The sequence below is a fragment of the Cupriavidus sp. MPR-AND1C genome, from assembly GCF_058809705.1.
In genome coordinates this window covers 1-57162 of the sequence record NZ_JBXASU010000028.1, presented here as the reverse complement: position 1 = coordinate 57162, position 57162 = coordinate 1, and the positions used below count along the sequence as shown (strand labels likewise).

The window sequence follows — 57162 nt, the reverse complement described above, 5'->3', positions numbered from 1 at the left end:
CCGGCTGGCCGGGCGCGACAAGCCGTTCCAGCGCGGGCAATGGCGCGAATGGGCTGGCCAGCGCGAGGGATCCGCGGTGCTGGCCTGCCAGCCCCCCGCCGCACCGCGCTGAGCAGGAAGACCCGGCCCGCCGGCGCGCGTCCCGAACGCGTGTGTGCGCAAGCAAACAGACGGTACCGCTGCCGCGGCGCAACCATGATCTGCGTAACAAGTCCGGCTCGCCGGATGGAGGCAAATCATGTCAAGGGTCCGCGCATTCGTTGCCGAGAGGCAGGCCGCCCTGCAGATCCTGTATCGCTTTGCCGATGCGGCCATCGTCGCCGCCTGCGGCGCGGTGGTTGGCGAACTGCTGTTTCCCCACGGCCTGCGTAGCGCCGCCCCGGTCCATGGCTTCATCACCGTGTTGTGTTCGGTCAGCACCTTGCTGGTGTTCCCTGCCTGTGGCTTGTACAACTCCTGGCGCGGTCGCAGCCGCGCCGCGTTGGCGGTGCGCACGCTCGCGGCCTGGGGGGCGGTGTGCATGCTGGGCTTGGTCACCGCGTACCTGATGCACCAGTCGGCCGCGCTGTCCCGGCTTTGGTCGATGGGCTGGGTCCTGAGCGTGGCCGTCATGCTGCTGGCCTCCCGGGTGCTGCTCTACGGCATGCTGGGCAGCGTGCGCGTGCATGGCATCAACGCCAAGCGCGTGGTGATCCTGGGCTACGGATCGCTCGGCCACGAGATGTACCAGCGCGTACGGAACAATCGCGGCGCGGGCTACGACGTGGCCGGCATCTACGACGAAGGCACGGAGCAGCCGGTGCCCGCGGGCGTAACGCGGCTGGATTCGCTGCAGCAGGTCTGCACGTTCGTGCGCAACAACGGCGTGCGCGAAATCTGGCTGACGCTGCCGATGGCTGCGTGCCGTGATCTCTATGACGTGGTCTCCCACTTCCGCAACGACCTGATCGACATCCGCTGGGTGCCCGACGTCATGTCGGTCGAACTGCTCGGCCATCGCTTCAGCGACTTCCTCGGCCTGCCGGTCATCGACCTGAACAGCCCGCCGCAGTCGGGCATCACGGGTTTGCTCAAGGGCAGCTTCGACCGCGCTTTCGCGCTGGCGGCGTTGGTCGGGCTGTCGCCGCTGCTGCTGCTGATCGCTGTGCTGGTCAAGTGCTCGTCCCCCGGCACCGTCCTGTTCCGCCAGGCTCGCTTGGGCATGGATGGCCGGCCGTTCCACGTCTACAAGTTCCGCACCATGGTGCAGCACCAGGACGCGGGCAGCGTGACCCAGGCCGTGCGCGGCGATGCCCGCGTCACGCGCATCGGTGCCTTCCTGCGCCGCACCAGCCTGGATGAGCTGCCGCAGTTCGTCAACGTGCTGCGTGGCGAGATGTCGGTGGTGGGCCCGCGCCCGCACGCTATCGAGCACAACGAGATCTACAAGGAAGTGATCGATCGCTACATGCTGCGCCACCGGGTCAAGCCCGGCATCACTGGCTGGGCGCAGATCAACGGCTTTCGCGGCCAGACCGACACGGTAGAGAAGATGCGCAAGCGCATCGAGTTCGACATCTTCTACATCTGCAACTGGTCCTTCCGCCTGGACCTGCAAATCATCTTGCGCACCGCGTTGCATGGCTGGACGGGACGCGAGGCGTTCTGAGCAATTCGTCTCCCCAACACCCGTCCCGCCAACCCGGATGCGAAGTTGGTGGGCCAGCGCACCGAAGCCGGCCAGCAGCTGCGGCCCAATGATGAAACCCGACCATCCTCACCGAGGAGAACCAGAGATGAAGGCAACCATTCGACAAATCCTTGCCGATGTGGCGCGGCTCGACGTGTCGGTAGATGCGCTCGACGACCAGGCCGATCTTTACGAAGCCGGATTGTCATCGCTTGCGACCGTCCATGTGATGCTGGCCATCGAGAACGCATTCAATATCGAGATCCCGGACGCCATGCTGACCCGACAGCTCTTTCGCAGCGTCAACTCGCTGGCAGCGGCGGCCGAGCAGCTAAGACAGCAACAGGAGGCAGCATGAGCCCCCCCTTAGCCAGCGTGGACCTGGCACGCCCGATGGCTGCCCACGCCACCTTCGCCGAACTGATGGTGGCGGCGCAGCTTGCCGCGCTCGAAGCGGCCAAGCACGCCGATCAGGTCGACCGCGACGCGGCGTTTCCGCACGACGCGTTTGCCGCGATCCGGCAGCACCGGCTGCTCAGCGTCATGGTGCCTGCGGCGCACGGCGGTGCAGGCGCGTCGCTCGACACGGTCGCGGCCATCTGCCGCGTGCTGGGGGCAGCCTGCTCCTCGGCCGGCATGGTCTACGCCATGCACCAGATCCAGGTGGCCTGCATCGTCGAGCACGGCACGGGTAACCCCTGGCATGAGCAGTTGCTCCAACGCATTGCCTCGGAGCAGTTGCTGCTTGCCTCGGCCACCTCCGAGGAGGCGATCGGCGGTGCGCTGCGCAACAGTGGCTGCGCCGTCAATGTCGAGAACGACCGCTTCCATCTGCTCAAGATGGCGCCCACGATTTCCTACGGCGCGCATTCCGACGCCATCCTGGCTACCGCGCGGCGCCATGCCGATGCCTCGCCCTCGGACCAGGTCATGGTGTGCCTGCTCAAGGACGATTTCACGCTGCAGAGCCTCAGCACGTGGGACACCCTTGGCATGCGCGGTACCTGCAGCAACGGCTTTCGCCTGGAGGCGCGCGGCGCCTGCGAGCAGATCCTGCCGGTGGCGTTTGGCGAGATCGCGGACGGCACCATGACGCCGGTTTCGCACATCCTGTGGGCCGCCTTGTGGACCGGCATCGCCGGCGATGCCGTGCAGCGCGCCAAGGCCTTCTTCCAGGGCCAGGCGCGTGCGCGCCCGGGCTCGCTGCCGCCATCGGCCACGCGGGTGGCCGATGCGGTGGCGATGGTGCAGATGATGGAAGGGCGGATTGAGCTCGCATTGGCGCACCAGCGCCAGCGTCACGCGGGGCTGTCGGTGTCGGCGCTGTTCTCGCTCGCCGCGGAGATGAACGGCCTGAAGACCAGCGTGAGCACGATGGCGATTGAAGTGGTGCAGCAAGCGATGATGATCTGCGGCATGGCTGGCTACAAGCAAGGCACGCCCTACAGCCTCGGGCGTCACCTTCGCGATCTCTGGTCCGCGCCGCTGATGATCAACAACGACCGGATCCTGACCAATACCGCTAGCTTGCTGCTGGCCGAGCGTTCCAGCTAAGGAGCACGACATGGATGCCAACGTCAGCGTGGAAGATCGCGCCAATTCCGCGCCCGCGGACGCCGCCGGCGCGTCGACAGCTATGCCTTCGTACAGTGATCCGCAGGCAGGCCAGCGGCGCTACCAGCAAGCATTGATCGAGGCGGGCCTGCTGATCCCGAGCGGGGTCGATGGCGTCTATGGCCGCAGTGCGGTGTTCGAGGCCATTGCGGACGGCCTGAACGTGGCCGTCACCGCGCTTGGCGCCGACCAGCGTGCGGAAGTGATGCGCTTTCCGCCCGCCATGTCGCGCCAGGATTTCGAGGCTAGCGACTACCTGAAGAGCTTTCCGCAGCTAGCCGGCACCGTGCACAGCTTCTGCGGCAGCGATCGCGACCACCATCGCCTGCTTGCACGGATGGAGGCGGGCGAGGAATGGGCCGACGAGCAGCGGCCGACCCGCGTGGTGCTCACGCCGGCCGCGTGCTACCCGATCTATCCGGCGGTGGCGCGGCGCGGCCCGATGCCGCCGCAGGGGTTGGTGGTGGATGTGCTGTCGTATTGCTTCCGCCACGAACCTTCGATCGATCCGGCGCGCATGCAGATGTTCCGCCAGCGTGAGTATGTGCGCCTGGGCGATGCCGGGCAGATCATCGCCTTTCGCCAGTTGTGGATGGAGCGCGGCCAGCAGCTGGCCACCATGCTCGAGCTTCCGCACGAGGTGGATGTGGCCAATGACCCGTTCTTCGGGCGTGGCGGCAAGATCGTGGCGGACAGCCAGCGCGAACTGAAGCTCAAGTTCGAGTTGCTCATCCCGATCAACGAGGGCGCTCCGCCCACGGCGTGCATGAGCTTCAACTACCACATGGACCACTTCGGCCAGGTGTGGACGCTGCGCACCGCCGACGGCGAGCCGGCACATACCGGCTGCGTGGGATTTGGCATCGAGCGCCTGACGCTGGCGCTGCTGCGCCACCACGGCTTCGACCTGTCGCTGTGGCCCAAGGACGTACGCGCCACCCTGGGAGGGCTGTAATGCTCGTTGACCCGCGAACGCTAGAGCGCGGCATGCATGTGTCGCACGCCTTGCACAATGGCAATCCCGTCTGGCCGCAGACCAACTGCTATGTAGACTTGTGGATCGAACTGCTGCACGGCTGGGAGCTGGACCCGGTTGCGGCGCTCGGGTTCACCGTGTCGCAGGATTTCGAGGGTGATCAGTTCACCTTCTTCAAATACCCGCTGGACGATCTCGAACGTCTCTACGGCGTGGTGGTGCAGGAGCTGTCGCTGTATGAGTCGATGGAAGACCGCGTCGCCGGGCAGACCTGCCGCGGCCACGTGGTACTGCTCGAGGTGGATGGCTTTTACCTGCCGGATAACCGGGCTACGTCATACCGGCGCGAGCATACCAAGACCACCATCGGCATCGATGTGATGATGCCCGAGGCGCAGTCCGTGGGTTACTTCCATAACGAGGGCTATCACGTGGCCACCGGCGAGGACTACGCAGGGTTGTTCCGCCGCCTGCCCGCGCTGGCGGACGACGTGAACCTGCTGTTCCCGTACGCCGAGGTGGCGCGCCGCCGGTTTCCCGCGCTGGAAGGGACGATGCTGGTGCGCGCCTCGCTGGCGCTCTTGCGCAAGCACCTCGCGCGCCGTCCGCGCCAGAATCCCATCACGGCTTTCCGCACGGCGTTTCCCGCGCATCAGGAGGCACTGATGGCCGGAGGTGAGCAAACCTTCCATCCCTACGCCTTTAGCGTGCTGCGCCAGCTCGGCGCCAACTTCGAGCTGCTCGGGCAGTACCTGCGCTGGCTGGCGCAGCATGGCCAGCCGATGCCTGAGAGCATAGCGGGCGCGTGCCAGAAGCTCGCGTCCGAGGCCATGGTGATGCAGTTCCGGCTGGTGCGCTCCATTATCAGCCGCCGCGTGGATCGTTGCCAGGATTGCCTGGAACAGCTCGAGGCCTCCTACGAGGCGGCAGTGCCGGCGCTGGCGGGCTACGTGGGCGAAGCCGAGTACTGAGGGCCGAGCGCCATGCATGCGCCGCTTGGCTTGACACCCGTCCCCGGGCGACCAGTGCACCGGCAACCGCTCGCCGGCGACTGGGCTTTGCTGGAGACGCCCGCTGGCGCCGTGGCATCGCCCGCGGCGCTGGCCGGGCGCGGCCCATGGATGGCGGCCCAGGTGCCGGGGACCGTGGCGCAGGCGCTCCAGGCGGCGGGGCAATGGCAGGCGGCGGCACCGCGGCCGCTGCACGATCACGACTACTGGTACCGCGTGACGGTGTCCGGCGCCGGCGCGTACCGCCTGCGCTTGCACGGCCTGGCTACCGTGGCCGAGGTCTGGCTGGATGCGGTGCGCGTGCTCGATGCGCAGAACATGTTTACGGCGTTCGAGGCCGAGCTCCATCTCGATGGCGAGCATGTGCTCTGCCTGTGCTTTCGATCGCTGCACCGCTGGCTGCGCACGCAGCGCGGCCCGGTGCGCTGGAAGCCGCGCATGATCACGCCGCCCACGTTGCGCCTGGTCCGCACCACGCTGCTTGGCCACATGCCCGGCTGGTGCCCGAGCGTGCACACGATCGGGCCCTGGCGCGGCATCGACCTGCTGCCCCTTGCCACCGACGCGAGCCCGCTGATGACGGCGCGCCTGGACCTGCAGGCTAGCCTGGCCGCCGATGCGGCGCAGGGTGGCGTCATCCGGCTCCGCCTGCGTGACATGGCACTGCTGCCGCCAGCGATGACGATCATGCTGTGCGCCGATGGCCGCGAGGCACCCATGAAGGCAGTGGATGCTGGCACTGGCGGCATCGTCTACGAGGGCGAGCTGTCCGTGCCCGAGCCGCGCTTGTGGTGGCCGCACACGCATGGCGCGCCCGAGCGCTATGCGGTGCATCTGCGGCTGGGCGAAGAGCGCATCGTGTGCGGGCAGGTCGGCTTTCGCCGCATCGAGCTCGACCGAACCGTCCAGGGCGGCACCGACGGCGTGGCGGACCGCGAAGAGGACGCCCAGGGGTTTGCGCTGCGCGTCAACGGCGAGCGTATCTTTTGCCGCGGGGCCTGCTGGACCAGCCACGACCTTGCCAGCCACGCCGATGCGCCCGACGAAATACAGAAGTGGCTCGCGCTGGCGCACGGCGCGGGCATGAACATGGTGCGCGTGAGCGGCGTCACCTGCTACCAGGGGGAGGCCTTCTTCGACGCGTGCGATGCGCTCGGCCTGCTGGTCTGGCAGGATTTCATGTTTGCGAACTTCGATTATTCGGCCAGCGTCGAGGCCGCGCGCCCGCTGATGGCGCAGGCCACGCGCGAGGTCAGCGAGTGGCTGGCGGCGCATCGCCACCATCCCAGCGTGGCGGTGCTGTGTGGCGGCAGCGAAGTCGAGCAGCAGGCCGCAATGATGGGCACGCCCGCGGCCACCTGGCGCCAGCCTTTGTTCGACGAGATCATTCCGGCGTGTATTGCGGCCTGGCATCCCGACGCGGTGTATGTGCGCAACTCGCCGTGCGGCGGCGCGTGGCCCTTCCAGGCCGACAGCGGCGTGACGCACTACTACGGCGTGGGCGCCTACCAGCGCTCGCTTGGCGACGCACGCCGCGCCAATGTGCGGTTTACCTCGGAGTGCCTGGCGTTTTCCAACGTGCCATGCGCACGTACCATGGCGGACGCGCTTGCGGTGCCGCCCGTGCACGATCCGCGCTGGAAGGCCCGTGTGCCGCGAGATGCCGGCAGCGGCTGGGACTTCGAAGACGTGCGCGACTTCTATTTGCGTGAATTGTTCAAGGTGGACCCGCCGCGCCTGCGCTACGAGGACACGGCACGCTACCTGGCGTTGTCCCGCGCCGTGGTGGCGGAGCTGATGACCGACGTTTTCAGCGAATGGCGGCGAGCGGGCTCGACCTGCTCGGGCGCCCTGGTGTGGCAGTTGCAGGACCTGTTGCCCGGCGCGGGCTGGGGCATCGTCGATGCGCTGGCCCGGCCCAAGTCGGCCTGGCATGCCTTGCGCCAGGTGTGGCAGCCGCTGCAGGTGCTGATCACTGACGAAGGCCTCAATGGCATTCACCTGCATCTGATCAATGAGCGCGCCACGCCGCGCAATGTGCGCCTGCAGCTGCAATGCTGGCGCGACGGCGAGACCCCGGTGCTCGATGTCGCGCGCGATGTGTGCCTGGCTCCGCGCTCCACGCGGCGCATCAGCGGCGCTGCGCTGGCGGGGGCCTTTTTCGATTTCACATACGCCTATCGCTTCGGGCCGCGCCTGCATGACGTGGTGCGCGCCGCGCTGGTCGATCCTTGCGACGGCGCGCTGCTGAGCCAGGCCTGCTACCTGCCCGAGCGCAGCGCGGCCGCGCTCGAGCCGCCGGAGCTGACGGCCGGCGTGGCGCGCGAGGACGGCGATTGGTGGCTCACAGTGTCCACCCGGCGCTTTGCGCGGTGGGTGCACATCGACGATATCGCCTTTCGCGCGGAACACGACTGGTTCCATCTCGCGCCCGGCAGCCAGCGGCGCGTGAAACTCTTACCCGACAACGGCCCGAAAGTTGGAGGCCGCGAAGGCGCGCAGGGTGTAGGCCTTGCGCAGGCAGATCCCATCCCGATGGGGGAGGTCCATGCCCTCAACGCGCGCCGCGCCATTGCCTACAGCGCGCCAGGCGCCTGAAGAGGCGGAATGACGCCAGGCAATGGCGGTGCGAAGCGCCGCCCGGCCGTCATTGCCGCGCACCGGCCAAGCGGCCCGGCGGCGCTCTCACACCTACCGAAGGATGATCAGGTTTCAGCCGTGCGGCTACTGTTGGCAGGGCCACATATGGCCCTTAATACAAGCACAAATGCCGTGCGAACCAGTGACAAAGAAAAGGTGGTCGGCGCAGGTCCTCCGGATCACGGTGGGCCGGCTTCGGTCAAGGTGTTCGTACGGCTGGTCACGGGGAGAGAGAAATGATCAGTCAGCGTTCGGACCTGCACGTCAACCATGTGCTTGGCGCCTTGCCGCGCAAGGATTGGGACTCACTGTCGTCGCACCTTGAGCTGGTACGCATGCGCGCCGGGCAGTTGCTCACCGATTCAGGCCAACGCATCCATCATGTTTATTTTCCCACGACGGCCATCGTCTCGATGCTGTCGCTGCTGGAGGACGGCGCCACGGTCGAGATCGCTGCCATCGGCAATGAAGGCCTCGTCGGCATCCCGGTGCTGACCGGTGGCGACACCATGCCCTGCCGCGTCGAGGTACGCACGCCGGGCTTTGCCTACCGCCTCGCGGCCGCCACGCTCAAGCAGGAATTCACGCACTCCCCGGCCATCCAGCGCGTCACCTTGCTCTACGTGCAGGCCGTGCTCACCCAGATCGCGCAGACCGCCGTGTGCAATCGTCACCATTCGCTCAACAAGCAGCTTTGCCGCTGGCTGCTGCTGGCCCTCGATCGCATGGCGTCCAACGAGTTGGTGATCACCCAGCAGGTTATCGCCAACATGTTGGGGGTGCGCCGCGAAGGGGTGACGGAAGCCGCCGGCAAGCTGGAGGACCTGGGCCTGATCCAGCATAGCCGCGGGCACATCACGGTGCTCGACCGGCATGGGCTGGAGGCGCACTCCTGTGAATGCTACAAGCTCGTCAAGCGCGAGTTCGATCGTTTGCTGCCGGCGCTTGCCAGTGCTTGAGGCGGGAGCGGGGTTGGGTCAGGGAGATTGCCGTGAACAGGTTGTCCTTCGCCGGTGCGTCGCCGGCTGCAAATGAGCCGGAGCAGCCGCGCGCGCGCGGCTCGCGCGCACTTGTCGATCACCTTGGCTGGATCGTTGCGCTGACGCTCGCTGGCGGCGCCATCGGTGCGCTGGTCGCGTTGTCCATGCCGCAGCACTATCGCGTCGAGGCGCTGGTGCAGGTGGAGCCACGCGACGCAGGCCAGAATGCCGGTGCGCGCGGTGGGGCGCAGGGCGGCCCCGCTGCCCCGTTCGACGCTGGCATGCTGACCAGCCGCGCGGTGGTCGGGCCCGTGGTGGAGCGGCTGCGCCTGGACGTCTCGGCGGCGCCGTTGCGCGCGCCGCTGGTGGGTGCGCTGGTGGCGCGCTTTGCCGAGCCCGGGCAAGCCATGGCGGCTTGGCCGGAAAGCCTGGGCTATGCCTGGGGCGGCGAGCGCATCCAGATCGACAGCCTGGCGGTGCCCGAGCGCCTGCTTAACGTGCCGCTGATGCTGGAGGTCCAGCCGCAGGGCCACTATCGCCTGTATGCCGGCAATGCGCTGCTGTTCGAGGGCGTGGCGGGCGAGCCGGCCGCGGGCAACGAGGTGGAGCTGCAGGTGGCCAAGCTCGATGCCCTGCCGGGCACGCGCTTCGCACTGGTGCGCCATGATCCGCTTTCCACCGTGGATGCCATCTCGCGCGAACTGGTGGTGGACGAACACACGCGCGACGCCGGCACGGTGCGCATTTCCTGGCGCTATCCCGACCGCAAGCTGGCCGCCGCGCTGGTCAATGGCGTGGCGCAAGCGTATATCGACAGCCAGACCACCCAGCGCCGCGACGATGCGGCCGGCAGCCTTGCCTTTGTCACTGGCGAGCTGCCGCGCGTGCAGGGCGAGCTCGAGCGCGCCGAGGCCGCGCTCACGCGCTACCGCACCCGTAGCGGCACCATGGCGCCGACCCGGGACGCGCAGTTGTACCTGAACGGCAGCATGGACTACCAGCGCCAGATCGCCGCACTGCGGCTGGAGCGTACCCGCCTGCTGCAACGCTTTACCACCGACAGCAATGAAGTGCGCACGGTGGACACCCAGATCCAGGAGCTCAGCAAGGTGCGCCGCGACATGGATTCGCGCATGCAGAACCTGTCGGAGACGGAGCGCGAGTCTGTGGCGCTCACGCGCGACGTGAAGGTGGCCGAGGACATGTACATGACGTTGCGCAACCGGGTGCAGCAGCTCTCGCTGGTGCGGTCGGATCGCTCCAACAACATGCGCATCGTCGATGCGGCGCTTGCGCCCGCCCGGCCCGACGGAGTTGGCCCGTGGCCGCTCACCGGCGGCGGCGCGCTGCTCGGTCTGTGCCTCGGGCTGGCCGGCGTGGCCGCGCGGCAGCGCTACAGGCCCTCGGTGGGGGATGCCGCCGATGCCGAGGCGCGGCTGGGCATGCCCATGCTCGGCGAGATCGCGTTCAGCAGCGAGCAGACCGAGCTTGAGCACCAGTCCGAGGTGCATCGCCGCCTGGGCATGATGATGGGCTTCGCCGCCCAGCCCAGCCCGCGCCTGTACGCGCCTGCTCCTGGCAGCGCCCTGGCCGAACCCGGCGGGTTCTCCACCGGCGAGGCCGAGCGGCTGCTGCGGTGCGGGCTGCATGACCGCTTCCTGCTGGCGCGGCGCTCGCCGCACGCGCTCGCGGTGGAGGGCCTGCGCAGCGTGCGCGCGGCCCTGCATTTCGCCGTGCGCAATGCGCCCGACGCGGTGCTGGCCGTGACCAGCCCGGCGCCCGGCACCGGCAAGACCTTTGCCTGCGTCAACCTGGCCGTGCTGTTCGCCGAGGCTGGCCAGCGCGTGCTGCTGATCGACGCCGACCTGCGCCGTGGCAAGGTCGCCAACTGGTTCGACCAGGCCGCCGAGCCGGGGCTGGCCGAACTGCTCGCGGGCCAGGCAGAACTCGCGGCCGTGGTGCGGCCCACCGTGGTGTCGGGGCTCTCGGTGATCACCGCCGGATCCATGCCGCCCAATCCCTCCGAGCTGCTGATGATGCCGGCGCTGGCCGAGACGCTGCAAGCCTGCAAGGCCCGCTTCGACCTGATCATCATCGACACGCCGCCGGTGCTGGCCGTGGCCGATGCCACCCTGGTCGCCAACCTGGCCGGCTCGACGTTGCTGGTGGTGCGCGCCGATGTCACGCCCGCCGCGCAAGTGGACGAGACGCTAAAGCGCCTGGCGCGTGCCAGTGCGCGGCTTGCCGGCGGCATGCTCAATGGCGTCACGCGCCGGCGCAGCAACCGCGCGGACTTCGCCGCGATGAGCCCGTACCTGGGGCTGCCGCTGCCGGCCGCGCGTCCCGAAGCGCTGGCGCTGGAGTCGCGCCCGGCCCGGCACGGCACGGCAGAGCAGCAGGCGGGCCAGGGCTCCATGCCAGCCTCCTGATGTCCGGGGACGCCAGGGAAATCTCCATGAGCGTACCCGTTTCTGCGTGCGGCAGGACCTTGTGAAACGCCGCCTCGCAACCAGCGCGCAACGTGCCCCGCACGTTGCGCGTTGTCGCGAAAACCGCAGACTGTCGTGGCCAATTGGGGCCGTTGGGCGGGCCGCGACACGGCATTTTTTGGGTTGTGCCAGGCCGGGAGCCGCCGGCGGGCATGGCGCAAGGGCACATACAAGCAACAACAGAAGACAAAGCGTACCCGTTTCTGCGTGCGCCAATGCCTGGGGCCAACGCCTCGTTTTTCCTTGGGAGAGCGCATGAAACCGGTCTTGTTCGAGGGCTGTGCCGGCTGGCTGCACGAGGCTGCAGGCACCACGGGTGTGGTGCTGTGCAACCCCCACGGCCACGAGGCGATGTGGTCGCATCGTGCGTTTCGCCACCTGGCGGCAGACCTCGCCGCCGGGGGCTTGCCGGTGCTGCGCTTCGACTATCCCGGCACCGGGGACTCCGCCGGCTCCGACGCCGATGGCGAGCATATTGCCTGGTGCGTGCACGGCATCCTGGGCGCGGTAGCCGCGCTGCGCGAGCAGGCCGGAGTGAGCCGGGTCGTGCTGTGCGGCCTGCGCCTGGGGGCCACGTTGGCCGTGCTCGCCGCCGAGGCACTGGCCGCGCGAGAGCCCGATGTCGTGGCCGGCCTGGTGCTGCTGGCGCCGGTGGTGAGCGGGCGCGCCTATCTGCGCGAGCTGCGTGCGTTGCACACCAGTTGGGTCAACAACGTCATCCCCGACATCGAGCTCACGCCGCCCACCGACGGATCGCTCGAAGTGCTCGCCTACCGCTTTCAGCCCGACACCGTGACAACGCTCGAAGGCCTGCGTCTGACCCGCCGCAGGGGCTGCCCCGCGCCGCGCGTGCTGCTGCTCGACGCCTGGCCGGGGGCCGCTTCCCCCGTCGCAGAAATGGGTACGCTTTATCGCGGATCGGGGGCCGAGGTCACCCTGGGCACCTTTGGCGAGTATCCCGGCATGATGCAAGCCGCCGAGTACGCGCAGGTGCCTGAGAGCGCCTGGCAAGCGGTGCTGGCCTGGGTGCGCCCGGCCGTTGCCGCCGGGCGCCGCGGCGCCACGGCCGGCCCGCCTGCGCCAGACAACGAGAGCCCCGCGCTGGAATGCGAGGTGGACGGCGTGCGCGAGCAACGGGTATGGCTGGACCGCGGCCGCCAGTTCGGCATCCTTTGCCATCCCGCGCGGCGCGGCGCGAGTGATGTCGCGGTGCTCTTTCCCAATACCGGCGGCAACCACCATGTGGGCGACGGGCGGGTCTTTGTGAGCTTGTCGCGCGAATTGGCCCGGCACGGCGTGACCGCATTGCGCCTCGACCTCTCCACGCTGGGCGATAGCCCGGCCCCGGCACGCCAGATGAGCATTCCGGCGGTCTACGCGCAGAGCGCATGCGACGATGCCAGTGCCGCCGTCGACTGGCTGCGCGCGCAGGGGTACAAGCGCATCGTCATGTCCGGGGTCTGCTCGGGCGCGTTCATCAGCCTGCACGTGGCGTTGCGCAATCCGGGGGTCAATGGCCTGGTCCTGGCCAACCTGGCGAAATTCCGCTGGGACGATGCCGACACCGCCGCCGTGAACGAACGGGTGCAGTCCATGCGGGGCTACGTCGCTGCCGTGCGCCGCGTGCAGAACTGGCAGCGGCTGTGGCGCGGCCAGGTCAAGGTCTGGCCGATCCTGTCCGGCTTCGCACGCCGATGCACGCGGCGCGTGGCGCAACGCTGCGCCGCCGCCGTGGTGCGCTGGCGCGGCGGCGACGACACCACCACCGTGACCGGTTTCGCGCGGGCCGCCATGCGGGAGCTCGACCGGCGCGGCGTGCAGACGGACTTCCTCTACGGCATGAGCGATATCGGGCTGGAAGAAGCCAAGGACCGCTTCGGCAGCAACCTTGAAGCGCTGCAGGGCCTGGGCAACATCCGCGTGCGCACCCTGCCCACGTTCGATCATTCGCTGTTTCTTGCTGACAGCCGCGCCGCGCTGGGGGCGCATCTGGTGCGCTACATCGAGGTGCAGCTGGCGCGCGGCGAGCCGGTCGAGCCCGTCGAGGTGAGCGAGGTGAGCGAGGTGAGCGAGGTGAGCGAGGTGAGCGAGGTGAGCGAGGTGAGCGAGGGCAGCGCCGGCGCGTTGGCGGATGCGGTATCAGGCACGGCGAGCGCCTGAGCGCGGCCGGCTTGCCGGCCGCGCACCAAGAAAAAAAGGAGGCGCCGGAATCCCGGCGCCTTCCATTGCGCGCTGCGCGGGGCAGCCCTACCGGCTCTGCACCGTATCCACGTCCTGGTACCGATAGTTCAGATACCGGTACTTGCCGAAGTTGTAATGCGCCCGATACCACCGCCCTTGCACATTCAACCCGTTGAACAGCACGCCCTTCACTTCCCCACCCACCTGCCTGATCGCCCTGCCCGCGGCTTCCAGTTCATCCACGGTAGTCGAGTCCGCACGGGCCACCATGAAGACCGCATCGGCCTTGGTTGCGAGGATTCCGGTATCCGAGGCGGCGAGCACTGGCGGCGTGTCGATCAGCACGATGTCGTAGTTCGCCTTTAGCGCAGTGAGCAGTGCGTCCATCGCGGGACTCAGCAGCAGGTCCGCGGGATGCTCGGGCAGCGTGCCGGTGGGAATGAAATCCAGCCCGGGCACAACCTGCCTGCGCACGGCGGGTTCCACCGGCGCGCCCTGCAGCAGCTCGGTCAGGCCGGGGCCGCGGTCGGTGTCGAAGCGCCGGTTCAGGCTACCCCGCCGCAGGTCGGCGTCGATCAGCACCACGCGCTTGCCGCCGGCGGCGAGCACCGCGGCGAAGTTGGCGCAGACGAAGGACTTTCCGACACCCGGCGCCGGGCCCGTCACCAGCACCACCGGATGGCGGTTGCCAAGCAGCGAGAACTGCAAGGCGGTGCGGAAGCTGCGCAAGCTCTCCATGGCGGGATCGTCAGGCATCCGGCAGGCCAGCAGCGCGGCTTTCGGGTCGCCTTGCGCGGCCAGGCGCGACTGTTCCGGGCTGAACGGGATGGTGGAGTACACCGTGAACCCTGTCAGGTTTTCGATATCGTCGGCCTCGGCAACGCCGCCGTCCAGCATGTGGCGCAGGCACACCACGATCAGCGCGCCCACGGTGCCAAGCATGGCCGCGAATATCACCAGCATAGACCGGTTGGGCCGCACGGGCTGCAAGGGCACTTCGGCCGGGTCGACCATGCGCGCGGTCCCCACCTTGCTGGCCTTGGTCAGCTTGAGTTGCTGGGCGTCGTTGAGCAGCGACTGGTAAAGCTCGGTGCTGACCTTGACATCGCGCAGCAGCCGCAGCACGTTTTGCTCCACTTCGGGCAGTTTCTGGATACGCGTGGTCACGCCAGCGAGCGCGGCATTCAGGCTGCCGATCTGCTCATCGATGATGCCGATGCTGGGATGGTTGCCGGTAAAACGCGTCACCAGTTCCTGGCGTTTCGAGCGCAGCTCCTGCAGGCGCGTCTGGATCTGCACGGACTGCGAGAGGATCAGCTTCGACTCTTCGCCCAGGTCGATCGTGCCGCGCTGGTTGCGCAGCGCGTTGTAGCGCGTCTCTGCGGTTTCCACCTGCTGCTTGACCTGCGGCAGCTGCTGGTCGAGGAAGGCCAGGGATTTCTCGGCCTCCTCCGCCCTGCGGCGCACGTTCTGGCCGACATACTCGCTGCCGATCTCGTTGAGCGTTGCCGCGATCAGGTCCGGGTCCGGGCCTTCAAGGGTGATGCCGATCACCCCGCTCGACTTGCCGCGCTCGGCAATCTGCAGCGATTGCTGCAGCTGCGCGATGGCGATGGCCCGAGGCAGCCGCGTCACGTTGAAGTTGGCGCCAGGGTTGCCTTCCAGTTCCGTAATGAGGATCTCGACGTTGCCGCGTGAGGTTGGCACGAGCAGCGGCTGGCCGACGGTGCCTGTTGCCATGGTCTGCTCGCCCTTGACGTTCAGCCGGTACCGGTTGCCGTCAAGGGCCGTCACCGTCATCCTGGTGCCTTCCAGCCGCGTCGGCATGTCGAGGCGGCCTACCGTAATGCGCTCGTCGCCCCAGACGAAGCCGCCCCAGCCGAAGATGCCAGGTTCCGACAGGCCAGGGTTGTAGCGTGCCAGCGCCTGGCCGATCACCGGAAAGTAGCTCGGCCTGGCGTCGATGAACAGCTTCAGGCTTTCCACGGCCTTACCCACCACCATGCGCGAGTGCAGCAGCTCGATCTCCGCGGCGGCGGCCGGCTTGACGTCGAAGACCGGCGCCACGCTGCCCGCGAGCTTGGTGTTGGCGCTGCTCCCCGTGTCCTCCACCTGCACCACGATATCGGTACGGTAGACGGATTTGGTGAAGAACGCGTAGGCCGCGCCCAGCGCGAAGACCGTGCCTGCGATCAGGATGAAGGTCCAGCGGTAGCGCATCAGCACGTCGAGATAGCCGGTCAGGTCGATCGACTTCTCCCGCTGAACGTGCCCCCCCGGCAAGGCCTCGTGTGGATTGAACGTATTCATGCTACCTCCCCGTGACAATGATCCCGTGCAATGGCGCGAATGCGCACCGACCATGAATCGACCCCTTGCCTGATCAGCCCCAGCACGATCCGGAACATATTCTGCGAACAGCCATAGGGATCGGGCACGTCAGCGTGCATGAACTCGCAAAGGCGGTAGACTTTGCCGCGTGCCTGCGGATACTGGCGCTCAAGCGCTTCTCTTTGTTCTGTGTCCATCACCAGCACCAGGTCGGCGCCGTTGATCATGTCTTCGTCCACGGTGCGCGCGCGGTGCCCTGAGAGATCGAGGCCGTCCTCCTTGAGCAGGCGCACCGTATGCGGATCGGCGGCGGCGCCCTCCAGCGGGGCCAGCCCGGCGGAACTCACCGTGCAGCCGGGCAGCGCGTGGCGCAGCAGGCCCTGTGCCATGGGGCTGCGGCAGGTATTGCCGATGCACACAACCAGGATCGAGCGGATCATCGCGGTCTCGCTTACTTGACCACGCTGGCGGCGCTGAACGCACCGCTCGTCGATGGCAGCAGCAGGTTGACCACGCGGCTCCAGCGCACCAGCTCGCGCGCGTCGACATACACCACGTCTTTTGCCTCGAGCTCGAAGCCTTCGGCGATGGCCAGCGCCACCGGCGATGTGCCGTCCAGGTGATACACCTTGGGCTCGCCGTCCGCCGCCTTGCGGATCACGAAGATCTGCTCCGCATTGGCGGAGTTCGGGTTCACGCCGCCAGCGTCGCCAATGGCCTCGTTAAGCGTCATGCGGCCATTGCGCATCAGCAACGTGGTGGGACGTACCACCTCGCCAGTGACGAAAATCTTGCTGTCCTCGCGCTGTTCCACGCGCACGATGTCGCCGTTCTTGAGCATGATGCGCGAGGGATCGATGCCGCGCGCGAGCAGTGCCGGGATGTTGACATGCCAGCTGCGCTCGCCGCGCGTGATGCGGATGCGGCTATTGTCGCCTGTCAGGTTGAGCACGCCGCCCGCGCGGTTAAGCGCCTCGATGAGCGTCATCGGCGCGTCGTCGATCGGTTGCATGCCAGGCGTGCGCACTTCGCCATCCACATAGATGCGCTGGCTGCGAAAGGCGAGCACGCGCACCGTCATCTGGGGATCGCGCACCACGCGCGAAAGCACCTTGGCGATCTGGTCGCGCACGTCGTTCGCGGTCCTGCCCGCGACCTTCATCACGCCAGCGTAGGGAAACTGGATATCGCCCTGCGCGCTCACCACATAGCCGGGCACATTGGAGCCGCCGCCCACCGCGGGGATTTCATACGCGGCGCCGATGCTGTAGGTCTGGTTGGGGAAGACCAGTTCCGGGTGATCCCACACCACCACCGAGACGATATCGCCCGGGCCGATGAGATAGGGCTGCGGCTTGCCATAGAGTTCGTCCAGCTTCTCGACCTCGCGTTGCGCCATGGTGCGCTGGTTGCGCACCACCTCCAGCGTGATCGGCGTGATGTTGGGCATGGCATTGGGCCCGACCGCGCTGACGGGTGCCTTGGGGTCGAAGTGCATGCCCGGCGAGCTTGCACAGGCGCCGAGCAACAGGGTCGCGCAGAGCATGGCAAGGCATGCTAGCGGCCGGCATTGGCGTTGTGCGTTCCCGTGTTGCCTGTCATGGTCGGTGATCTCGTTCACGGCAGCCTCCGGCATTTGGCGACGGGGACATCGCAACGGCTGCGACAGTCCCCCGATGCTGCCATCCTAGGAGGCGGGGGAGGGGCAATCGGTGCGCTGTCACACATTGCACTGCGACGGCGGAACTGGCGCGCGCGACGCGCCAGGGCGAACGAAGGGGCCTGCCCTGGGCAGGAGCAAGGCACAAGACGGATGCCGGAAAGCGCGCCCCGGGGACTCGGACAAAAGACAACGGCGGCAGGCTTACACCTGCCGCCGCCGGTTGGCTGCGCCGCAAGCGCGCCTCAGCGCATCGCGGCGGAAACGCCCGTGCCGTACTCCGCGACCGCGCGTACCGGCCTGGTGCCGGCAGACGACGCGTTGCGCACCGCCGCGCGCGGCGAGGCCTCGTCGCCGCTGACCCATTCCAGCGACGCGCCGCGCTGGAGCGCCGCGTAGACCGCCTCGCCCTTGTTGCGTACCTTGAGCCGCTGGTACAGGGTGCAAGCATGGCTCTTGACCGTTGCCACCGAGATATTGAGCATACGGCTCACGGTCTTGATGGGATGTCCGCGCGCCAGCAGCACCAGCACCTCATATTGCCTCGGGGTAATCTGCAGCATCTCGGCTTCGCCGTACGCGGTCTCGCCGTGCCCGCCGGTGCCACCGGCATCGGCCGCCGCAGCGCTCTGGCGAGACACCGCGGCCAGGGACTCGCGCGAGGATGGCGTGGCCTGGATGCGCATGCCGGCGGGGTTGCACTGCCCGCTGTCAGTCAGTGGCGCCAGCACGGGAACGCGCCCAACTACGGGATAGTTGCCGGCCGAGAGGCTCGGCGATCCGCTGCTTGACGCACCGGCCTGGCGATTGTTCTGGCCGCACACGTATTGCCCGCCAACCATGGCCAGGCGGATGCCGGCTTCCAGCACCGCTAGCGAAGCGGATTTCGGCAGGCAGCCGCAGATCCCTTGCGCCATGGCGAGCGCCGGAATCTGCAGCGGGATCATATCGGCGAGCAGCAGCAAGCGCTCGGCCGAGAGCACGGAGCGCACCTTGTTGAGCAGTTGCCATCCGGCGTCGGTGTCGGCCGGCATGCCGAACACGAGCAGGTCGCAATGGTTGCCTTCCAGCAGGGCGACGTCGGCCGGGTCGACAGTGATGACGTGGTCGACGCCGTGAATGCGCTCGAGCATTTGCAGCAACCCGAGACGCAGCAGTGGGTGACCCTCGATGAGCAGTGCGTTCATGTTGTTATTCCCCCCGTAGGATTGCGGTAGGAAACAGGTTGAACGCAGCGGAATAATGACCTGCGCGACCCTCGTGGTGCTCCACGCGCGCCGCCCTTATTTATCCCCGTACCACCGCCAAGCCGGACTGCCCGTTTTTATTGCCGGGAACTGACCGCAAGCCGGAAGGCTGACCCCCTGAACCCACCCCAAAATGCCATTCGTCTTAAAACGAATTAAGGTCATATTATGGTCTGATCTGCACGAAATCAAGTTGCTTTCGCGGCGCTCCAATTGGGTTGGAGAGAATTGTTCTCATCATCCGGAAAGCCTTGGTGGTGGCCGCATGGCGGGTTACCCGAACGGGTGATGGATAATTGCCGGGATTAAGTTTCAGGACTGAAACAGTTATCGGACAATCATGTTTCACCGCTGTAACCGAAAGAGGTGTTGATAGCGCATTTATGGCTTTTTCGGGTAGCGCGTCCGCGTGGCGAATCAATCTTGAAACTCGCGCCGAGGTGGAGCCCGCGACCCACTTGCGCCGTCGGCATGAGCCTTGGGCGAGCGCCGCGGGACAAACGGATGAGAGCCATCTCAGCCATCAGGATGAGGGGAGATAGCCAGCCGGCACGCGAGGATGCCCGCGGTGCCGGATGTCCCCCTTGCGCTGCAGGAAAGCGATGCTGGCGGTACCCCGCCGCTATGCCTGAAGCAGGTCCCGCGCATACCTTGCGGCGCACGCCGATCTTGCCTGTTCCCGGCCTGCCGACCCGTGTGTGGCAACGTACAGAAACCCGAATCCCGCCCCGGCATCCTCACCGCATGCAGACCGGTCATCTGCCCGGCAAAGCATGCCGGCGGCACGGCTGCGCTTTGGTCCAACGTTGCTCATCTTCACGAGGTGGTCATGGCTTCAGGCACGGCGCAGGATCGCATCAATCAACACGCATGGCGTAGCTGGGGAGCGCGCCGTTGGTTCGGCACCGCCAGCGACTGGACCGACCCTGGCGAGGCCGCGGCGATCGCCAGCGTGGCGGACGAAGTGCGGGGCCAGCCCATCCTCGACGTTGGCGTGGGCGGCGGGCGCACCGTGGCGCTGCTGCGCGCGCTGAGCGACGACTACACGGCGGTCGACTACATGCCCGAGATGGTCGAGATCTGCCAGCGCAATCATCCCGGCGTACGGGTGATGCAGATGGATGCGCGCAACATGTCGCGCTTTGCGGATAACAGCTTCGCGCTGGTGATGTTCAGCTTCAACGGCATCGATGCGGTCGACTACGCGGGGCGCGTCGCCATCCTGCGCGAGTTCGCGCGCGTGCTGCGGCCCGGCGGCCTGATGCTGTTCTCCACGCACAACATGCGTGGGCCGAGCTATCGCGAGAATCTCTCGCGCTTCGTGCGGCTTCCGCATCTGTCGGCCAACCCTGTCGCGGTTGGCATCGATACCGCGCGGGTGATCTGCAACCTGCCGATTGCCACCTTCAACTACCTGCGGCACTCGCGGCTGAACCGCGAGTTCGATGGCTATGCCATCCGGGTTTGCGCCGCCCACAAGTTCGGCATCGTGATCGTCTATACCGAGCTCGCTGCGCAGAAGCGCGCGCTCGCGGAGCTGGGGCTGCACACCGATGTGGTGTTCGGCAACCTGAATGGCGAGCCGGTGCGCGAAGGCCAGGACCTGCGCGACGTGTACTGGTTTCATTTCATCGCGCGCAAGGCCGCGGCGGGCGACGCGTCACCGGTGGCTCCCGGAACCCGGCCATGATGATCCTGCACGTGATCTCGTCGATCGATCCGGGTGGCGGCGGCCCGATCGAGGGCGTGCGCCAGCTGCGCGCGCCCTTGCGTGAGCGCGGCGTACAGGTGCAGGTGTGCTGCGGCGATGCGCCCGATGCGCCCTGCGTGCGCGACAGCGAGCTCGACGTCATCGCGCTGGGGCCGTCATCGCTCAAGTACGGTTTTAACCGGCGCATGGTGCCCTGGCTGCGCGCGCATTGCGAAGCGTACGATGCGGTCATTGTCGAAGGCCTGTGGCAGTACCACGCGCTGGCCGTGTGGCTGGCGCTGCGTGGCAAGCGGGTGCCGTATTTTGTGTTTACGCACGGCATGCTGGACCCCTGGTTTCGCGACCACTATCCGTTCAAGCATCTGAAGAAGAGCCTCTACTGGCTGGTGGGGGACTACTGGGTCCTGCGTCATGCGCGCGGCGTGCTGTTCACGTGCGGCGAGGAGAAGCTGCGCTCCAGCGGCGCGTTCTGGCCGTATCGCTGCCGGGAGGTGGTGGCAAGCTACGGCACGGCGCAGCCGCCGCAGGACAGCGCGCCGTTGCGCGAGGTCTTCCTTAGCGCCTTCCCGGCGGTGCGCGGCAAGCGCATCGTGCTGTTCCTCGGCCGGATCCACGAGAAGAAGGGCTGCGACCTGCTGGTCGAAGCCTTCGCCGGCGTGGCCGCCGCGCATCCCGCGCTGCATCTGGTGCTGGCCGGCCCCTACGACACAGCGCTGCGTGCGATGCTGGAGCAACGCATTGCCGCGCATGGGCTGTCCACGCGCGTGAGCTGGACCGGCATGCTCAAAGGCGATCTCAAGTGGGGCGCGTTTCACGCGGCCGAGGTGTTCTGCCTGCCTTCGCACCAGGAGAACTTCGGCGTGGCGGTGGCCGAGGCGCTTGGCTGCGGCGTGCCGGTGCTGATCTCCGACAAGGTCAATATCTGGCGCGAGATCGTCGCCGACGGCGCCGGGCTGGTGGGCCCCGACACGGCGCAGGGCGCAACCGCCTGCCTGCAGCAGTGGCTGCAGGCGGAGCCCGCCGCGCAAGCGCGCATGCGCATTGCCGCGCGGCAGTCCTTTGCCCGGCGCTTCCATGCCGGACAGGCCGCACAGCGGCTGCTCGACATCATCCACGGCGCGGCCGAAGCCACGCAGCCTGTCCACCACGCGGCGGCGGGATAAAGGAGACAAGGCCATGGTCGCGCCGTCATGCCACAGCGTCATCGAGCGGGGAGCGGGACCGCCGTGAAGCTGCTCAGGTTCCTCGTCTATGCGGTGCTTTCACAGGGGATCGGCGCGGTCACTGGCCTGCTGCTGGCCCGTTGGCTCGATGTGGGCGACTACGCCGTCTACACGGTGGTCGGCCTCATCATGGGCGCCATCGCCATTGTCACCAAGGGTGGCATCCAGCTTGGACTGAACGCGCTGCTGGGCAAGACCTGGCCAGACCGGGAGCGTGCCGCGGAACTGGCCTGCGCGGCCATGGGCCAGCGCTGGAAGCTCTCCGCCTGGCTGTTGCCGGTGGTGCTGGCGATTGCCGCGTGGCTGCTGTATCGCAACCATGCCGGCGCGGTCCTGATCGTGTTGCTGCTGGCGCTGCTGCTGGCGACCTGGTACTTCGACATGCAATCGCGCGTCGTGGACCAGGTGCTGCTGTTTGCCAACCGCGCGCCCGCGCTGCAGGCGCTGGATACCGGCTTGTCCATGGGGCGCCTGGTGCTGTCGTGCGCGCTCTACGCGCTGGGCCTGCTCGGCGTGCTGGGAGCGACCCTCGTCAACGTGCTGTTCGCGGGGCTGCGCGTGCCGTTTGTGCAGCGCTGGATCGCGCGGGAGATACCACTGACGGCGCATGCCGGGTGCGCCGGCAAGTTGGAAGACAGCCAGTACATCGGCCGCATCATGCGGCGGCAATTGCCGCTGGAGGCGTTTTACTGCGTCCAGGGGCAACTAGTGTTCGCCATCGTCGCCTATCACGGCGCGGTCGGGCAAACGGCCTCGCTGGGCGCGCTGTCGCGCATCGGGCAATTGCTGATGCCGGTGGGTGCAGTGGTGGCCGCGTACGTGATTCCGCGCTTCGCGCAAGCGCGCGACGGCGTGCTGCGGCGCTTTGCCGGCTGGGTGGCGCTGGCTTGCCTGCCTGCCGCCGCGCTGGTGCTTCTGGCCGTGACCTGGCCGGGGTTACTGCTGTGGCTGGTGGGGCCGAACTACGCTTCGCTGGGCGCCGAACTGGTGATCGCCTGCCTTGGCGCGGGCTTTGCCAGCGTGGTCGGCATCGCCTGGCAGTTGCTGGCCAATCGCGGCCTGAATCATTTTGCCTTCGTGCAGGTGCCGGTGGTGCTGGCCTGGTGCGCGGTTGCGCCGCGCTTTTTCGATCTCACCACGCTCGATGGCGTGCTGTGGTTCCAGCTCGGGCTGTCGTCCGGGCTGGCCGCGGCGATCGTCTGCGAGCTCGCCGCGGCCGTGCGTGCCGGGCGCTTGCTGCCAGGCGACGAGCGCCTTGCGCCCCATGGAGGAAGCACGCAATGAGCGATGCGCCCAGCGTTACGCTGATGGTCCCGACCTACCGGCGCCCGGACATGCTCCAGCGCTGCCTGCAGGCGGCCGCCGCGCTCGTGCCGGCGCCGGCTCAGCTGATCGTGGTCTGCCGCGGCGCTGACGATCCCGCCACGGCTGCGTGGCTGGCAGATACGGCGCAGGCTCGCTATCCGGCGTTGCTGGTAGTCAAGGTGACCGAGCCTGGCGTCGTAGCTGCCATGAATGCCGGCCTGCCGCACGCAACCGGCGAGCTGCTAGCGATCCTGGACGACGACGCGCTGCCGCGCGCGGACTGGCTGGCCCGCTTGCTGCCCCACTTTGCCGATGCCACGGTGGGCGGCGCCGGCGGCCGGGATGTCGTGCGCGGCGCCGACGGCGCGCCACTGGCGGTGCCGGATGTTGCGCTGGCCGGCTATCGCGACGGCTGGGGCCGGATCATCGGCGAGACCCATCGGGTGTGCGGCGCGCCGCGCGCGGTGGAAACGCTCAAGGGCTGCAACTGGATCCTGCGCCGCGCGGCACTGGGCACCGCGCGCTTTGACGAGCGGCTGCAGGGGCAGGGCGCGCAGCCGGGCAACGAGACGTGGATGTGCCAGATGCTGCGCCACGCAGGATGGCGCCTGGTGCTCGATCCCGGCGCCATCGTCGATCACTATCCGGCCGCGCGCTACAACTACGAGCGCCAGAGCTATGCGCGCAAGCGCTGCTTCGAGGAGACCTGCAACATGACGGCGATCTCGATGGCATACGCCCCGCCGGCGATGCGCCTGCGGCTGGTGCTGTTCCAGCTGCTGGTCGGATCGCGCAGTTGCCCGGGCGCTTACTTCCTGGCGCACAGCCTGCTCAAGCGCCCACGCAGCCTGCCCGGGCAATTGCTGGGTGGCTGGGGTGGCTTCGTGCAGGGCGTGCGCCTGGCGGGCACGCTGCGCATGCAGCCGCCCGGCCGGCCCACGCGTTGCGCCGGGCCGCATGCGCAAGCCGTGCCAGCGGGAGCGAGGCTCGATGGCACCCCACGGGGGAGCGAAGCATGAAAGCTCTCGTCACGCATCCCGGCCTGCAGCATTCGCACCAGATGGCACAGGCGCTTTATGAGCGCGACATGCTCAAGCAATACTGGTCCGGTGTGCCGGTGCGTGCCCCGGGCGAGGCGCCGCCCTGGTGGCTGCCGGCCGGATATCACGCCAAGGTGCGCGAGGTCGCCATCCCCAGGGCGCTGCGGCGGCACCTGGTGTTTTTTCCGGGTGTGCTCAAGCTTGGCCTCAATCGCTATGTCGGCCGCTCCGGGTCAGCCTACGCGCACAGGATCTTCCATCTGTTCGACCAATGGGTGGCCGCCCGGGTGGAGGCGGTGCGCCCGGATATCGTGGTGGCCTATGAGAACTCCGCGCTGCGGACCTTCCAGGCGGCGCGGCGCATCGGCGCGCGCTGTGTGCTGGAGGCGCCCGCCGTGCATCATCGTGCGGCCGAAGCCATGATGCCGGTCGAGGACCGCACCTACCTTGCGCAGATCAATGCGCAAAAAGATGCGGAGATTGCGCTGGCGGACATCATCATCACCTGCTCGGAGTTTGCCGCGCGTACCTACATCGACGCCGGCGTGCCCCCCGCCAAGCTCAAGCCGATCCTGCTTGGCGCAACGCTGCCGGATGACGTCCGCCGCCATCGGCTCGCTGGCGGCCCGCGCTTTGTATTTGCGGGGGCGGTGCGCGTGGGCAAAGGCATCGACCTGCTGCTCGACGCGTTCGCGCGGCTGCGGGAGCGGATGCCGGAGGCGGAGCTGGTGCTTGCCGGCGCGCTCGTCGAGCCGGAGCTGGGCGGGCGCATTGCAGCCATGCCGGGCGTGCTCCAGCTTGGCGCGTTGCCGCAGCCGGCGCTGTTCCAGGTGTTTGCCGATGCCGATTGCTTCGTGCTGCCGTCGCGCTTCGATTCCTTCGGCATGGTGGTGGCCGAGGCCCTAGCATGCGGCACGCCGGTGCTGCTCTCGGATCGGGTCGGTGCGAAAGAAATCATCGAGGAATTTCCGCAGGCCGGGTGGGTGGTGCCGCTTTGCGCGGACGCACTGTACCAACGCATGCTGGCCCTGGCGACAGATCGCGCGCAGCTGGAGCGCGCGCGCGCCCCTGCCCGTGTCGCCGGGCAGAAGTACACCTGGGCGAGGTACCGCCTGAGTGCAGCCGAAACGGTAGCCGCGCTATGCTGAGCCATTCCCTTGCCTACGCGAAGCCCGCCGTGCCAGCCCGCCGGGCGCGCGTCACCGTGTTCGGGCGGATCTTCATCACGGTCTTCGTGATTGCCGTGTTCGAGGGCGCCGCGCGCAAGTGGGTCTCGGATTCGCTCACCATGCCGCTGATCCTGCTGCGCGACCTGATGGTGGTGTACGCGCTGTACCACGCGGTGCGCTATTCAGGCTTTACCCCGGCTCGGCGCACCGTGCGCATGCTGCTGTGGTGGTCGGCCATTGTCTGCTTCTGGGGCTTGCTGCAACTTGTTGCGGGCATCAACTCGCTGCCCATTTTCCTGATCGGCGTGCGCTTCTGGCTGCTGTACCTGTGGTTTGCCTACGCCGCGGCCGAGCTGCTCGAGGAGCAGGACCTGGAAGCCATCTACAAGGCCGCGCTTGCCATGCTGCTGTTCATGGCGCCGCTGGCACTGGTGCAGCATTTTCAGCCGCCGGAGAGTTTCCTCAATCGCCAGATCGAGGGCGATCCGGATACGGTCTTCCGCGTGACGGCCGACGTGGTGCGCACCACGGGCACCTTCTCGTTCACGCTGGGCTACACCCTGTTCCTGGCGATCGTCAGCCCCTTCGCGCTGGAGGCGGTGCTGGGCGAGCAGAAGCCGGGGCTCTTGGGCAAGCTGTATTCGCTGGCGGTCATCGGCAGTCTGTTCATTGCCTCGCTGGTCAGCGGGTCGCGTTCGGCCATCCTGTTGTTGCCGATCGTGTTTGGCATCGCGCTGCTGGCAAGCTTGCGCTACGGCAAGGGAAAACGGCGCAGGACGGCGTTGTCGTGGGGCATTGTTTCCATCCTCATGAGCGTGGTCATCGTGCTGTTCGTCAGCTCGGCGGTGGACGCGACCTTGGAGCGTTTCAGTTCCGCGGCGCAGATGGAGAGCTTCAGCGACCGGGTGGAGTCGATGTTCTTCGGTGTCAACGATGTCTCGGCCGAGCAGAGCCTGCTTGGCAGCGGGCTGGGGCTTGGCAGCAACCTTGCCAACTACTTCCTGCAGACCGGCCTGCTGTTCGTGATCAGCGAAACCGAGACCGGCCGCGTCATTGGCGAGATGGGCCTGGTCGGCTATCTGAGCATCTTGCTCAAGGCGCTGATCTTCGTCAACGGCATGTGGCGCGCATTGCGCGTGGCCAGGCGCACCGGCAACTCTTTTCTCATCCTGATGTGGACCATCGCCATCTTCGGGCTGACCTCCTGGCCGGTAGTGGGGCAACTGACCGCCAACGCGCTTGGCTTCGTGTTTGCCGGCATTACGCTGGCCGCCACGCGCCAAGCGAGCCAGCGCTTGTATCACCCGGGTTAAGCCCTGTCCCGGATCGGCAGGGCGAAGTCACGACCTGAAAGACGACCTGAAAAACGACGCGGCAACGCCCGGCTATCCGCACACTTTTCCATCACCATGAAAATCATCTTGTTGGGTCACCCCGCCTTTTTTGGCAGCCATAGCATGGATCGCTTCGCCGCGATGATCATCGACGGCATGCGCGCACGCGGCCACCAGGCCGATCTATGGACCCCCGCCGCCGTGATGTGCCGCCTGCCGGCGCGCGGCGGGCTGCGGAAATGGCTGGGCTACATCGATCAGTACATCCTGTTCCCGATGCTTGCGCTGTGGCGCTTGCGCAAGGTCGACAAGGACACCTTGCTGGTGCTGGCCGATCATGCGCTGGGCATCTGGATGCCGCTGCTGCGCCATCGTCCGCACGTGGTGCACTGCCATGATTTCATCGCCCTGCGCACGCTCGCCGGGGAGTTCCCCGAGCAAGGGCTCTCGGCCAGCGGGCACACCTACCAGTCGCTGATCCGTTGGGGCCTGTTGCAGGGAAAGGCGTTTATCGCCGTCTCCAACAAGACCATGCGCGACCTGCGGCGGCTGCATCCGTGCGCGCCCGAGGCGGCATGGGTGGTCTACAACGGCATGAACTATCCGTTCCGCAGGATGGGCACCACCGAGGCGCTGGCCTGCCTGCAGCGCGCTGGCGTGCCTGCCGATCCGCAAGGCATGCTGGTGCATATCGGCGGCAACCAGTGGTACAAGAACCGTGAAGGCGTGCTGGCGCTCTACCTAGCCTATTGCCGGCAGTGCCGCGAGCCGCGGGCGCTGTGGATGGTCGGCGGCGATCCCACCGCGCAAATGCGCGAGCAGGGCGAACGGGCGATCACCCTTGGCGGCAGCGTGCGCTTTCTGACGGGGCTGCCTACCGAGGCGGTGCAGGCAGCCTATTCGCTGGCCGCTGTGATGCTGTTTCCGAGCCTGGAAGAAGGTTTTGGCTGGCCCATCATCGAAGCCATGGCATGCGGCGCGCCGGTGCTGACCACCAATCGCGCGCCGATGACCGAGATCGGTGGCGACCAGGTGCAGCTGCTCGAGCCGTTGGCTAGCGGTGACATGGATGCCTGGGCGCAACGCGGCGCGGACGTGCTGGCCGGGATGCTCGCATGGCCGCAAGCGCGGCGCGCCGAGGTGGCCGCGCGCTCGATCGCGTGGGCGGGAAATTTCTCCGCCGAGAAGGCCATCGACCAGTACGAGAGCATTTATCTCACGGTGCTGGCGGCGGCTTCGGTGGAAGACCGCGTGTCAGTGGACGCATGAGCGCCTGAGCGGTTGAACACCTGAGCGGTGGCGTGTGCTAGTCGCTGCCGACCCCGGCGGTGCTGGGCGCGCCGGCGGGCTGGTGCCTGATCAGCGCGAACAGCGTTTTTTCCAGTTCGCCCAGCACCATGTCGCGGTCCAGGTGCTGCTCGGCCCAGCGGCGCGCAGCGCCGCCCAGGTGCGCGCGCAGCGCAGGCTGCGCCGCCAGCGTGTCGATGGCGGCGGCCAGCGCGGCTGCGTCGCCCGGCGGCACCAGCACGCCGCATTGCGCAACCACGCGGCCAAGTTCCGTGTCCGGCTCCGCGGTGGCGACCACCGGGCGAGCGCTGGCCAGCATGCCGGTCAGCTTCGAGGGCATGACCAGGTCGGCGGCGCCGGCGCGTTGAGGCAGCAGGTGAATGTCGGCGGCGGCCAGCAGCGAGGCAAACATGCCGGCGGGCTGCAAGGGCAGGAAGCGCACCTGTGGCAGCCCCGCGCAGGCGGCCTCCAGCGCCGGGCGCCCGGCGCCATCGCCGCAGAAGATGAAGTGCAGGCGTTCACGGCCGTCGAGCAGGCGTGCGGCGTCGGCCATGACATCCAGCCCCTGCTTGGCGCCCATATTGCCCGAGTACAGCGCCACCACGGCATCCGCCGGAATGCCCAGCGTGCGGCGCGCCAGCGCGGCGCTGCCGGCGCTGATTTCCCTCAGGTTGACCCAGTTGGGCAGCAAGGCCGTGCGCTCGGGCTCCGTGCCCTTGCCGCGCGCCAGCGAGACCATGGCCTGTGAGATCGACGTGACCCGGTCAAAGCGCATCATCAACTGACGCTCCACGCGCTGGGCCAGGCGGCGCAGCCAGGGCCGGCGGAGCAGCCCTAGCGCAAAGGCCGCGTCGACCTCGTAGTCCTGCACATGCAGCCAGGTCTTGCAGCCGCTCCAGTGCGAGAACAGCAAGGCGGCCGGCGCGCACATCAGGGGAGGCTCCACCACGAACAGCACATCCGGGCGCCAGCGCAACTGGGCCATCAGGCTGGGCAGGCTGGATACGGCAAAGCTCGCCAGGTGCAGCAGCCGCGTGATGCCGCCTGGCCTGCGCGGTACCCACAGCGGCGCGCGATACACCTCCACCCAGCGCCGCCGCTCGCGGCTGTATTGCCACGCGCGATAGCCCTCGCCCACGCGCCACGCCGGATAGTACGGCGGTGCGGTGACCACCCGCACCTCATGGCCGCGCGCGGCCAGCCACTCGGCCTGCTCGCAGGTGTACTTGCCGATGCCGGTCAGCTCGGGCGCATAGTTCAGGCAGTACATGAGTATCTTCATGGCAAGGGTAGCGTCAGTGGCATCGATGCGCTGTATGGGTTACGCCGCCGTCACGCCCGCTGCGGCGCGCGGGGTGCGTGGCGGCCATGTCGACATGTGTCGGCATATGCCGGCGCGGGCCTAGTCCGCGGCCATGATCCGCACGCAGCCAGCCGCCATGGCCCGGCCCGCGGAGGCGGGGGAGTCCTCCAGCGCGGCGGCCTGGCAGCGCGTGGCGGTGGCGGCGGCATCCGCAAAGCGCGTGGGCACTTGCACCAGGCACCTGGCCAGCGCACCGGCGTCGCCTGCCTTGAAATACAGGCCGGTGACGCCGTCGCGTATCAGTTCGCCGGCGTCGTCGTTGTTCACGCTCACCACCACCGGGCAGCCGTAGCTCAATGCCTCGCGCACCAGCGGATGCCAGCGCTGCGCGGCATCGGGCAGCACCAGGCAGTTCGCCTTGCGGTACTCCACGGGGAGGTCTGCCGGCGCCATCGCGCCCAGGAAGCGTACCGACGGCCCCAGCCCGAGCGCGTCGGCCATGGCGCGCAGCCGGCCATAGGCGCGGCCTGTGCCCACCAGCGATAACGTGGCCGCCGGCCACGCCTGCCGCGTGCCGGCAAAGGCATAGAGCAGCAGCACCAGGGCCGGATCGTGCGTGAGGGGGCCAACATGCAGGAAATGCGGCGCATGTGCCGGCGCAGCGTGCTCGATCCGCTTGCGCTGTTCGGCGGCAGCATCGAAGCCGTCCGGCAGCACGGCCGGCGGGCGGCAGGCAAAGATCCTGCGCGGGGGAACGTCGGCGGCAATGGCGCGCGCGCAGCCGCGCTCGCTACCCACGAAGACGCCCTGGCAATGGCGCAGCAATACCGCGTCCGCCAGCGCGCCAAAGCGCCCGGGCACGCTGGCAAAGGCGGCCCCATGGAAGAAGGCCGCGCGCCGCCGCCCCAGCGCCATGCTGGCCAGCAGCATGGCCCAGTTCTCCAGCCGGCTCTGTCCCGCCAGCACCACCAGCGCGCCGGGACTGAGCGAGATGGCGCGCATTTGCTGCAGGCAGCGCCGCCACAGGCCGGCATCCGCGCTGCCCGTGGGAAAGATGACCTGCCCGGGCCAGAGCGCGCCGGGACTCGCTGCCCCGCTGCCGGCGGCCGAGGTGGCCGACGTCGCGCACGCCTCGGCCTGAGGCCGCGCACGCTCGTCGGGATGGCGGAGCAGGGGTTTCATGTCAGGCCTCCACGTGTTGTGCCGGTGCTGTGCCATGCGCCAGCCTTGCGCTCTGCAGTGCATCCAGGTAGGCCAGCCGCAGGCCGTCGCGCAGCGTCACGGCCGGTTGCCAGCCTGTGGCGGCAAGGGCCGTGCAGTCGAGCCGCTTGCGCGGTGTGCCGTCGGGCTTGCTGCTGTCGAAGACGATGTCGCCGCGAAAGCCCACGGTCTGCGCCACCAGCCCCGCCAGTTCGCGGATGCTGACTTCCTCGTTGCTGCCCACGTTCAGGAATCCGGCCGGCGCGGTCTGGCGGTACGCGGCTTCGGGCAGCGCCATCACGTGCAGGCATGCCGCGGCCAGGTCGTCCGCGTAGAGGAACTCGCGCAGCGGCGTGCCGCTGCCCCACACCGGCACCTGTTGGGCATGCGCCATGCTGGCTTCGTGCAAGCGCCGCAGCAGGCCCGGTATCACGTGGCTGTTGTCGGGGTGATAGTTGTCGCCCGGGCCGTAGAGGTTGGTCGGCATCACGCAGCGGTAGTCGGTGCCGTACTGGCGGTTGTAGCTCTCGCACAGCGCGATGCCGGCGATCTTGGCCAAGGCGTAGGGGGCGTTGGTGGGCTCCAGCGGCCCGGTAAGCAGCGCGGCTTCGCTGATGGGCTGGGGCGCGAACTTCGGGTAGATGCAGCTCGATCCTAGGAATAGCAGGCGCTTCACGCCCGCACGCCAGGCTTCGTGGATGACGATGGCCGCGATCATCAGGTTCTGCTGGATGAACTCGGCGGGAAAGGTGTGGTTGGCGTGGATGCCGCCTACGCGCGCGGCTGCCAGGTAGACCGTGTCGATGCCCCCGGTGGCGAAGAACGCGCGCACCTGCTGCTGGTCGGTGAGGTCGAGCGCGGCGTGGCCGAGGGTGATGATGTCGGCCTGGCCACGCGCGTCCAGCGCGCGCACGATGGCGGAGCCAACCATGCCGCGGTGGCCTGCCACGAACACACGCGATCGCCGCGCTGGCAGGGTTGCGGATGACGGCGTGGGGCCGCCTGACACCGCGGTGCCGGCTTCACTCATGATGGTCGTAGGCCCGGAACCCGGCCAGCTTGACGAACGCATCGCGCCGCGCCGCGGCAATGTCCGCTTCCATCATTTCCCGCACCAGGGCTCCGAAGCTCGTGCGTGGCGACCAGCCCAGCCGTTCGCGCGCCTTGCTGGCGTCGCCCAGCAACGTCTCGACTTCGGTCGGGCGGAAGTAGCGCGGGTCCACGCGCACAATCGTGTCGCCTGGCTTGCAGCGCGCTGTCACCGGGCAGGCGGCGGCATCGACGCGCGCCACCACGCCCACCTCATCGGCGCCTTCGCCTTCGAAGCGCACCGTGATGCCGAGCTCCAGGGCGGCCAGCTGCACGAACTCGCGCACACTGTGCTGCTCGCCGCTGGCAATCACATAGTCCTCGGGCTTGTCCTGCTGCAGCATCAGCCACTGCATTTCCACGTAGTCGCGCGCGTGGCCCCAGTCGCGCAGGGCCGACAGGTTGCCGAGATAGAGCGTGTCCTGCAGCCCCAGCACGATGCGCGCCATCGCCCGCGTGATCTTGCGCGTGACAAAGGTCTCGCCGCGCACCGGGCTCTCATGGTTGAACAGGATGCCGTTGCAGGCATACATGCCGTAGGCCTCGCGATAGTTCACCGTGATCCAGTAGGCGTACAACTTGGCGGCTGCATAGGGGCTACGCGGGTAGAACGGCGTGGTTTCCTTCTGTGGTGTCGCCTGCACCAGGCCGTACAGCTCGGATGTGGACGCCTGGTAGAAGCGGGTTTGCTTTTCCAGGCCAAGGATGCGCACGGCCTCGAGCAGGCGCAGCGTGCCCAGCGCGTCCGTGTTGGCGGTGTATTCGGGTTCCTCGAACGACACCTGCACGTGGCTTTGCGCCGCCAGGTTGTAGATTTCGTCAGGTTGCGATTGCTGCACCACCCGCACCAGGCTGGCGGTGTCGGTCATGTCGCCGTGATGCAGGATCAGGCTGCGCCTGGGCGCTTGCGGATCCTGGTACAGGTGGTCAATGCGCTCGGTGTTGAACAGCGAACTGCGGCGCTTGATGCCGTGCACCTCGTAGCCTTTGGCAATCAGCAGCTCACACAGGTAGGCGCCGTCCTGGCCCGTGATGCCGGTGATCAGCGCGCGGCGCGGGCGTTGCGCCCCGCCGCTGCCGGTGTCGCCGCTGGCCTCGGGCTGCAGCTCGGTGGCCGCGAGCCGGCCGAAGGGTTCGAGGTCATGTGCGCCCATAGATATCTGCCATCCGGATGATGTCGTCTTCGCCAAGGTAGGAGCCGGACTGGATCTCGATCAGTTCGAGCGGGATCCGGCCGGGGTTTTCAAGGCTGTGCGCCTCGCCGATCGGGATATAAGTGGATTGGTCTTCGGTCAGCAGGTACTCGACGTCTCCGCGGCGCACGCGCGCCGTGCCGGAAACCACCACCCAGTGCTCGGCACGGTGGTGATGCAGTTGCAGCGAGAGCTTGGCGCCGGGTTTGACCGTGATGCGCTTGACCTGGTAGCGCGTGCCGTGGTCCACGGCGTCGTAGGCGCCCCAGGGCCGGTATACCTTGCGATGCTGGGTGGCCTCGGGGCGGCCCTGGGCGCGCACCGCTTCCACCAGTTGCTTCACGTCCTGGCAGTGATCCTTGTGGACCACCAGCACCACGTCCGGCGTTTCCACCACCATCACGTCGTCCAGGCCGGCGACCGCCACCATCCGGTGCGAGGCGTGGACGAGGCAGCCCTGCGCGTGGTGCGTGACCACGTCGCCGATGGCCACGTTGCCATCGGTGGTCTTTTCGGCGGCCTTCCAGACCGCATCCCAGGAGCCCACGTCGCTCCAGTCGGCGGACAGCGGCGCCATTTGCGCGTCACGCAGGTGCTCCATCACGGCGTAGTCGATCGAGTCAGAGCGGCAGGCGGCAAAGGCGTCCGTGTCGAGCCGGAAGAAGTCCAGGTCGCGGTGGCCGCGCACCATCGCCTCCTGCGCGGCCAGCAGGATGTCGGGGGCAAACCGCTCCAGCGCGGCGAGATAGACGGAGGCGCGGAACAGGAAAATGCCGCTGTTCCAGAAGCAGTTGCCTTCCTGCAGGTAGCCGGTAGCCATTTCCAGCGAGGGCTTCTCGACAAAGCGCGTGACCGACAGCAAGTCAGCCGTATTGCTGGGCACTGCCTTGATATAGCCGTAGCCGGTGGCGGCAAACGTGGGCACCACGCCCAGCGTCACCACCACGCCGGTTGCGGCCACGGCGCTGGCCTGGCACACGGTCCGGGCGAAGGCGGCGCGGTCGCGGATCAGGTGATCGGAGGGCAGCACCAGCAGCACCGGGTCCGAGCCGCCGCTGCGCGCTTGCAGCGCGGCCACCGCCGCGGCGGGCGCGGTATTGCGCGGATGCGGCTCAAGCACGATGGCGCACAGCGCGCAGCCTGCCTCCCGCGCCTGCTCGGCCACCACGAAACGGTGCGCTTCGTTGCTGACCAGGATCGGGGCTTGCGCGCCGGGAATCTCCCGCACCCGCAACAGGGTGTCCTGCAGCAGCGAGTCCTGTCCGAGCAGGCGCAGGAACTGCTTGGGATAGCCGTCGCGCGACAATGGCCACAGCCGCGAGCCGGCGCCGCCACACAGGATGACCGGTACGATCTGCTTGTCGTCTGCCATGGCATGTCTCCTTCACGCAGCACGAAGCCTGGCTCGCGTTCGCGGCGAGCCGGGTGACGGGTAGTGAGGTGACTGTAATGCCGGGCTGCGGGGGGGACTGTTGGCTAGCACACACTCGATGGCGCGCTGGCGCCGCGTGCCGGGTGTGCTTTGCAAGCACGAAAAAAAAGACGCCGTCCACGCGCAAGGCGGGGACGGCGCACTTGGTTGCCTGGCCGGGAAGGATCGGCTTAGCGGGCCCAGTAGCCGGGCCGCATCACCCAGCCGCCGCGCGGGCTTTGCACCCAGCGCTCGGGCACATAGCGGTGACCCGGGCGTTCGCGCTGCCAGTAGCCGCCGCGCCAGGCATAGCTGCCGCCGTTGGCGCTCCAGTGTCCCGGCACCCATGCCTGGCCAGGACGGCCCGGCGGGCGGGGCTCATAGCGCGGCGGGGGCGGCGCCGGGCGCATATGCGGGCTGCCGTGGTAGCCCGGGGGATAGGCCTGGGCCTGGGCCGGCGAGATCAGGCCAAGCGCGGCGCCGGCGGCAAGGGTAGTGAGGGCGAGCAGCAGTTGGCGTTTCATGGTTCAACTCCAGGGGTGCGAGCGATGCGTTGGATTTCGGGGGCGGCGCGTGCGTGTTACCTGCAGCCGCTCAATAGCGGTCGTGGTAACGGTACGGCGGCGGGCCGCCACGCGGGGGCACCACGATGCAGGCGGACAGCAGGGACGCTGCGGAGCAGAGCAGGACAACCAGGGCGATGGCGCGTTTCATGTTGGGGACTCCGTGACTGGCTTCGCGTTGAACATGGCCTCACTGTAGCGATCGGGCCCGCGCCGGTGTGCTCGCACTTGTAAGGCGCAATCACACTTTCAAGGGCCTCGGCTTCACCTTTGGCGAGGCTTTCCGGGCCCCTGCACGTCACCCGCCAGGCCTTGCCGGCATTGGGCGCACGGGTGGTGGCGCGGGGCCGGCCGCAGCCTCGAAAAGAAAACGGGACCGTGGCCGGTCCCGTAATGTGGCGTTACATCGGAAATAACTCTCGCAAAGATTTGCCCCCGCAGCGGCCCGTTTGCGCGCGTCTCATCGGGCCCGAAGATCGAGAGTTGAAGACCTGCTGCGCATCGATGATGCGGTGGCCAGGGCAGGTGTCCGAGCCGACGAACATCTCCGCCACGATCACGCTCGCCGTCGACATCGACACGCCGGGGCGCGCTGCGCCTACGTGGTGCTATCGCGGTGCATGTTGGGTGCGCGTGCCGTCGGTGCGTATCGTCTGCAAGCGGTGCAGCGTGATCTTGCGCACTTCAGCGCGACTTTCTTCAATATGGCTGGACAGCAGCAGCACGGCCTGCTCCGCGCGCTGGCGCTGGATCTCGCGCAGGATGGCGGCGTGCTCGTCGTAGGTGGCGGTCACGCGCGCGGCGTAGGTGAAATCGAGCCGGCGGATGATGCGGATGCGCTCGGTCACCTGCCGGTGCACGCTGGCGATTTCGCGATTGCCCGCCGCCGCTACCAGTGCCGCGTGAAAGGCCTCATCGTGCTGCGCCACCAGGCGGCCGTCGTCCAGGCGCGCGTCCTGCGGCACCTGCCAGAACTGCGCAAGCTGGGCCAGCGCGCCGTGATCCACCGTGGGCGTGGCGTGCGTGCACAGCATGCGCACGGCGTTGACCTCGATCAGCTTGCGCAGCTCGTAGAGCTCGTCGAAACGTGTGAAATCCAGTGGCACCACCTCCCAGCCGCTGCGGAAATACACCTGCACCAGCGCGTCGGATTGCAGCCGTAGCAGCGCCTCGCGCACCGGCGTGCGCGACACGCCCAGGCGCTGGGCGATCTCGCCTTCGGTGAAGCGGTCGCCGGGCAGCATCCGGAACTCGAAGATGTCGTCGCGTAGCTGCGCGTAGACTGCTTCGGCGCGCGAGACCACACGGACCTCGGCGCCGCTCATGCCGCGGCCCGCGCGAGCCATGCGGATGGCCTCGGGCACGCCGCCACGCCCACGGCATCGCGCGTGTTCATGGCCGGTTCACCGGAGCCGGCTCTTCATGCGCATCCAGCGGGTGCGCCAGCAGGGGCACCGCTACCGCGGCCACGTGCAGGAATTGTTCGATCACGCGCGCCTCGGCGTCCATGGGCAGCTCCAGCCCGTGCAGCTTGAGCGCGCTGCGGGCGTAGTGCGCCAGCGTCTGGTCGCAAAGTTGAGTCATGGCGTTTTCTCCGGGAATTCGCGGGTCTCAGGCTGCGGCCGTTGTGCCCTGCTTGTATGCGATCTTGTATGCAAGCAACGGCTGTGCCACGTGCGGCGCGACGTGATGCACGGCGTGCGGCAGGATTCCACCCGCCGCGCTGCACCGCTTGGGGGCGAGGCTGCAATGACAGGTGCGCACGCGCGGCGTGATTCACCGCGGCAGTGCGTGCGCCGCGTCGGCCTTGGTGCGCCCGTGCGTAGCACCCGCGCTTGCATGCACCGTCTGGCGAAGCGTCCGGTGCCCGGTGCAGTGGCATGAACCTTGCGCGGAGCGCCTTGCCACGAGGGTGCGCCCGTGGTCATTCTGGTGATGCGCGCATCGATCCACACTGGCGCGCGGTGACATTGCCTGATGTGTGCCTGAGGCGTGCCGGGCGCGTCACCATCTTGTGCGCACGAACCTGCGGAGGTGCGATGCCGATCCTTCTTGTCGTGTTGGCGCTGCAGGCCCTCGTGCCGGGTGCTACGTCTTTTGCCGCGCTGGCGCGATACGACAACGCGCGCACCGCGGCTTGCACGCGGCTGGACGGGCTTCCCTGACATCGTCCGGCGCTAGCGCCGCCCCGTCCCAAAGTCCCCCCAAAACCAATCCAGAATCCAAAGGAGCGCAAATGAATCGCAGCGATATCACCGACCTGATCATTGAGGCCAAGGTCACCAAAGGCATCAGGTGGTCCGATGTGGCCGAGAAGGTCGGCAAGAGCAAGGAGTGGACGACCGCCGCGTGCCTGGGCCAGATGGCCTTCGACGCGCCCGGCGCGCAGGCCATCATGGAGATCTTCGGCTTGCCGCCGGAGGCCGAGCCGTGGCTGCGCACCGTGCCTTACAAGGGCTCGCTGCCCACTCCCGTGCCGACCGATCCGCTGATCTACCGCTTCTATGAACTGGTCAGCATCTACGGGACGACCTTCAAGGCGCTGATCCACGAAGAGTTTGGCGATGGCATCATGAGCGCGATCGATTTCCGCATGGACCTGCGGCGCGATGCCGATCCGAATGGCGATCGCGTGAAGATCGAGATGTCGGACAAGTTCCTGCCCTACAAAACCTACTGACCAGGGCCGGCGCCCAGGCGCCTTGCGCCGCGCAGAAACGGGTACGCCCCTGCTCCGGTCTGTCGGAAATCACGCAGAAACGGGTACGGAACGGGTTCTATTGACCACGCAGAAACGGGTACGCTTTGCACTTGCGGCCCGTTTTTGCGCATGGTTTTCGCTCTATCGTCGAAGACGTAGCGCACCGCCCGCACGCCGGTCGCCACCTGTTCGCCATCGAGCCCAAGCACCGCGCCAAAGGGGCGGCCGCCGCGCGCGCGATTGGCGTGCGCCAGGCGTACAGCTTCCCGCAGGTGTCATTCATGGATAGACATCGGGATCTTTGCGAAGGGGAGCGTGGCTAGAGCAGGCAGTCCTTTACCGCACGCGGTTCGCGTAAATATGAAACTTGGCGCATCGATGTATTTGAAAAAAATGATATACAATGGCGGCGCCGAATCTCGCCATTGCGCCTGCGCGGACCGACCCTAGGCTGGCGTGCCAGGGCTGACCTGCAAGGTCACCACCAGCGACTGCAGCACGGACATCGGGATTGGCTTGGAAAAGACACGGATATGCCCGGGAATGCCGCCGCGGTCCGCAATGGCATGCTTGTCCAGCGAAGTCACCACGACGATGCGTGTGGCGGCGAACTCTTGCTGCGCGTCGATGGTCCTGCACAGGCGGAAGCCATCGATGCCAGGCATGATCAGATCCAGGAGGACAAGGTCGGGTTTGCTGCTGCCAATGAGCAGCAAGCCATCGTATCCGTTCGTGGCCTCGAGGATTTCGACCGACGGGTTGAGGGTTTCCAGCGCCATGCGGTAAATCTGCAGCAGGTGCTCGTCGTCCTCCACCAGCAGTACGCGAAATGCCCTTCCCGCCGGGGCGGCTGCGGCCGTCGTGGGCGCGGCGGTCTGGCTGCGCTGGTCGGCCACCATGCGGTCGACCGAATCGGCGGGGATCCTGCGATGTCCGCCGTCGGTCTTCCACGCGGGCAGCCGGCCATTTTCGACCCAGAGCTGGACCGTGCGCAGGGAGACGCCCAGCATCTCGGCAGCGGTCCTGGTGGAATAAAAGCGCAGATCGGTCATATGGCCTCTTCAACTGACGCAACGCGCGCCGGGCGGGGCTGCGGCGTTACGTATCGTATTGTTTTCATTATTCTTCGAAAAGCTGCCTAAGCGCAACTTAATGCCAGGAAAACACGCAATTATGATAAAGCATCGCTGAGTCGTTGAAGTTAACGCTTCGCGATGCACCTGGCCGGCTACGCCGGATGTCCCGGGGCGATGGGCCATGCGAGCGGACTGGCGCAGCTGAATAGATCATACTGTGAAGCTTTGCCGCAACCAGGCTGTCTTCAGGCAGCGGCACCCGGAGGGTGCGCGGGGCGCACGCACGCGCGGACAAGTATCGAAGGCTGCGATTCACGGCTGTGATGAACAATATATTCGTTTTTTGGTAGCTTTCCCATGAGGCTGGAAATCTACCGGCAGGCATTGGCAGGTGCGCATCGCTTTGCGAGACGCCCGTTCTGGTCAGGCATTGTCATCGTGGTCTGCATCTGGTGCGCGCTCGCCGGCCTGGGGCTATGGGACCGTGCGGCCGAATTGCGGCACGTGCATGCCGGCCTGGCCCGCGTGGCCGGGCTGCTCGCCGAGCATGCCGAGCGTACGCTGGCCGAGGCCGACCAGATCGCGTCGCTCGTTGGTGGCGCCGTAACGGAGCGCGGGCCCGCGCTGCCGCTGGCGCAATGGAAGCGCGGCGGCTACCTTGCCATCGCCCCCTTTCTCGAGGTGTCCGTGCTAGACCGCGGCGGCAGGCTGCGCGCATCCACTCGCGCGGACTTCGTGTCGCTGGACCTGAGCGAGCGCCAGTATTTCCGCGTGCACGAGAGCCGTGCGCTGCCGTCGCTGTATGTCGGCCTGCCCCTTGCCGGGCGTGTCAGCGGCCACTGGTCCATGCCATTGTCCCGAGGCATCGTGGGCGCCAAGGATGGCCGTTTCGCGGGCGTGGTGGTGGTGTCGCTCGATCCCGGCTACCTGTCGCAGGTCTACGCCAAGGCGGGCCTGGGGGATTCCGGCACCGTGCTGCTGGCCGGCACCGACGACTTCGTGGTACGCGCGCGCTGGAGCCAGGAAAGCTGCCAGCCAGGCCAGGTGCTGTTGCCCGGCTCCGCGTTGCGCGGGGCGCTGGCCGGCACGCAGGACAGCCTTGTCACGGCCGCCGGCGGGTTGGATGGCGCCCGCCGCATCTACGCCATCCAGCGCTTGCCCGGGCGCAATCTCGCGGTGCTGGCCGGCATCAGCAGCGATGCGGCCCTTGCCAGCTATCACGACCGCTTGCGCGCGGGCATTGCGATCGCCGGCGTGGTCACCTTGCTGGTGATGTTCTTCCAGGTCAGGCAGTTCATCGCGGTGGGCCAGCTTGCCCCCCCCCCCCCCCCCCCCCCCCCCCCCGAGACCGTGGTGCGCGATATCCTGGCCGAGAAGAAGCAGCATTTGCGCGGGCTGTTTCTGGCCATGCCCGACGGTGTGGCGGTGTTTGGCCGTGACCGTGTGATCGACGAGACCAATACCGCGCTATGCGAACTGCTGGGCGTGTCGTTGTCGCGGCTGCGCGGCGCCACGCAGCGCGAGTTTGTCCATTGGCTCTACCGCGGCCGGCGTGCGGCGCGGCAGGCCTGCTGCGCCGAGCAGCTCCTGGCGGAACTGGACCGGGCCGAGCCGGCCGGGGAATTCGCCGGCATCGTCGAGTTCGACATGGCGGTGTCGCCGGCCTACGAGGTGCGCATCGTGCATGCGGCCAGCGGCGGCGGCCTGGTGCTGGTGCTGCGCGACGTGACGACGCAACTGCGCCATGACCGCATGAAATCCCATTTTGTCTCCGCGGCTGCGCATGAGCTCAAGGCGCCTGTTGCGGGCATTGCCGGCTATGCCGAACTGTTGAGTGCCGATGTGGTGCCGGTGGAGCGGCGCGGCGGCATTTATCACGCCATCCACGCCCGTGCCGGCCAGATCAATGCGCTGTTGTCCGACTTGCTCGACCTGGCCCGCATCGAAGCCCGCAGCAGCGGCATGCTCGAGCGTGAACGCGTGGAGGTAGCCACGCTCGTGCGCGAGACGGTGACGGGCGAGTTCGCCGAAGCGGGCAGGGTGCGCGTGATCGATGCCGGCGTGCCGCTGCACGTTCTGGCGGACCGCGCGCAATTGTCACAGGCGGTACGCAACCTGATAGAAAATGCGCTGAAGTATTCTGACGGGAAAGACGAAGTTACCGTCACGGTCGAGCCGCTGCCGCTAGAGCAGGAAAAGGTCTCGGTCAGGGTCGAGGATCGGGGTATCGGCATGACGAAGGAAGAAGCGGGCATGGCGTTCGAGAATTTTTACCGGGCCAACCGGCGGGGCAATACAACGGGAAACGGCCTGGGCCTGGCGATCGTGCGTGAGATCGTGGCGGTGCATCAGGGGCAGATCACGCTTGCCAGTGAGATCGGCAAGGGCACCGTCGTCACTCTCAGCCTGCCAGCGGCAACATGAAGCGCTGGCTGCGGGGAGAGGCGGGCAACGCGGGGGCGCGGCGGCTCGCCTTGCTGGCGGCGTTGCTTGCCGCCGGCCTGGCGCTATGGCTGATCGCGATGCTGGCCGCGCACGATGCGCGCGAGCGCGTGGAGCGCATGTCGTCGGCGGTGCGTGACAACCTCGAACTCGCGCTGGCCGATACGCTTGACATTGCCTACCAGGACCGCGAGCTGGTGGGCGCACCCTGCCGCGGCGTGGCGCGCCAGTTGCAGGAGCAGGGTGCCTACACCGCCTATATCCGCGATGTGGTGCTGGTGGCGCGCGGCATGCGCTATTGCTCGGCGGTGCGCGGTGAGATAGCGGCTCCCCTGGGCGAACTACTGAACTGGCGGCCCGGGTTGCAGTACCTCTTTGCCAAACCCCCTCACGGCGCCAGCATGGCGCTTGCCGTGTTCTCAGGCACCGCCCCGGGCAGCGGCGTACTGGTCTGGGTGGAGGGGCGCTATCTGGCCGACATGGTGCAGTCGGCGGGCAAGCTGGGGTTTCCTGGTATCGAGATCGAGGTGGCGGGCACACGCTTCATGCTCAACGGCGGCGCCGGCGGCGCTGGTGGCGCAGTGAGCGATGCGGGCGAGCATGCCGGTGCCCCAGCCCTGGTGCGGCGTGATGACGCCGGGCAGGGCGCGCATGGCATTGTCGATATCCGGCCACTGACGGGACACCCGATCACCGTCATCGCGAGCGCGCCGCACAGCCTGATACTGCATGAGAGCCTCAAGTACATGGTGCTGCCACCGCTGGCCGCGGGCATCGCTGCGCTGATGGTGCTGGGGCTGCATTCGCGCCGGGCGGCGCGCCGCTCCTTTGCCGCGGAGCTGCAGCGCGGGCTGCGCAACGGCGAGTTCGTGCCTTACTACCAACCGGTGGTCGATCTGGAAAGCGGGCTGTGCACGGGGGTGGAAGTGCTGGCACGCTGGGCGCACCCGAGGCGCGGCTTGCTCGAGCCCGAGCATTTCATTCCGGCTATCGAGCAACAGCATCTGGCGGTCGCGCTGACGCTGCACCTGATCCCCCGTGTGCTGCGCGACATCGAGCCGCTGGCGTTGCCGCCCGCGTTCCATCTTGCCTTCAACGTCACCAGCGAGCACTTTGACGATGCGGGCTTCTGGGCCGAAGACTCGCCGCTATTCGCACTGCTGCTGGCCAACGTGACCCCGGTGCTGGAAATCACGGAGCGCGATGCCGTCTCGCTGGTGGAGCACCAGCGCAGTGCGATCCAGCGCGCCAAGGCGCGCGGCATCAAGCTGGCGGTGGACGACTTTGGCACCGGCTACTGCGGGCTGGCCTACTTCAAGCAGTTCGAGGTGGACTTCCTCAAGCTCGATCGCATCTTTGTGCAGGCCGACCCTGGCGATAAGGTGAGCGGCCAGATTGTCGACGTCACCATCAGCTTTGCCCACGCCCTGGATCTGGCGGTGGTGGCCGAGGGCATCGAATGCGAGGCGCAGCGCGCGTGGCTGGCGGGCAAGGGCGTGCGCCTGGGGCAGGGCTATCACTTTGCGCGCCCGCTGACGCGGGACGGGCTATGCGGGTGGCTGCCCTCGCATCTCGAGCGCGGCGTGCCGGCTGCGTTGCCTGGCGATGGCCTGGCCGTGCCGGCTGCGTTGCCTGGCGATGGCCTGGCCGTGCCGGAGCGCGTCTGAGCCTGCCCCGATGGAGCGGTTTATGCGCAAATATGAAACGTTTTGCCTATTTTTAATTGATAAAAATGATATAGAATCCGCGTGTAGCCTTACTTTCCCCGTCGGGCTATGCGCCTCCCTGCTGGATTCTCCTTGCCGGCCAGCGCCTCGTGTTCCTACGCGAGGCGCTCTTTTGATTTCCCTGTTGATTTTCCTGTCTCCCCCAGACGCCGGGCCTCATTCGCTCCGCTATCCCGGACGCGTGGGCATTCGTCCTACTGGGCTTACAGCCGCCGCCTGACAAGCAGCAAAGCCGCCGCGACTGCCTAAGCTGATCTCGGCGCCCCCCTGTTCAAGCATGTGGGCACGGCGCGGACACGGCGAGATCGCCGGCAAGACGCAGGCCGCTTATGGTGACGCCAGGGAAGACGCCAAGCGTACCCGCTAACGCGTGAGCGCAATGACGCAATGACACAATGGAGAACGCCGCCGGTGCCCCGGGGTCATGCGACCCAAGGGCACCGACGGCGTTGCTGCGTTCAGCGGCTTAACTGAAGCACTCGTTGTAGAAGCGAGTGGCGGTGCCGACGGGACGAAACGTATACGGCAGCTCGGCGAGTGCCGCTGCGTCGAGCGAGCCGTATGGGATATCGAGGCCTAGGCCGCTGGCGTCAGTGACCGCCCGGTCTTTGCGCTGGGTGTCGTGCGTGGATTTGTGATGCGTACTCATGTGCGTTCTCGCTGCGTCTGACTGGCGCGCCACGGGGTTATGCCTCGTAGCTGGCGCTGGTGAAATGGCGATCCGTGTGGCTGCCATCGGTACAGGCCATGTTAGCCAAACGCGCCGGAAAGATAATCCGGCCCGGGCAAAATACACTGTTGCGCAATCACGTCCAATCGCGCGCTGGCCGAGGCGCCGCCAGCACGTGGCACGGTGATCGGGCATGCACGGTGCCTTAGCCGTCCCATCCCGCCTTGCTTTCCGGATTCCCTTTCCCCACCTCGATTCGCCAGCCTTATCGGTCTATATTTGGCTAGTGCGCGCGCATGCCGCGCTGCCTCGCTGCCGTGAGCGGTGCGAGCACGCGCTCACGGCACTGGCCTGCCCCGGCCCGACCGACCCACTGCAGGAGCCAGCCATGTCCCGCTTCCCGCCATTGCCGCCGTGCTTTGCCGATCGCCGCGAAGCCGGGATCTTTCTTGGACGGCACCTGGCGGAACGCGGCTTTGGCGCCGCCGCGGCTGGCGAGGCGCCACTGGTGCTGGCGCTGCCGCGCGGCGGTGTGCCGGTTGCCTTTGAGGTGGCGCGGATCCTCGAAGGACGGCTCGATATCCTGCTGGTCCGCAAGATCGGGGCTCCCGGCTATCCGGAGCTGGCGCTGGGCGCGGTCGTGGAGGGCGACGCCGCCGGCAGTGCGCCGCTGACTGTGGCAAACGACGATCCCTGGACGCGCCGCGCACGTGACAGCGGTGCGTTCGATGCCGAGCGCGGCCGCCAGCTCGACGAGATCGGGCGCCGGCAGCAGCGCTATCGCGGGGGAGCGTCAGTGCCGGCGATGGCCGGGCGCACCGTGATCGTGGTGGACGACGGCGTGGCAACCGGCGCCACCATGCGCGCCGCGCTGGAAGGCGTGCGCCAGGCGCAGGCAAAGCGGGTGGTGGCGGCCGTGCCGGTTGCCTCCATCGAGGGTGAGGCCAGCCTGCGCGCGTCGGCGCACGAGGTGATCTGCCTGAACGTGCCAGCCAGCTTTGGCGCAGTGGGCGCGTTCTACCTGGATTTCAGGCAGACCACCGATGAGGAAGTGATGGCCTTGCTGCGCCAGCGTGCCTGCGGGCGCCCGGCTTGAGGTTGCGCGGCTGGTTGCGCTGCCGCCTGCGCGGGCGCCTTTAGCGCTGCGCTGCCAGCCTGGCCTTCAGGTGCGGCACCAGGCCACCGGCCTGCAGCAGGGCGCGCAGGAATTCGGGGATCGGCTCGCAAGCCACGCGGCTGCCATCGGGCAGCACCAGGCAAGCCTGCCCGAGTTCCAGCCGCGCCGCCGCGCCATCCACCAGGCGCGTGGCGTCGTGACAGACCAGCGCCGGCAGGCCCAGATTGATCGCGTTGCGGTAGAAAAGGCCAGCGAAAGATGGCGCGATCACCGCGGCCAGGCCGAGATGGCGCAGTGCCTGTGGCGCCTGCTCGCGCGAGGAACCCACGCCAAAGTTACGCCCGGCCACCAGCAGGTCGCCGGGGCGCACCGCGGCTGGAAACTCGGGACGCAGCCCGGCCAGGCAGTGACGGGCAATCTCTTCGACACCGCCCTTCATATGGGTGCCGGGTGCCATCTGGTCGGTATCCACGTTGTCGCCAAAGCGCCAGATCCGGCCGCCAGGAAGGGGGGGGATGGGGGCTGGGCTCATGGCAGCAACCCGCGCGGGTCGGTGATGCTTCCGGTGACGGCGCACGCCGCCACGGTCAGCGGCGAAGCCAGCCAGACCGCGCTGCCGCTTTCGCCCATGCGGCCGGCGAAGTTGCGCGCGGTCGAGGCGATGGCGCGGCTGTCGGCAGGAAAGCGGGAAGGGCCATAGCCCGCGCACGCGTTGCATGCATTGGGCAGCAATTGCGCCCCGGCGTCCAGCAGGATGGCCAGCGTGCCCTCGCTCTCGGCCTGGCGCTGGTCGCGCAGCGAGGCGGGCGCCACCTGCAATGTGACCCCCGGCGCCACGCGCCGGCCGCGCAGCACGCTGGCAGCCATGCGCAGGTCTTCCAGCTTGGCGCCGGTGCAGGCGCCCAGGTAGGCGATGTCCACGCGCTGGCCGGCGGCCTGGTCGACCGGGCCGGTGTTGGCTGGCGAATGCGGCGCGGCCACCTGTGGCGCCAGCGCGGCTGCGTCGAAGCGGTGGCTTGCCAGCACTGGCGCACCGGGCTCGCTGCGCCAGTGCGAGAGCGCGATGGCGTCGAGCTTCGCGGCGGGCACGCCGGCCTGCGCCAGCCAGGCCCGCGTGGTGGCGTCGGGCGCGATCAGGCCGGTCTGTGCGCCAAGCTCGGCGCTCATGTTGGTCAGCGTCATGCGTTCCTGCATGGGCAGGGCCGTCACGGCCTCGCCGGTGTACTCGATGGCTTCATAGCGGCCGCCATCCAGTCCCAGCCGGCCGCACAGGAACAGCATGATGTCCTTGGCGCAAACGCCGGCCGAGAGCTTGCCGTCCCATTGCAGGCGGATGGTATGCGGCACGCGCAACCAGATCTCGCCGGTGGCCAGCACGCCGGCCATCTCGGTCGCGCCGATGCCGAACATATACGCCCCGAACGCGCCGCCGGTGGGGCTGTGGCTGTCGCCGCCCACGATGAAGCGTCCCGGCAGCACGTGGCCGTGTTCGGGCAATACCAGGTGGCAGATGCCTTCGCCGTCGATGAAGTGAGGCAGGCGTGCCTCGCGGACCCAGTCGCGGGTGAAGCGCACGATGGCCTGCGCCTCGGGATCGGCCGCGGGCAGGTAGTGGTCGGTCACCACCACATAGCGCTCCGGGTCCCACACCTTGGCGCCCAGTTCGCGCAGCAGCGGCGCCACCCGACGCGGGCCACTGGAATCGTGCGACATGGCCAGGTCCACCCGGCACGTCACGATGGTGCCCGGCGTGACCCTCTCGAGGCCGGCCGCCCGCGCAACCAGCTTTTGCGCCAACGTGGCCGGCGTGTGGGCGGGCCCGGCGAGCGGCCTCATTCCGGCGTGGCTCCCGAATACTTGACCACCTTGGCCCAGCGCTTGATGTCATTGCGCACGAAGGCGGCAAAGGCCTCTGGCGAATTGCCGACCGGCTGCGCGCCGTCGAGCTCCAGGCGCTTGCGCACCGCGGGCGCCTCAAGGCCCCTGCGGGCAGCCTGGTAAAGCGCCTGCAAGACGTCCGGTGGCAGGCCAGCGGGGCCGAACAGGCCGAACCAGGCGCTGGACTCGAACCCCTTGACGGTGGCGCCGATCGGCGCGACGCCAGGGAACTGCGGCAGCGGCGCCGGGCTGGTGACGCCAAGCACCTTGAGTTTCCCGCTCCTGACGTGCGGGAGCACGTTGAAGGTACTGGCGAACATCAGGTCGACCTGGCCCGAGAGCACGTCCGTAATGGCCGGCGCGGTGCCCTTGTAGGGGATGTTGACGATGTAGGTGCCCGTCATCATCTTGAACATGTCGCCGGCCAGATGCACGGACGAACCCACCGAGCCGATCGCAAAATTCAGCTTGCCGGGCTTGCTCTTGGCCAGCTGGATCAATTCCGGGATGTTATTCGCGGGCAGGCTCGGCGTGGCAACCAGCACGCTGGGGACGGTCGCCACCAGCGTGATCGGCGTGAAATCCTGGACCGGGTCGAAGGGCAGCTTCTTGTACAGCGTGGCGTTGATGGTGTGGCTGGTGAAGCTCATCAGCAAGGTAGTGCCGTCCGGCACGCTCTTGGCGACCAGGTCGGCGGCGATATTGCCGCCGGCACCCGGGCGGTTTTCCACCAGCACGGGCTGGTCCAGCTCCCGGGACATCTCCTGGGCGATGGTGCGCGCCAGCGTGTCCGTGGTGCCCCCGGCAGGCGCCCCCACCAGGATGCGGATGGGTTTGCGCCCGGCCACCTGGGCGCGCGCCGACGGCGCCTGCGCAAGCAAGCCAAGGCTGGCGGCGGCGCCGAGCAGCCCGCGCATTGCCTTGCGGCGCGAGGGGCGCGCGAGCGCTTGGGAGAGTGGTCGGCCCATGCGGGGAGCAGGCATCGCGGTTTCCTTCCGGGAAGATCGTGAGCGTGCAGTATCGCTTGCTTTTCTTACTCGCGCAGCCCCGTTCGTGCTTCGCGCTCCACCCACACGTTGGCGCTGTCGCCAACGGCGGGCGAGAGTTCCATGCGGTACTCGTAGCGGTCCGGACGATATTGGCCAAGCAGGAATTGCACCGGGCGACCAGCCTTGTCCAGCACCACGCGGCGCACCGCCAGCAGCGCACCGCCCACCGGCACGTCCAGCAACGGCGCCACCACCACATCGGCCAGCCGGGCCGAGAGCGTCTGGCTGGCGCGCCCAAGCTTCACGCCCGCTGCCTCGAGCAGGCGCAGCATCGGCGTGATCTCGAGATCCTTGCGGTTCAGGCCGCGGCCGAGGTCGGCCGGCAGATACGTTGTGATGTGCGACAGCGGGCGGCTGCCGTAGTGACGCACGCGCACCACCTTGACCACCGGGTCGCCTGGCTGCAGGCCAAGCGCTTCGGCGACTTCCGGAGTGGCATGCACATCGTCGATCGAGATCACCTTGACCGAGGTCTTCTGACCCATGTCGATGATGTTGTCGAGCAGGCTGCCGGGCCGGTCGCCGAGCGTGACCGGCTTGATCGGATGCGGGTTGACGAAGGTGCCAAGGCCACGGTGACGGCGAACCAGACCCTCCTGCACGAGGCGATCGAACACGCGCCGCATGGTCACGCGCGAGGCGTGAAACTGCTTGGCGAGGTCGATTTCACCGGGCAAGGGGCCTTGACCAAAACGGCCTTCCACGATCTGTTGGCGTAGTACCACGTAAATCTGGTGATACAGGGGAACGACGGCTTCACTCATGGTTTCCCTTGTGATTGGGCGACAGGTTTGAATTAGCCTTAATGTACTTTAAATCAGACATAGAGCCTAGTCATGTTGTCATAAGTTGCTTATTAGTTGCTTAAACGTTGCCAAGGCGTTGCGCGCGCGCACTGCATAGGCAGCATGCAGCGCAATCTCCATACATTAAAGCCATTGCGTGGCAGGGCAGCGCATGCCGTGCCGGACTGCAACGGCCGGGTGTCATCCGAAGGGTTGAGACCCGTCGCGAGCGACGACCAGTGCACCGGCAGCGAGGCGTGTTTCACTCGCGATACAGCGCTTGCACCAAGGGTTTTCCTTAGGAACCTCGCTAAAGTCCTGATAGCAGGGGAATTTCGGCTGTCCCGGGGAAAGCACGGCCATGCAGTGCGTCCGGCCGTGTCACAGCCGTGTGACATGTCGCGTGCGGTTCACAGCAGCGGCGCCTGCGCTCGTCCTCAGGAAGCTAGAGAAAGGCTGATTGGATGGCTTTGTAGCCCTTGTGTTTCAAGGGATTACGGGTTTCGAGCCACGCCCTGGCACCGATTATGCGCAATGAGAGGCTGGTTTGGCGGAATGCCGGACCTGAGCCTTTAGCCGGCGTTCTCCCCGAGTGCCGGAGCGAGGCTGAGCCGCTGTGACATCCTCCTGGGAGCTTTGTATGAAAAAGACCTTACTTGCGTCGGCGATTGCTTTAGCCCTTGGGGCTGGCGGTCAGGCCTGGGCCAATCCGACGAACAACAATAGCAAAACAGATGGCAGTAATACACAAACCGCCACTGCAACTTCAACCCAGTCCGGCAGCGGCGCTGCGGCGAACGAAAACTCAACGGCGTGGCAGGATTCCAGCACTCACACCAAGGTAGACACCAAGACCTCGACCAAGAACACCACCACCACAAAGACCAACGCCGATAACAAGGGCAAGGTCACCTTCGACGACGGCTATGGCAACGCTGGCGCCAACAACGGCAGCACGGCCACCGCCAACTTCAGCAACGCCTTCAACACTAGCAAGGCCATCGCAATCAGCAAGCTATCTGGCTCGGTGAGCGGCATCTCGATCGGCGGTATCGGCAACGTTGCCACCAACAACGGCAACGCCAACGGCGGCGCCGGTGGCAAGGGCGGCGCTGGCTATGGCGGTACCGGCAAGGGCGGCACCGGTGGCAATGGCGGTAACAGTGGCAATGGCGGCAGCGGCGGCAGCGGCGGTTCGGCTAGCAACGGCAGCGCCAATGCAGGCTATGCCTCCAACGGCAGCGCCCACGCAGGCGACGGCGGCAATGGCGGCAAGGCCACTGGCTGGGGCGGCGATGGCGGCAACGCCAAGGCGTCTGGTGGCGATTCGCTCGCCGGTAGTGCTGGCCTGGGCGGCAAGGGCGGTGGTGTCTACAGTGACGGCGGCGGCGCGCTCGGCGCGGCAAAGACGGGCAGCGGCGGCAAGGGCGGTAGCGCTGGTAGTGATGGCGGTGGCGCGCTTGCGGCAAGCGTTGGCGTCGGCGGCGACAGCAAGGCCAGGGGCAACAACGGAAGCGGTGGCAACGGCGGTGCCGGTACGGCTGCCGCGACCGGCGGCGGCGCATCGGCATCGGGTGGCGCTGGCGGCTCCAGTGGCGCTGGCACGGCTGTGGCTACTGGCGGTGCAGCCGGCGGCACGGGCGGCGCAGGCGGCTCGGGTAGCGGCGGCGCGGCGACCTCTATCGCCGGTGCAGCCACTGGCACGGGCGGCGCGGGCGGTGCCCAAGCCAGCGCGGGCGGTCACGGCGGTGCAGGCGGCAGCGCGACCAATGGCGGCGCATCGACCATGGCCAGCAACGGCAGCGCAACGGCCGGCAACGGCGCGGTTGGCGCATCGTCCGGCGCCGGCGGCGCTGGCGGCGTGGGCATGGGCGGCACCGGTGGTACCGGCAATGGCGCAGTGGGTGGAGCCGGCGGCGCCGGCGGCGCCAACCTTGTCGATGCTGGCACCTTCAATATGTCCAACACCATGACCAGCGTTGGTCAGTCGGCAGCGGGCATCATGATCGCCAACCAAAACAGCGGCTTCGCTTCGCTGGTGCAACAAAGCGTCAACGTCCAGGCCAACCTGGCGGTCGGCAAGTAAGGCAAGTGCGTGGCGGTGGCGTGGGCAGCGGGTGGATGGCCCGCGCGCACGTCCCGCCGGCACGGCCTGACTCCGGCAACTTAGGGCATTCCGGCGCGTTGTTCGTGTCCGGGATGCCCATTCGACGAAGAGTCCACTCGTCTTTTGCATGGCCGCCAGGATGGGGACGGCACACAGAAGGCTGAAGGAGACACCAATGCGATCGGTCCGCTCCGCTGTCATCGCGATGACGACAGCAATCCTGGTTTGGCCTGGCTTGCAGGCCTACGCCGAGCCGCAGCCCGCCGGGCCATCTGCCGCAGTGCCTGCGGTCAACACCGGAACCGTCATGCATGCCGATGCGACGGGCCCGGAGCAAGTCCCTGCTGCCGTGATGGGCGTCGGTCAGCGCGGTGCCTTTGCCGGTCTCGGCAAGCCCGTCGCGAGCGACAAGCTGGACGGCATTCGCGGCGGCTCCGAACTGGTCGTCAATGACATGCGCCTGAGCGGCACCGTGGCGGACAACAGCGCGAACCGTGTGATCAGCGGTGCCAACAGCATTGCCGAAGGATCCTTCGCCAGCGCTGCGGGCTTGCCGACCGTGATCCAGAACTCGGGCTCCAACGTGCTGATCCAGAACGCAACCATCATCAACGTCCAGTTCAAGCCATGATGCTGCGCAAGCTGCTTTTGCAAGCTACGGTGCTGCTGGCTTCGGCCGGCGTGTCCGTGGCCTGGGCCGACTACGTCAACGTGCCCGGTGATGGCGGAAACTACTACAACGTGCGCGTCACCAGCCTCAAGGAGGCCCGGTACAAGACCACGATCCGCCAGCAATACGATTTCAGCTGCGGGTCTGCCGCGGTGGCCACGCTGCTCACTTACCAGTACGGCTATCCGATCAGCGAGCAGACGGTGTTCCAGAACATGTACGTCAACGGCGACCAGGCCAAGATCAGGCAGGAAGGGTTTTCATTGCTGGACATGAAGCGCTTCCTGGAGTCGCGCGGCTTTCTCGCCGATGGTTATGAATTGCCCTTGTCGAAGCTGGAGGAAACGCAGATACCGGCCATCGTGCTGGTAGTCGAGAGCGGCTACCACCACTTTGTCGTGGTCAAGGGCGTGCACGGCAACCGCGTGCTGGTCGGCGATCCGGCGCTGGGCACGCGCGCGCTGTCCCGCGAGCACTTCGAAGCGATCTGGGACAGCCAGTTGCTGTTCGTCATCCACAACCGCGAAGATGCCGCGCGCTTCAACCTGGCGGCCGACTGGCGCGTTGCGCCTACCGGCCCTTATTCAATGGGTATCAACCGGGATAGTCTGTTCTTCACCGTCATGCCTTCACATGGCGGTAGCGACTTCTAAGGAACGCACCATGTTCCAGACATCCTCAAAGCGCGGACAGCATCGACGCAGCGGTGGCGGTTCGGCCACCGCCGTCGTGCTGCTCGGTGCAGGCCTTGCCTGTGCCGGGCAGGTCCGGGCAGACGAAGGCACGGGGCTCGAGGCGCTCAACACGCTAGATGCGACCGACGCCGCGAGCTCTACGGCACCGCCTGCCATGCAGGCGGAATCCCCCAATCCTTACCTGGCTGCCGCACTCAGCAGCATGGCCGGCTGGACCCCGGCCCCGCACGAACCCAGCACGCAGGCGCTGGATGATCAGCCTTTGGCCGACCAACCGCCGGCGGATCGTCAGGCGGACCCACTGGCCGATCTGCTGGCAAGCAAAGACGCCATTCTCAAGGCCACACCCGACACCACTTCCGTCGCCCCCGCCGTCGAAAATCCGCGTCTGCTCGTACAAGGCGACAGCGCTGCCGAGTGGAAGCCGGTTGCGCAAGAGCGCTTGCAAGATCTTCGCGGCGGCTTTGCCGTGGCTGCCAAAACGGCCCCAGCAGCGATGGGGGATGTAGTCTCGCCAAGGCCGGCCGCCGCCCGGGCGCAAGCCGATGCGCCGCCCGTGCATGCCGCGCGCAGCACCATGGCGAGCTGGAAGCCGGTCGCGCAGGAGCGCCTGGATGACTTGCGCGGCGGCTTCGACGTGGGCGCGGGCCTGCAAGTTTCGTTCGGTATCGAACGCGCGGTGATCATCAACGGTGCCCTGGTGGTGGCAACCAGCCTTACTATCCCAGACGTGAGCCGCATCACGGCTGACCAGGCAAGCCGGCTGGCCGCGGCGCTCGGTGTGGCCACCGGCGCAGTAGCAGCGGCCAACGCGGCCGTGAACAACGCGCTGGCCTCCAACCCCGTTACAGCGGCCAACGGCAGTAGCGGTACCGGTGCCAGCAGTAGCAGCACCAGCACCGGCACCAGCGCGGCCGGCACGCCTGGCTCGTCGGTGACCACCCTGCCCGCTTCCGCGATAGCGGCGGCTGGCGCGGCCGTGACGAGCAACGGCTTGCTGAACCTGATACAGAACGGCCCTGGAAACAGCGTCGCCGCCAGCGCGCTGGGCGGCTCACCGGCGACGGTGATCCAGAACTCGCTGAACAACCAGACGATCCAGAGCCTGGTGACCATCAATGCGGGGGTGAACACCTTGCAAGCATTCCGCTCCGAGATGGCCGGCCAGGCATTGAGCAACGCATTACTGAATTCCGCTAGCCGAAGGTAGGCAATAGACGAGATGAACGGCAGCGGCTGGCAGTGGGTTGGGTAGTAGATAGCAATTGCGACAAGAGGGGCAGTATGCGTTAAGCAGGTTGCGGACTCCTGCACGAAGCAGTCCGTCGTCCGGGGGAGGAAGGCGAAATGAAAAAAGGGTCGCTGCGCGGCATCCGGCAGGCTGGGTGCTCGACTTTGCTTTTGCTTGGCGGAATGGCGCAAGGCCAGACCCCGCCCGATGATGGACCCACCGCTGCAAGGCTGGATGCCCTGAAGCGGGAGGTCACCGAGCAGGCTGCCGTCCTGGAGGCGATGAAGCGGTCGATGGCGGAGCAGGAGGCCACCATCCGCGAATTGCGCAGCGTGCTGGGCAACGACGTGCTAGCCAGAAAGCGCGGTGGCCAGCGCGCGCCGGGCACTGGCGTGACACCTGGCGACACGGCAACCAATGCTGCGGCAGCGGCCGCCGGCTCGGCCGGCACGCAACAGCTGCCCAACACCAGCAACGTGCCGCAAGTCGGCGTGGCGCAAGCCAGCGACGGGCAGGTGATGGCGCAAGCCGGTGACGAGCAACCAGTGGGCAAGCCGCCTGAAGCCAACACCGCGCCGCCGACGATCGCGCCGATCTTCGACCAGCCCGGTGTGCTCACACCCGCGGGCAAGATCGTGGTCGAGCCGAGCTTCCAGTACGGGTATTCGTCCAACAACCGCGTGGCGCTGGTCGGCTACACGATCATTCCCGCTATCCTGATCGGTCTGGTCGACGTGCGCGAGGTCAAGACCTCGACCTACATCGAGGCAGTTGCCTTCCGCTACGGCCTCACCAAGCGCCTGGAGATAGAAGCCAAGGTGCCCTACGTGCAGACCTCCGGCTCCACGGTAAGCCGCGAGATTTTCACCGGCACCGCCGTCGACAACGTCTTCAATGCGAGCGGCAAGGGCCTGGGCGATGTGGAAGCCACCGTGCGCTACCAGATCAACTATGGCAACGAGAAGATGCCGTATTTCATCGGCTGGCTGCGCTACAAGTCCAATACCGGCAAGAGCCCGTTCGACGTGGTCACCGATTGCGTGACGCGCTGCGTGGGCAATACCACCGGCACTGGCCTGCCGCTCGGGCTGCCCACCGGCACCGGCTTCCAGGCGGTGCAGCCCGGCATTACGTGGCTGCTGCCGACCGATCCGGCGGTGTTCTTCGGCACCCTCAGCTACCTGCACAATTTCTCGCGGGACAACGTCAGCCGCACCGTGCTCAACGGGGAGAAGGAGAACCTGGGCAAGATCGCCCCGGGCGATATCCTCGGATTCAACTTCGGCATGGGCCTGTCGCTCAACGAGCATGCGTCGTTCAGTATCGGCTACGACCAGAGCATCATCTGGCCGACCAAGCAAAACGGCCAGACCGTGCCGGGCTCGGTGCGCATTACGCAGGGCACCTTGCTGGTGGGCTATTCATACCGCTTCAACAGCCGCTACACGCTGAACCTGTCGGTAGGCGCCGGGCTGACGCGGGACACCCCTGACCTGCAGGTCACGCTGCGCCTGCCAATCACTTTCTGAGGACCGTTCGCGCGTGAAAAATCGCTGTCGGAATCGCAAGGTGATGCTGGGATCGCATGTCGATTTCATCGCCTTGCGCTTACTTCCCGACTGGCGTACAAATGAGAAAACCCGTCCCCAGGGCGGATACGGATGCTCCTCCACCTCCACCATCTGGCTTGGCATGGCTGCGTGAAGGCGGCTCCGCATGCACACCGCTGCCGGGATAGTCCGAAACGGCCTGACGTGGCCTGAAGCGAGGAGAGAGTCATGCGCAAACGTATCTTCTGGTTGTTGCCCGATCTTGCGAGTGCTCGCCGCACCATGGACGACCTGCTGCTGGCTCGCATCGAGAACAGCCACATCCACTTTGTCGCGCGCGATGGCGCCGATATGAGCGGCTTGCATGAGGCCAACCTGTTCCAGACTTCCGATATCGTCCATGCCGCCGAGATGGGGCTGATGGTGGGCGGCGGCATCGGCATCGTGGCGGGTGCGCTGGTCGCGATGTTCCCGATCGTCAGCGAGACTCCGCAATGGGGCCTGGTTGGCGTGCTGGCGGTGCTGGGCGCGGTGTTCGGCGCCTGGGCTTCCAGCATGATCGGCTGCTCCGCGCCCAACAGCCGGCACAAGGCTTTCGAAAAAGACATCGAGGAAGGCAAGATCCTGCTGATGGTGGACGTGCCGCGTGGCCGCATCGAGGAAATCGAAGCGCTGCTGCAATCGGCCCATCCGGAAGCCCGCTTCGCCGGGCTGGATCCCGCTGTTCCCGCCTTTCCCTGAGTTCTCCCTTGCGCTTGCCCTCATCCTGATGGGCAGGACGGTCCCGTTGTCACACCGAGGCTTGGGGGCCTGAGGGCCGCCAGCCCCCGGCGGGCACGCGCCCGATATTTCCCCAGCGAGCCCTCCCGCGCCGCTTTTGCAACAGCGATTTGCCGAATCGCCTTGCTTTGAGGTAATTTGCTTGTCGCGCGCCTATCCGTGGCGCGCATGACAAAGCAAAAGATTCGTAAGCGAACGAGGGGTCGGAGATGAAGACAACATGGATGGCGTGCGGCCTGCTGGCCGCCACGCTGGCTGGGCTTGCGCCGTTGGCACAGGCCGAGCAAGGGGTCACCAGGACCACCATCAGGATCGGGCAATCGGCCGGGGTGACCGGGCCGGTGGCGGGCTCGGTCAAGGAGCAGATCGCCGGGGCGCAGGTCTACCTGAAAACGGTCAACGCCAACGGCGGTGTAGGGGGGCGGCGCATCGAGCTGGTGACGTACGACGACGGTTTCGACGCCAAGCGCACGCCCGACAATGTGCGCAAGCTGATCCAGGAAGACAAGGTGTTCGCGCTCTTCATGGTACGCGGCACGCCGCAGAACGAAAGCATCCTGCCCATTGTCAACACAGAGAAGGTGCCGCTGGTGGCGCCGCTGACCGGCGCCATCACCTTGCATCGCCCGGTCAGCCGCTACGTGTTCAACGTACGCGCCAAGTACCAGGACGAGGTGGCCCGCGCGATCAACCATCTTGCCACCTCGGGCATGACCCGCATCGCCATCTTCTACGCCAGCGACGGCTTTGGCCAGGACGTGTTCGAAGGCTTCAGCACCGCGCTGCAGGCGCGCGGCGTGCAGCCGGCGGCCAGTGCCTCGTTTGCGCGCCCGATGGGCGATATCCAGGCCGGTGTCGCCGCCATCAACAAGGCCAAGCCGCAAGCGGTGCTGGTCATCGGCTCCGGCTCCGAGGCGGCGCGCCTGATCAAGGAACTGCGCCGCGGCGGCAGCCAGGCGCAGTTCGTCACGCTGTCCAACAACGCTGCCGATTCCTTTATCAAGGAGCTCGGCGAGGATGCGCGCGGCCTGATCATCACGCAGGTGGTGCCAGGCACCAATTCCAGCCAGATGAGCATTGCCAGCGAATACCGCAGCCTGGCGCGGCAGCAAGGCGTGGACCCGAGCAATGCCGGGATGGAGGGCTTCATGTCGGCCAAGGTGCTGGTTGAGGGCTTGCGCCGTGCCGGGCCGGACCTGACGCGCGAGCGGCTGGTCGGCGCGCTGGAGAGCCTGCGCGACTATGACCTCGGCGGCATCCTGATCAGCTACAGCCCGACGCGGCACACGGGATCGTCGTTTGTCGAAATGTCGATCGTGTCGTCCACCGGCAAGCTGATCCGCTAGTTTGTGATTCAGGACACTGGGCCCGCTGCGGTATAGTCGCCGCATGGCTACCTTACCTTTTTCCCTCGAAGGCCGCGTGGCGCTGGTCACCGGCGGCGCGCAAGGCTTGGGCCAGGCGATTGCCGCCGGGCTGGCGCAAGCCGGCGCGCACGTCATCGTCGCCGCGCGCAACGCCGAGCGCGTGCATGCCGCCGTTGCCGCGCTGGCCGCTGACGGCGGCCGCGCCGAGCCGCTGGTGCTCGACGTCACCGACGCGGCCGCGGTTGACGCCGCCTTTGCCCACATCGATGCCACGCATGGCCGCCTGGATATCCTCGTCAACAACGCAGGCGCGCGCAACCGCAGCAATATGGCGCACCTGAACGCGGCGGACCTGCGCGAGATGCTGGAGACCAACCTGGTGGCGCCTTACGCCTTGTGCCGCCACGCGGCGCAGCTGATGCGGCGCGGGCGCTACGGGCGCATCGTCAATGTCAGCTCGATCGCGGGGCAGGTGGCGCGTGCCAACGATGTGCTGTATCCCGCTACCAAGGGTGGGCTCGATGCGCTGACGCGCGCCATGGCAGCGGATCTCGGACGCGACGGGGTGACTGTGAATGCGGTTGCGCCCGGGTATTTTGCTACCGAGCCGAATCAGCCGATGGTGGATGATGCTGGCGTTGCCGAGTGGTTGCGGCAGAGGACTGCGCTTGGGAGGTGGGGGCAGCCGGAGG

At 67.3% G+C, this 57162-nt stretch carries 48 protein-coding genes and 1 pseudogene (1 of these 49 only partly in view); 30 read left to right on the top strand and 19 right to left on the bottom strand.

Features of this window, described 5'->3' with window-relative positions:
* The 10 genes from AC1RWI_RS17050 to AC1RWI_RS17005 all read left to right on the top strand — a co-directional run.
* Positions 1–112, top strand: the 3' portion of a protein-coding gene (locus AC1RWI_RS17050; RefSeq protein WP_492867619.1) for a phosphatase PAP2 family protein. 557 nt of this gene lie to the left of the window's left edge; only the last 112 of its 669 coding nucleotides appear in the window; its start codon lies beyond the left edge, outside the window; its stop codon occupies positions 110–112.
* A 126-nt stretch (positions 113–238) separates the two neighbouring features.
* Positions 239–1648 (top strand): undecaprenyl-phosphate glucose phosphotransferase, encoded by a 1410-nt coding sequence (locus tag AC1RWI_RS17045; protein ID WP_043352645.1) that lies wholly within the window; start codon positions 239–241, stop codon positions 1646–1648.
* Between the two features lie 127 nt (positions 1649–1775).
* Positions 1776–2027 (top strand): acyl carrier protein, encoded by a 252-nt coding sequence (locus AC1RWI_RS17040; RefSeq protein ID WP_043352647.1) that lies wholly within the window; start codon positions 1776–1778, stop codon positions 2025–2027.
* Positions 2024–3223: an acyl-CoA dehydrogenase family protein gene (locus tag AC1RWI_RS17035; RefSeq protein ID WP_492867616.1), complete on the top strand. Its 1200-nt coding sequence runs from the start codon at positions 2024–2026 to the stop codon at positions 3221–3223. The genes AC1RWI_RS17040 and AC1RWI_RS17035 overlap by 4 nt, the downstream gene beginning before the upstream one ends.
* A gap of 10 nt (positions 3224–3233) precedes the next feature.
* Positions 3234–4238, top strand: coding sequence for an amino acid--[acyl-carrier-protein] ligase (locus tag AC1RWI_RS17030; protein WP_043352650.1), 1005 nt, complete (start codon positions 3234–3236; stop codon positions 4236–4238).
* 32 nt (positions 4239–4270) lie between these two features.
* A complete protein-coding gene (locus tag AC1RWI_RS17025) occupies positions 4271–5230 on the top strand; it encodes a DUF1839 family protein (protein WP_236702141.1) in 960 nt (319 codons plus the stop codon).
* Between the two features lie 54 nt (positions 5231–5284).
* Entirely contained in the window at positions 5285–7867 is a 2583-nt protein-coding gene (locus tag AC1RWI_RS17020) for a glycosyl hydrolase 2 galactose-binding domain-containing protein (protein WP_330218536.1), read from the top strand.
* Positions 7868–8145: 278 nt separating this feature from the next.
* The gene (locus tag AC1RWI_RS17015) at positions 8146–8868 is read left to right on the top strand and encodes a Crp/Fnr family transcriptional regulator (RefSeq protein WP_043352657.1); all 723 of its coding nucleotides are present in this window, start codon (positions 8146–8148) and stop codon (positions 8866–8868) included.
* A gap of 41 nt (positions 8869–8909) precedes the next feature.
* Positions 8910–11318 carry a polysaccharide biosynthesis tyrosine autokinase gene (locus AC1RWI_RS17010; protein ID WP_492867640.1) on the top strand — a complete coding sequence of 803 codons (2409 nt, stop codon included), beginning with the start codon at positions 8910–8912 and terminating at the stop codon, positions 11316–11318.
* Between the two features lie 315 nt (positions 11319–11633).
* Positions 11634–13538, top strand: a complete 1905-nt coding sequence (locus tag AC1RWI_RS17005; protein WP_492867613.1) for an alpha/beta fold hydrolase — start codon at positions 11634–11636, stop codon at positions 13536–13538.
* 87 nt (positions 13539–13625) lie between these two features.
* Here the strand turns inward: AC1RWI_RS17005 and AC1RWI_RS17000 are convergent, their stop codons facing one another.
* The 4 genes from AC1RWI_RS17000 to AC1RWI_RS16985 all read right to left on the bottom strand — a co-directional run bounded on the left by AC1RWI_RS17000 (position 13626) and on the right by AC1RWI_RS16985 (position 18737).
* The gene (locus tag AC1RWI_RS17000; RefSeq protein WP_043352664.1) at positions 13626–15869 is read right to left on the bottom strand and encodes a polysaccharide biosynthesis tyrosine autokinase; all 2244 of its coding nucleotides are present in this window, start codon (positions 15867–15869) and stop codon (positions 13626–13628) included.
* Positions 15866–16330 (bottom strand): low molecular weight protein arginine phosphatase, encoded by a 465-nt coding sequence (locus AC1RWI_RS16995; protein WP_043352665.1) that lies wholly within the window; start codon positions 16328–16330, stop codon positions 15866–15868. The genes AC1RWI_RS17000 and AC1RWI_RS16995 overlap by 4 nt, the downstream gene beginning before the upstream one ends.
* A gap of 11 nt (positions 16331–16341) precedes the next feature.
* Positions 16342–17436 carry a polysaccharide biosynthesis/export family protein gene (locus tag AC1RWI_RS16990; RefSeq protein ID WP_492867610.1) on the bottom strand — a complete coding sequence of 365 codons (1095 nt, stop codon included), beginning with the start codon at positions 17434–17436 and terminating at the stop codon, positions 16342–16344.
* 359 nt (positions 17437–17795) lie between these two features.
* Positions 17796–18737, bottom strand: a complete 942-nt coding sequence (locus AC1RWI_RS16985; protein WP_043352667.1) for a response regulator transcription factor — start codon at positions 18735–18737, stop codon at positions 17796–17798.
* Positions 18738–19626: 889 nt separating this feature from the next.
* On the opposite strand from AC1RWI_RS16985, the gene AC1RWI_RS16980 reads away from it, so the two are divergent.
* The 7 genes from AC1RWI_RS16980 (at position 19627) to AC1RWI_RS16950 (ending at position 27848) form a co-directional block, all read left to right on the top strand.
* A complete protein-coding gene (locus tag AC1RWI_RS16980) occupies positions 19627–20487 on the top strand; it encodes a class I SAM-dependent methyltransferase (RefSeq protein WP_492867608.1) in 861 nt (286 codons plus the stop codon).
* Complete coding sequence (locus AC1RWI_RS16975; protein WP_492867606.1) at positions 20484–21671, top strand: glycosyltransferase; 1188 nt, start codon at positions 20484–20486, stop codon at positions 21669–21671. The genes AC1RWI_RS16980 and AC1RWI_RS16975 overlap by 4 nt, the downstream gene beginning before the upstream one ends.
* Positions 21672–21734: 63 nt before the next feature.
* Entirely contained in the window at positions 21735–23015 is a 1281-nt protein-coding gene (locus AC1RWI_RS16970; RefSeq protein ID WP_043352671.1) for a hypothetical protein, read from the top strand.
* Entirely contained in the window at positions 23012–24055 is a 1044-nt protein-coding gene (locus tag AC1RWI_RS16965; RefSeq protein ID WP_492867604.1) for a glycosyltransferase family 2 protein, read from the top strand. Before AC1RWI_RS16970 ends, AC1RWI_RS16965 begins: the two co-directional genes overlap by 4 nt.
* Positions 24052–25224, top strand: coding sequence for a glycosyltransferase family 4 protein (locus AC1RWI_RS16960; RefSeq protein ID WP_492867602.1), 1173 nt, complete (start codon positions 24052–24054; stop codon positions 25222–25224). The genes AC1RWI_RS16965 and AC1RWI_RS16960 overlap by 4 nt, the downstream gene beginning before the upstream one ends.
* On the top strand, positions 25218–26558 hold the full coding sequence (locus AC1RWI_RS16955) for a hypothetical protein (protein ID WP_043352675.1): 1341 nt from the start codon (positions 25218–25220) through the stop codon (positions 26556–26558). Before AC1RWI_RS16960 ends, AC1RWI_RS16955 begins: the two co-directional genes overlap by 7 nt.
* Before the next feature lie 144 nt (positions 26559–26702).
* Entirely contained in the window at positions 26703–27848 is a 1146-nt protein-coding gene (locus tag AC1RWI_RS16950) for a glycosyltransferase (RefSeq protein ID WP_492867600.1), read from the top strand.
* A gap of 37 nt (positions 27849–27885) precedes the next feature.
* On the opposite strand, the gene AC1RWI_RS16945 is transcribed toward AC1RWI_RS16950, so the two are convergent.
* From AC1RWI_RS16945 to AC1RWI_RS16905, 9 genes and pseudogenes are all read right to left on the bottom strand, one after another.
* Positions 27886–29148, bottom strand: a complete 1263-nt coding sequence (locus AC1RWI_RS16945) for a glycosyltransferase WbuB (protein ID WP_043352679.1) — start codon at positions 29146–29148, stop codon at positions 27886–27888.
* A 120-nt stretch (positions 29149–29268) separates the two neighbouring features.
* Complete coding sequence (locus tag AC1RWI_RS16940; RefSeq protein ID WP_492867597.1) at positions 29269–30351, bottom strand: glycosyltransferase; 1083 nt, start codon at positions 30349–30351, stop codon at positions 29269–29271.
* A gap of 1 nt (position 30352) precedes the next feature.
* On the bottom strand, positions 30353–31399 hold the full coding sequence (locus AC1RWI_RS16935) for a GDP-L-fucose synthase family protein (protein WP_492867595.1): 1047 nt from the start codon (positions 31397–31399) through the stop codon (positions 30353–30355).
* Entirely contained in the window at positions 31392–32612 is a 1221-nt protein-coding gene (gene gmd / locus AC1RWI_RS16930; RefSeq protein WP_492867593.1) for a GDP-mannose 4,6-dehydratase, read from the bottom strand. Before gmd ends, AC1RWI_RS16935 begins: the two co-directional genes overlap by 8 nt.
* A complete protein-coding gene (locus tag AC1RWI_RS16925) occupies positions 32599–34023 on the bottom strand; it encodes a mannose-1-phosphate guanylyltransferase/mannose-6-phosphate isomerase (RefSeq protein WP_043352683.1) in 1425 nt (474 codons plus the stop codon). The genes gmd and AC1RWI_RS16925 overlap by 14 nt, the downstream gene beginning before the upstream one ends.
* A 230-nt stretch (positions 34024–34253) precedes the next feature.
* Positions 34254–34586, bottom strand: coding sequence for a hypothetical protein (locus AC1RWI_RS16920; RefSeq protein WP_492867591.1), 333 nt, complete (start codon positions 34584–34586; stop codon positions 34254–34256).
* Positions 34587–35098: 512 nt separating this feature from the next.
* Positions 35099–35215, bottom strand: a pseudogene (locus tag AC1RWI_RS16915) (ABC transporter permease); the annotation flags it as partial.
* A gap of 18 nt (positions 35216–35233) precedes the next feature.
* Positions 35234–35950 carry a GntR family transcriptional regulator gene (locus AC1RWI_RS16910; RefSeq protein ID WP_492867638.1) on the bottom strand — a complete coding sequence of 239 codons (717 nt, stop codon included), beginning with the start codon at positions 35948–35950 and terminating at the stop codon, positions 35234–35236.
* A gap of 67 nt (positions 35951–36017) precedes the next feature.
* A complete protein-coding gene (locus tag AC1RWI_RS16905; protein ID WP_492867589.1) occupies positions 36018–36209 on the bottom strand; it encodes a DUF4089 domain-containing protein in 192 nt (63 codons plus the stop codon).
* A gap of 455 nt (positions 36210–36664) precedes the next feature.
* Between AC1RWI_RS16905 and AC1RWI_RS16900 the strand changes: the two genes are divergently transcribed.
* Both AC1RWI_RS16900 and cynS read left to right on the top strand, forming a co-directional pair.
* Positions 36665–36790, top strand: coding sequence for a hypothetical protein (locus AC1RWI_RS16900; protein WP_269083428.1), 126 nt, complete (start codon positions 36665–36667; stop codon positions 36788–36790).
* A gap of 71 nt (positions 36791–36861) precedes the next feature.
* Complete coding sequence (gene cynS / locus AC1RWI_RS16895; protein ID WP_492867587.1) at positions 36862–37305, top strand: cyanase; 444 nt, start codon at positions 36862–36864, stop codon at positions 37303–37305.
* A 467-nt stretch (positions 37306–37772) separates the two neighbouring features.
* Here cynS and AC1RWI_RS16890 read toward each other — a convergent pair whose 3' ends face one another.
* A complete protein-coding gene (locus AC1RWI_RS16890) occupies positions 37773–38378 on the bottom strand; it encodes a response regulator (RefSeq protein WP_043352697.1) in 606 nt (201 codons plus the stop codon).
* Positions 38379–38759: 381 nt separating this feature from the next.
* Between AC1RWI_RS16890 and AC1RWI_RS16885 the strand changes: the two genes are divergently transcribed.
* Entirely contained in the window at positions 38760–40826 is a 2067-nt protein-coding gene (locus AC1RWI_RS16885; protein ID WP_492867585.1) for an ATP-binding protein, read from the top strand.
* Positions 40823–42511, top strand: a complete 1689-nt coding sequence (locus AC1RWI_RS16880; protein WP_492867583.1) for an EAL domain-containing protein — start codon at positions 40823–40825, stop codon at positions 42509–42511. The genes AC1RWI_RS16885 and AC1RWI_RS16880 overlap by 4 nt, the downstream gene beginning before the upstream one ends.
* Positions 42512–43037: 526 nt before the next feature.
* Here AC1RWI_RS16880 and AC1RWI_RS16875 read toward each other — a convergent pair.
* The gene (locus AC1RWI_RS16875; protein WP_043352698.1) at positions 43038–43220 is read right to left on the bottom strand and encodes a hypothetical protein; all 183 of its coding nucleotides are present in this window, start codon (positions 43218–43220) and stop codon (positions 43038–43040) included.
* 409 nt (positions 43221–43629) lie between these two features.
* Between AC1RWI_RS16875 and AC1RWI_RS16870 the strand changes: the two genes are divergently transcribed.
* Positions 43630–44337, top strand: coding sequence for a phosphoribosyltransferase (locus tag AC1RWI_RS16870; RefSeq protein WP_043352700.1), 708 nt, complete (start codon positions 43630–43632; stop codon positions 44335–44337).
* 40 nt (positions 44338–44377) lie between these two features.
* On the opposite strand, the gene AC1RWI_RS16865 is transcribed toward AC1RWI_RS16870, so the two are convergent.
* Genes AC1RWI_RS16865 through AC1RWI_RS16850 form a run of 4 tightly spaced genes read right to left on the bottom strand, consistent with a single transcriptional unit; the run spans position 44378 to position 48049 of the window.
* Positions 44378–44890 carry a LeuD/DmdB family oxidoreductase small subunit gene (locus AC1RWI_RS16865; protein ID WP_492867580.1) on the bottom strand — a complete coding sequence of 171 codons (513 nt, stop codon included), beginning with the start codon at positions 44888–44890 and terminating at the stop codon, positions 44378–44380.
* Positions 44887–46194, bottom strand: a complete 1308-nt coding sequence (locus tag AC1RWI_RS16860; RefSeq protein ID WP_492867578.1) for a 3-isopropylmalate dehydratase large subunit — start codon at positions 46192–46194, stop codon at positions 44887–44889. Before AC1RWI_RS16860 ends, AC1RWI_RS16865 begins: the two co-directional genes overlap by 4 nt.
* Entirely contained in the window at positions 46191–47219 is a 1029-nt protein-coding gene (locus AC1RWI_RS16855) for a tripartite tricarboxylate transporter substrate binding protein (RefSeq protein WP_492867576.1), read from the bottom strand. Before AC1RWI_RS16855 ends, AC1RWI_RS16860 begins: the two co-directional genes overlap by 4 nt.
* Positions 47220–47269: 50 nt before the next feature.
* A complete protein-coding gene (locus tag AC1RWI_RS16850; RefSeq protein WP_492867574.1) occupies positions 47270–48049 on the bottom strand; it encodes a GntR family transcriptional regulator in 780 nt (259 codons plus the stop codon).
* A 661-nt stretch (positions 48050–48710) separates the two neighbouring features.
* On the opposite strand from AC1RWI_RS16850, the gene AC1RWI_RS16845 reads away from it, so the two are divergent.
* The 8 genes from AC1RWI_RS16845 to AC1RWI_RS16810 all read left to right on the top strand — a co-directional run.
* On the top strand, positions 48711–50156 hold the full coding sequence (locus tag AC1RWI_RS16845) for a hypothetical protein (RefSeq protein WP_492867572.1): 1446 nt from the start codon (positions 48711–48713) through the stop codon (positions 50154–50156).
* Between the two features lie 196 nt (positions 50157–50352).
* Positions 50353–50808 (top strand): hypothetical protein, encoded by a 456-nt coding sequence (locus AC1RWI_RS16840; RefSeq protein ID WP_492867570.1) that lies wholly within the window; start codon positions 50353–50355, stop codon positions 50806–50808.
* The gene (locus tag AC1RWI_RS16835; protein ID WP_043352716.1) at positions 50805–51500 is read left to right on the top strand and encodes a C39 family peptidase; all 696 of its coding nucleotides are present in this window, start codon (positions 50805–50807) and stop codon (positions 51498–51500) included. The genes AC1RWI_RS16840 and AC1RWI_RS16835 overlap by 4 nt, the downstream gene beginning before the upstream one ends.
* A gap of 10 nt (positions 51501–51510) precedes the next feature.
* The gene (locus AC1RWI_RS16830; protein ID WP_052494837.1) at positions 51511–52752 is read left to right on the top strand and encodes a hypothetical protein; all 1242 of its coding nucleotides are present in this window, start codon (positions 51511–51513) and stop codon (positions 52750–52752) included.
* Positions 52753–52889: 137 nt separating this feature from the next.
* A complete protein-coding gene (locus AC1RWI_RS16825) occupies positions 52890–54302 on the top strand; it encodes a hypothetical protein (protein ID WP_043352718.1) in 1413 nt (470 codons plus the stop codon).
* A 249-nt stretch (positions 54303–54551) separates the two neighbouring features.
* Positions 54552–55064, top strand: coding sequence for a hypothetical protein (locus AC1RWI_RS16820; protein WP_043352720.1), 513 nt, complete (start codon positions 54552–54554; stop codon positions 55062–55064).
* A 248-nt stretch (positions 55065–55312) separates the two neighbouring features.
* Positions 55313–56449, top strand: a complete 1137-nt coding sequence (locus tag AC1RWI_RS16815; protein ID WP_492867566.1) for an ABC transporter substrate-binding protein — start codon at positions 55313–55315, stop codon at positions 56447–56449.
* A gap of 43 nt (positions 56450–56492) precedes the next feature.
* Positions 56493–57162, top strand: a 670-nt coding sequence (locus tag AC1RWI_RS16810) for an SDR family oxidoreductase (RefSeq protein WP_492867564.1), incomplete at its 3' end; no start/stop codon positions are given.

What these genes read in the sequence shown, in the direction of transcription:
- AC1RWI_RS17045 (WP_043352645.1), top strand. Translation starts at nt 239, where the DNA reads ATGTCAAGGGTCCGCGCATTCGTTGCCGAGAGGCAGGCCGCCCTGCAG.
- AC1RWI_RS17040 (WP_043352647.1), top strand. Translation starts at nt 1,776, where the DNA reads ATGAAGGCAACCATTCGACAAATCCTTGCCGATGTGGCGCGGCTCGAC.
- AC1RWI_RS17035 (WP_492867616.1), top strand. Translation starts at nt 2,024, where the DNA reads ATGAGCCCCCCCTTAGCCAGCGTGGACCTGGCACGCCCGATGGCTGCC.
- AC1RWI_RS17030 (WP_043352650.1), top strand. Translation starts at nt 3,234, where the DNA reads ATGGATGCCAACGTCAGCGTGGAAGATCGCGCCAATTCCGCGCCCGCG.
- AC1RWI_RS17025 (WP_236702141.1), top strand. Translation starts at nt 4,271, where the DNA reads ATGCATGTGTCGCACGCCTTGCACAATGGCAATCCCGTCTGGCCGCAG.
- AC1RWI_RS17015 (WP_043352657.1), top strand. Translation starts at nt 8,146, where the DNA reads ATGATCAGTCAGCGTTCGGACCTGCACGTCAACCATGTGCTTGGCGCC.
- AC1RWI_RS17005 (WP_492867613.1), top strand. Translation starts at nt 11,634, where the DNA reads ATGAAACCGGTCTTGTTCGAGGGCTGTGCCGGCTGGCTGCACGAGGCT.
- AC1RWI_RS17000 (WP_043352664.1), bottom strand. Translation starts at nt 15,869, where the DNA reads ATGAATACGTTCAATCCACACGAGGCCTTGCCGGGGGGGCACGTTCAG.
- AC1RWI_RS16995 (WP_043352665.1), bottom strand. Translation starts at nt 16,330, where the DNA reads ATGATCCGCTCGATCCTGGTTGTGTGCATCGGCAATACCTGCCGCAGC.
- AC1RWI_RS16990 (WP_492867610.1), bottom strand. Translation starts at nt 17,436, where the DNA reads ATGCTCTGCGCGACCCTGTTGCTCGGCGCCTGTGCAAGCTCGCCGGGC.
- AC1RWI_RS16985 (WP_043352667.1), bottom strand. Translation starts at nt 18,737, where the DNA reads ATGAACGCACTGCTCATCGAGGGTCACCCACTGCTGCGTCTCGGGTTG.
- AC1RWI_RS16980 (WP_492867608.1), top strand. Translation starts at nt 19,627, where the DNA reads ATGGCTTCAGGCACGGCGCAGGATCGCATCAATCAACACGCATGGCGT.
- AC1RWI_RS16975 (WP_492867606.1), top strand. Translation starts at nt 20,484, where the DNA reads ATGATGATCCTGCACGTGATCTCGTCGATCGATCCGGGTGGCGGCGGC.
- AC1RWI_RS16965 (WP_492867604.1), top strand. Translation starts at nt 23,012, where the DNA reads ATGAGCGATGCGCCCAGCGTTACGCTGATGGTCCCGACCTACCGGCGC.
- AC1RWI_RS16960 (WP_492867602.1), top strand. Translation starts at nt 24,052, where the DNA reads ATGAAAGCTCTCGTCACGCATCCCGGCCTGCAGCATTCGCACCAGATG.
- AC1RWI_RS16955 (WP_043352675.1), top strand. Translation starts at nt 25,218, where the DNA reads ATGCTGAGCCATTCCCTTGCCTACGCGAAGCCCGCCGTGCCAGCCCGC.
- AC1RWI_RS16950 (WP_492867600.1), top strand. Translation starts at nt 26,703, where the DNA reads ATGGATCGCTTCGCCGCGATGATCATCGACGGCATGCGCGCACGCGGC.
- AC1RWI_RS16945 (WP_043352679.1), bottom strand. Translation starts at nt 29,148, where the DNA reads ATGAAGATACTCATGTACTGCCTGAACTATGCGCCCGAGCTGACCGGC.
- AC1RWI_RS16940 (WP_492867597.1), bottom strand. Translation starts at nt 30,351, where the DNA reads ATGAAACCCCTGCTCCGCCATCCCGACGAGCGTGCGCGGCCTCAGGCC.
- AC1RWI_RS16935 (WP_492867595.1), bottom strand. Translation starts at nt 31,399, where the DNA reads ATGAGTGAAGCCGGCACCGCGGTGTCAGGCGGCCCCACGCCGTCATCC.
- gmd (WP_492867593.1), bottom strand. Translation starts at nt 32,612, where the DNA reads ATGGGCGCACATGACCTCGAACCCTTCGGCCGGCTCGCGGCCACCGAG.
- AC1RWI_RS16925 (WP_043352683.1), bottom strand. Translation starts at nt 34,023, where the DNA reads ATGGCAGACGACAAGCAGATCGTACCGGTCATCCTGTGTGGCGGCGCC.
- AC1RWI_RS16920 (WP_492867591.1), bottom strand. Translation starts at nt 34,586, where the DNA reads ATGAAACGCCAACTGCTGCTCGCCCTCACTACCCTTGCCGCCGGCGCC.
- AC1RWI_RS16910 (WP_492867638.1), bottom strand. Translation starts at nt 35,950, where the DNA reads ATGAGCGGCGCCGAGGTCCGTGTGGTCTCGCGCGCCGAAGCAGTCTAC.
- AC1RWI_RS16905 (WP_492867589.1), bottom strand. Translation starts at nt 36,209, where the DNA reads ATGACTCAACTTTGCGACCAGACGCTGGCGCACTACGCCCGCAGCGCG.
- AC1RWI_RS16900 (WP_269083428.1), top strand. Translation starts at nt 36,665, where the DNA reads ATGCCGATCCTTCTTGTCGTGTTGGCGCTGCAGGCCCTCGTGCCGGGT.
- cynS (WP_492867587.1), top strand. Translation starts at nt 36,862, where the DNA reads ATGAATCGCAGCGATATCACCGACCTGATCATTGAGGCCAAGGTCACC.
- AC1RWI_RS16890 (WP_043352697.1), bottom strand. Translation starts at nt 38,378, where the DNA reads ATGACCGATCTGCGCTTTTATTCCACCAGGACCGCTGCCGAGATGCTG.
- AC1RWI_RS16885 (WP_492867585.1), top strand. Translation starts at nt 38,760, where the DNA reads ATGAGGCTGGAAATCTACCGGCAGGCATTGGCAGGTGCGCATCGCTTT.
- AC1RWI_RS16880 (WP_492867583.1), top strand. Translation starts at nt 40,823, where the DNA reads ATGAAGCGCTGGCTGCGGGGAGAGGCGGGCAACGCGGGGGCGCGGCGG.
- AC1RWI_RS16875 (WP_043352698.1), bottom strand. Translation starts at nt 43,220, where the DNA reads ATGAGTACGCATCACAAATCCACGCACGACACCCAGCGCAAAGACCGG.
- AC1RWI_RS16870 (WP_043352700.1), top strand. Translation starts at nt 43,630, where the DNA reads ATGTCCCGCTTCCCGCCATTGCCGCCGTGCTTTGCCGATCGCCGCGAA.
- AC1RWI_RS16865 (WP_492867580.1), bottom strand. Translation starts at nt 44,890, where the DNA reads ATGAGCCCAGCCCCCATCCCCCCCCTTCCTGGCGGCCGGATCTGGCGC.
- AC1RWI_RS16860 (WP_492867578.1), bottom strand. Translation starts at nt 46,194, where the DNA reads ATGAGGCCGCTCGCCGGGCCCGCCCACACGCCGGCCACGTTGGCGCAA.
- AC1RWI_RS16855 (WP_492867576.1), bottom strand. Translation starts at nt 47,219, where the DNA reads ATGCCTGCTCCCCGCATGGGCCGACCACTCTCCCAAGCGCTCGCGCGC.
- AC1RWI_RS16850 (WP_492867574.1), bottom strand. Translation starts at nt 48,049, where the DNA reads ATGAGTGAAGCCGTCGTTCCCCTGTATCACCAGATTTACGTGGTACTA.
- AC1RWI_RS16845 (WP_492867572.1), top strand. Translation starts at nt 48,711, where the DNA reads ATGAAAAAGACCTTACTTGCGTCGGCGATTGCTTTAGCCCTTGGGGCT.
- AC1RWI_RS16840 (WP_492867570.1), top strand. Translation starts at nt 50,353, where the DNA reads ATGCGATCGGTCCGCTCCGCTGTCATCGCGATGACGACAGCAATCCTG.
- AC1RWI_RS16835 (WP_043352716.1), top strand. Translation starts at nt 50,805, where the DNA reads ATGATGCTGCGCAAGCTGCTTTTGCAAGCTACGGTGCTGCTGGCTTCG.
- AC1RWI_RS16830 (WP_052494837.1), top strand. Translation starts at nt 51,511, where the DNA reads ATGTTCCAGACATCCTCAAAGCGCGGACAGCATCGACGCAGCGGTGGC.
- AC1RWI_RS16825 (WP_043352718.1), top strand. Translation starts at nt 52,890, where the DNA reads ATGAAAAAAGGGTCGCTGCGCGGCATCCGGCAGGCTGGGTGCTCGACT.
- AC1RWI_RS16820 (WP_043352720.1), top strand. Translation starts at nt 54,552, where the DNA reads ATGCGCAAACGTATCTTCTGGTTGTTGCCCGATCTTGCGAGTGCTCGC.
- AC1RWI_RS16815 (WP_492867566.1), top strand. Translation starts at nt 55,313, where the DNA reads ATGAAGACAACATGGATGGCGTGCGGCCTGCTGGCCGCCACGCTGGCT.